The organism is Larsenimonas rhizosphaerae (assembly GCF_026240105.1).
GTDB classification, from domain to species: domain Bacteria; phylum Pseudomonadota; class Gammaproteobacteria; order Pseudomonadales; family Halomonadaceae; genus Larsenimonas; species Larsenimonas rhizosphaerae.
Genome location: NZ_JAPIVE010000005.1, coordinates 1 through 56,131, shown reverse-complemented (window position 1 = coordinate 56,131; position 56,131 = coordinate 1). Strand labels below are relative to the sequence as shown.

General features: G+C 58.7%; 57 protein-coding genes and 1 tRNA gene (1 of these 58 cut by a window edge). 30 read left to right on the top strand and 28 right to left on the bottom strand.

Going from position 1 to position 56,131, the window contains the following annotated elements:
- The 3 genes in view from OQ287_RS14775 to OQ287_RS14765 are tightly spaced (each overlapping or abutting the next) and all read right to left on the bottom strand, a layout consistent with a single transcriptional unit that may run on beyond the window.
- Positions 1-860, bottom strand: the 5' portion of a protein-coding gene (locus OQ287_RS14775) for a carbon-nitrogen hydrolase family protein (protein ID WP_265896943.1). It extends 19 nt beyond the left edge of the window; the window shows 860 of its 879 coding nt (coding positions 1-860); its start codon is at positions 858-860; its stop codon lies off the left edge, out of view.
- On the bottom strand, positions 857-1,456 hold the full coding sequence (locus OQ287_RS14770) for a GNAT family N-acetyltransferase (RefSeq protein WP_265896942.1): 600 nt from the start codon (positions 1,454-1,456) through the stop codon (positions 857-859). Before OQ287_RS14770 ends, OQ287_RS14775 begins: the two co-directional genes overlap by 4 nt.
- Positions 1,453-1,860 (bottom strand): ketosteroid isomerase-related protein, encoded by a 408-nt coding sequence (locus OQ287_RS14765; protein ID WP_265896941.1) that lies wholly within the window; start codon positions 1,858-1,860, stop codon positions 1,453-1,455. The genes OQ287_RS14770 and OQ287_RS14765 overlap by 4 nt, the downstream gene beginning before the upstream one ends.
- Before the next feature lie 219 nt (positions 1,861-2,079).
- Between OQ287_RS14765 and OQ287_RS14760 the strand changes: the two genes are divergently transcribed.
- Positions 2,080-2,295: a hypothetical protein gene (locus OQ287_RS14760; RefSeq protein WP_250939736.1), complete on the top strand. Its 216-nt coding sequence runs from the start codon at positions 2,080-2,082 to the stop codon at positions 2,293-2,295.
- Between the two features lie 46 nt (positions 2,296-2,341).
- Here the strand turns inward: OQ287_RS14760 and nagE are convergent, their stop codons facing one another.
- The 9 genes from nagE to OQ287_RS14720 all read right to left on the bottom strand — a co-directional run bounded on the left by nagE (position 2,342) and on the right by OQ287_RS14720 (position 12,096).
- Entirely contained in the window at positions 2,342-4,045 is a 1,704-nt protein-coding gene (nagE, locus tag OQ287_RS14755; RefSeq protein WP_265896940.1) for an N-acetylglucosamine-specific PTS transporter subunit IIBC, read from the bottom strand.
- Entirely contained in the window at positions 4,042-6,606 is a 2,565-nt protein-coding gene (gene ptsP, locus OQ287_RS14750) for a phosphoenolpyruvate--protein phosphotransferase (protein WP_265896939.1), read from the bottom strand. The genes nagE and ptsP overlap by 4 nt, the downstream gene beginning before the upstream one ends.
- A gap of 36 nt (positions 6,607-6,642) precedes the next feature.
- The gene (locus OQ287_RS14745) at positions 6,643-7,662 is read right to left on the bottom strand and encodes an SIS domain-containing protein (protein ID WP_265896938.1); all 1,020 of its coding nucleotides are present in this window, start codon (positions 7,660-7,662) and stop codon (positions 6,643-6,645) included.
- 35 nt (positions 7,663-7,697) lie between these two features.
- The gene (locus OQ287_RS14740) at positions 7,698-7,874 is read right to left on the bottom strand and encodes a hypothetical protein (protein ID WP_265896937.1); all 177 of its coding nucleotides are present in this window, start codon (positions 7,872-7,874) and stop codon (positions 7,698-7,700) included.
- Positions 7,813-8,097 carry a type IV toxin-antitoxin system AbiEi family antitoxin gene (locus OQ287_RS15380; RefSeq protein ID WP_407658269.1) on the bottom strand — a complete coding sequence of 95 codons (285 nt, stop codon included), beginning with the start codon at positions 8,095-8,097 and terminating at the stop codon, positions 7,813-7,815. The genes OQ287_RS14740 and OQ287_RS15380 overlap by 62 nt, the downstream gene beginning before the upstream one ends.
- Positions 8,098-8,335: 238 nt before the next feature.
- On the bottom strand, positions 8,336-10,513 hold the full coding sequence (locus tag OQ287_RS14735; RefSeq protein ID WP_265896936.1) for a sensor domain-containing phosphodiesterase: 2,178 nt from the start codon (positions 10,511-10,513) through the stop codon (positions 8,336-8,338).
- 153 nt (positions 10,514-10,666) lie between these two features.
- Complete coding sequence (locus OQ287_RS14730; protein WP_265896935.1) at positions 10,667-10,807, bottom strand: hypothetical protein; 141 nt, start codon at positions 10,805-10,807, stop codon at positions 10,667-10,669.
- Positions 10,808-10,950: 143 nt separating this feature from the next.
- On the bottom strand, positions 10,951-11,142 hold the full coding sequence (locus tag OQ287_RS15375) for a phage major tail tube protein (protein ID WP_265896934.1): 192 nt from the start codon (positions 11,140-11,142) through the stop codon (positions 10,951-10,953).
- A 3-nt stretch (positions 11,143-11,145) separates the two neighbouring features.
- The gene (locus OQ287_RS14720) at positions 11,146-12,096 is read right to left on the bottom strand and encodes a phage tail sheath subtilisin-like domain-containing protein (protein ID WP_456152074.1); all 951 of its coding nucleotides are present in this window, start codon (positions 12,094-12,096) and stop codon (positions 11,146-11,148) included.
- Positions 12,097-12,169: 73 nt separating this feature from the next.
- Here OQ287_RS14720 and OQ287_RS14715 point away from each other — a divergent pair, with 73 nt between their 5' ends.
- Positions 12,170-12,919, top strand: a complete 750-nt coding sequence (locus tag OQ287_RS14715; protein WP_265896933.1) for a hypothetical protein — start codon at positions 12,170-12,172, stop codon at positions 12,917-12,919.
- Positions 12,920-12,922: 3 nt separating this feature from the next.
- On the opposite strand, the gene OQ287_RS14710 is transcribed toward OQ287_RS14715, so the two are convergent.
- Genes OQ287_RS14710 through OQ287_RS14680 form a run of 8 tightly spaced genes read right to left on the bottom strand, consistent with a single transcriptional unit; the run spans position 12,923 to position 16,595 of the window.
- Complete coding sequence (locus OQ287_RS14710; protein ID WP_265896932.1) at positions 12,923-13,495, bottom strand: hypothetical protein; 573 nt, start codon at positions 13,493-13,495, stop codon at positions 12,923-12,925.
- A complete protein-coding gene (locus OQ287_RS14705) occupies positions 13,495-13,872 on the bottom strand; it encodes a hypothetical protein (protein ID WP_265896931.1) in 378 nt (125 codons plus the stop codon). The genes OQ287_RS14710 and OQ287_RS14705 overlap by 1 nt, the downstream gene beginning before the upstream one ends.
- A gap of 5 nt (positions 13,873-13,877) precedes the next feature.
- Positions 13,878-14,384 (bottom strand): phage tail protein, encoded by a 507-nt coding sequence (locus tag OQ287_RS14700; RefSeq protein ID WP_265896929.1) that lies wholly within the window; start codon positions 14,382-14,384, stop codon positions 13,878-13,880.
- Complete coding sequence (locus OQ287_RS14695; protein WP_265896927.1) at positions 14,381-15,007, bottom strand: phage tail protein I; 627 nt, start codon at positions 15,005-15,007, stop codon at positions 14,381-14,383. The genes OQ287_RS14700 and OQ287_RS14695 overlap by 4 nt, the downstream gene beginning before the upstream one ends.
- The gene (locus OQ287_RS14690) at positions 15,000-15,911 is read right to left on the bottom strand and encodes a baseplate J/gp47 family protein (RefSeq protein WP_265896926.1); all 912 of its coding nucleotides are present in this window, start codon (positions 15,909-15,911) and stop codon (positions 15,000-15,002) included. The genes OQ287_RS14695 and OQ287_RS14690 overlap by 8 nt, the downstream gene beginning before the upstream one ends.
- Entirely contained in the window at positions 15,908-16,258 is a 351-nt protein-coding gene (locus OQ287_RS14685; protein ID WP_265896925.1) for a GPW/gp25 family protein, read from the bottom strand. Before OQ287_RS14685 ends, OQ287_RS14690 begins: the two co-directional genes overlap by 4 nt.
- Positions 16,188-16,466, bottom strand: a complete 279-nt coding sequence (locus tag OQ287_RS15370) for a phage baseplate assembly protein V (RefSeq protein ID WP_407658270.1) — start codon at positions 16,464-16,466, stop codon at positions 16,188-16,190. The genes OQ287_RS14685 and OQ287_RS15370 overlap by 71 nt, the downstream gene beginning before the upstream one ends.
- On the bottom strand, positions 16,467-16,595 hold the full coding sequence (locus tag OQ287_RS14680) for a hypothetical protein (RefSeq protein WP_265896924.1): 129 nt from the start codon (positions 16,593-16,595) through the stop codon (positions 16,467-16,469).
- A 145-nt stretch (positions 16,596-16,740) separates the two neighbouring features.
- Between OQ287_RS14680 and OQ287_RS14675 the strand changes: the two genes are divergently transcribed.
- Positions 16,741-17,484 (top strand): hypothetical protein, encoded by a 744-nt coding sequence (locus OQ287_RS14675; protein ID WP_265896923.1) that lies wholly within the window; start codon positions 16,741-16,743, stop codon positions 17,482-17,484.
- Between the two features lie 131 nt (positions 17,485-17,615).
- On the opposite strand, the gene OQ287_RS14670 is transcribed toward OQ287_RS14675, so the two are convergent.
- The gene (locus OQ287_RS14670; protein ID WP_265896967.1) at positions 17,616-17,879 is read right to left on the bottom strand and encodes a lysozyme family protein; all 264 of its coding nucleotides are present in this window, start codon (positions 17,877-17,879) and stop codon (positions 17,616-17,618) included.
- Between OQ287_RS14670 and OQ287_RS14665 the strand changes: the two genes are divergently transcribed.
- Positions 17,814-18,395 carry a DNA adenine methylase gene (locus OQ287_RS14665; protein ID WP_265896922.1) on the top strand — a complete coding sequence of 194 codons (582 nt, stop codon included), beginning with the start codon at positions 17,814-17,816 and terminating at the stop codon, positions 18,393-18,395. The two genes, OQ287_RS14670 and OQ287_RS14665, sit on opposite strands and share 66 nt — an antisense overlap.
- 532 nt (positions 18,396-18,927) lie before the next feature.
- On the opposite strand, the gene OQ287_RS14660 is transcribed toward OQ287_RS14665, so the two are convergent.
- Positions 18,928-19,004 (bottom strand) — tRNA-Pro (locus tag OQ287_RS14660).
- A gap of 74 nt (positions 19,005-19,078) precedes the next feature.
- Positions 19,079-20,053, bottom strand: coding sequence for a polyprenyl synthetase family protein (locus tag OQ287_RS14655; RefSeq protein WP_265896921.1), 975 nt, complete (start codon positions 20,051-20,053; stop codon positions 19,079-19,081).
- Between the two features lie 257 nt (positions 20,054-20,310).
- Between OQ287_RS14655 and rplU the strand changes: the two genes are divergently transcribed.
- The 17 genes from rplU (at position 20,311) to OQ287_RS14570 (ending at position 39,270) form a co-directional block, all read left to right on the top strand.
- Positions 20,311-20,619, top strand: coding sequence for a 50S ribosomal protein L21 (rplU, locus tag OQ287_RS14650; protein ID WP_250939759.1), 309 nt, complete (start codon positions 20,311-20,313; stop codon positions 20,617-20,619).
- Positions 20,620-20,655: 36 nt separating this feature from the next.
- Positions 20,656-20,913, top strand: coding sequence for a 50S ribosomal protein L27 (gene rpmA / locus OQ287_RS14645; RefSeq protein WP_250939761.1), 258 nt, complete (start codon positions 20,656-20,658; stop codon positions 20,911-20,913).
- 84 nt (positions 20,914-20,997) lie between these two features.
- Complete coding sequence (gene cgtA, locus OQ287_RS14640; protein ID WP_265896920.1) at positions 20,998-22,203, top strand: Obg family GTPase CgtA; 1,206 nt, start codon at positions 20,998-21,000, stop codon at positions 22,201-22,203.
- Between the two features lie 15 nt (positions 22,204-22,218).
- Complete coding sequence (gene proB / locus OQ287_RS14635) at positions 22,219-23,367, top strand: glutamate 5-kinase (RefSeq protein WP_250939765.1); 1,149 nt, start codon at positions 22,219-22,221, stop codon at positions 23,365-23,367.
- 210 nt (positions 23,368-23,577) lie between these two features.
- Positions 23,578-23,844 (top strand): 30S ribosomal protein S20, encoded by a 267-nt coding sequence (gene rpsT, locus OQ287_RS14630; RefSeq protein ID WP_250939767.1) that lies wholly within the window; start codon positions 23,578-23,580, stop codon positions 23,842-23,844.
- 125 nt (positions 23,845-23,969) lie between these two features.
- Positions 23,970-25,517 (top strand): murein biosynthesis integral membrane protein MurJ, encoded by a 1,548-nt coding sequence (gene murJ / locus OQ287_RS14625; protein WP_265896919.1) that lies wholly within the window; start codon positions 23,970-23,972, stop codon positions 25,515-25,517.
- A 69-nt stretch (positions 25,518-25,586) separates the two neighbouring features.
- Positions 25,587-26,648, top strand: coding sequence for a bifunctional riboflavin kinase/FAD synthetase (gene ribF / locus OQ287_RS14620; RefSeq protein ID WP_265896917.1), 1,062 nt, complete (start codon positions 25,587-25,589; stop codon positions 26,646-26,648).
- Between the two features lie 9 nt (positions 26,649-26,657).
- A complete protein-coding gene (gene ileS / locus OQ287_RS14615) occupies positions 26,658-29,477 on the top strand; it encodes an isoleucine--tRNA ligase (protein ID WP_265896916.1) in 2,820 nt (939 codons plus the stop codon).
- Positions 29,470-30,012: a signal peptidase II gene (gene lspA, locus OQ287_RS14610; protein ID WP_265896915.1), complete on the top strand. Its 543-nt coding sequence runs from the start codon at positions 29,470-29,472 to the stop codon at positions 30,010-30,012. Before ileS ends, lspA begins: the two co-directional genes overlap by 8 nt.
- On the top strand, positions 30,005-30,457 hold the full coding sequence (locus OQ287_RS14605) for an FKBP-type peptidyl-prolyl cis-trans isomerase (protein ID WP_250939779.1): 453 nt from the start codon (positions 30,005-30,007) through the stop codon (positions 30,455-30,457). Before lspA ends, OQ287_RS14605 begins: the two co-directional genes overlap by 8 nt.
- A gap of 15 nt (positions 30,458-30,472) precedes the next feature.
- Entirely contained in the window at positions 30,473-31,438 is a 966-nt protein-coding gene (gene ispH / locus OQ287_RS14600) for a 4-hydroxy-3-methylbut-2-enyl diphosphate reductase (RefSeq protein WP_250939781.1), read from the top strand.
- Positions 31,439-31,455: 17 nt separating this feature from the next.
- Entirely contained in the window at positions 31,456-31,929 is a 474-nt protein-coding gene (locus OQ287_RS14595) for a sterol desaturase family protein (protein WP_250939783.1), read from the top strand.
- A gap of 92 nt (positions 31,930-32,021) precedes the next feature.
- Complete coding sequence (gene pilV / locus OQ287_RS14590; protein ID WP_250939785.1) at positions 32,022-32,564, top strand: type IV pilus modification protein PilV; 543 nt, start codon at positions 32,022-32,024, stop codon at positions 32,562-32,564.
- Entirely contained in the window at positions 32,561-33,574 is a 1,014-nt protein-coding gene (locus tag OQ287_RS14585) for a PilW family protein (protein WP_250939788.1), read from the top strand. Before pilV ends, OQ287_RS14585 begins: the two co-directional genes overlap by 4 nt.
- Positions 33,571-34,095: a hypothetical protein gene (locus tag OQ287_RS14580; protein WP_250939790.1), complete on the top strand. Its 525-nt coding sequence runs from the start codon at positions 33,571-33,573 to the stop codon at positions 34,093-34,095. The genes OQ287_RS14585 and OQ287_RS14580 overlap by 4 nt, the downstream gene beginning before the upstream one ends.
- On the top strand, positions 34,083-36,995 hold the full coding sequence (locus OQ287_RS14575) for a PilC/PilY family type IV pilus protein (protein ID WP_265896914.1): 2,913 nt from the start codon (positions 34,083-34,085) through the stop codon (positions 36,993-36,995). The genes OQ287_RS14580 and OQ287_RS14575 overlap by 13 nt, the downstream gene beginning before the upstream one ends.
- Before the next feature lie 88 nt (positions 36,996-37,083).
- A complete protein-coding gene (locus tag OQ287_RS14570; RefSeq protein WP_265896913.1) occupies positions 37,084-39,270 on the top strand; it encodes an EAL domain-containing protein in 2,187 nt (728 codons plus the stop codon).
- Here the strand turns inward: OQ287_RS14570 and OQ287_RS14565 are convergent.
- Positions 39,247-39,771 carry a GspH/FimT family protein gene (locus tag OQ287_RS14565; RefSeq protein WP_265896912.1) on the bottom strand — a complete coding sequence of 175 codons (525 nt, stop codon included), beginning with the start codon at positions 39,769-39,771 and terminating at the stop codon, positions 39,247-39,249. The two genes, OQ287_RS14570 and OQ287_RS14565, sit on opposite strands and share 24 nt — an antisense overlap.
- A gap of 31 nt (positions 39,772-39,802) precedes the next feature.
- Between OQ287_RS14565 and thiO the strand changes: the two genes are divergently transcribed.
- Positions 39,803-40,900, top strand: a complete 1,098-nt coding sequence (thiO, locus tag OQ287_RS14560) for a glycine oxidase ThiO (RefSeq protein WP_265896911.1) — start codon at positions 39,803-39,805, stop codon at positions 40,898-40,900.
- On the opposite strand, the gene OQ287_RS14555 is transcribed toward thiO, so the two are convergent.
- A complete protein-coding gene (locus OQ287_RS14555) occupies positions 40,894-41,151 on the bottom strand; it encodes a PP0621 family protein (protein ID WP_250939801.1) in 258 nt (85 codons plus the stop codon). The two genes, thiO and OQ287_RS14555, sit on opposite strands and share 7 nt — an antisense overlap.
- A gap of 165 nt (positions 41,152-41,316) precedes the next feature.
- Between OQ287_RS14555 and OQ287_RS14550 the strand changes: the two genes are divergently transcribed.
- Complete coding sequence (locus OQ287_RS14550; protein WP_265896910.1) at positions 41,317-42,987, top strand: NAD+ synthase; 1,671 nt, start codon at positions 41,317-41,319, stop codon at positions 42,985-42,987.
- Between the two features lie 61 nt (positions 42,988-43,048).
- On the opposite strand, the gene OQ287_RS14545 is transcribed toward OQ287_RS14550, so the two are convergent.
- Complete coding sequence (locus OQ287_RS14545) at positions 43,049-43,873, bottom strand: outer membrane protein assembly factor BamD (protein WP_250939805.1); 825 nt, start codon at positions 43,871-43,873, stop codon at positions 43,049-43,051.
- A 137-nt stretch (positions 43,874-44,010) separates the two neighbouring features.
- Here OQ287_RS14545 and rluD point away from each other — a divergent pair, with 137 nt between their 5' ends.
- The 3 genes from rluD to clpB all read left to right on the top strand — a co-directional run bounded on the left by rluD (position 44,011) and on the right by clpB (position 48,457).
- Entirely contained in the window at positions 44,011-44,967 is a 957-nt protein-coding gene (gene rluD / locus OQ287_RS14540; RefSeq protein WP_250939808.1) for a 23S rRNA pseudouridine(1911/1915/1917) synthase RluD, read from the top strand.
- Positions 44,968-44,975: 8 nt separating this feature from the next.
- On the top strand, positions 44,976-45,719 hold the full coding sequence (pgeF, locus tag OQ287_RS14535; protein WP_265896909.1) for a peptidoglycan editing factor PgeF: 744 nt from the start codon (positions 44,976-44,978) through the stop codon (positions 45,717-45,719).
- 143 nt (positions 45,720-45,862) lie between these two features.
- Complete coding sequence (gene clpB, locus OQ287_RS14530; protein ID WP_265896908.1) at positions 45,863-48,457, top strand: ATP-dependent chaperone ClpB; 2,595 nt, start codon at positions 45,863-45,865, stop codon at positions 48,455-48,457.
- Between the two features lie 86 nt (positions 48,458-48,543).
- On the opposite strand, the gene treF is transcribed toward clpB, so the two are convergent.
- Positions 48,544-50,079, bottom strand: a complete 1,536-nt coding sequence (treF, locus tag OQ287_RS14525; RefSeq protein WP_265896907.1) for an alpha,alpha-trehalase TreF — start codon at positions 50,077-50,079, stop codon at positions 48,544-48,546.
- Positions 50,080-50,614: 535 nt separating this feature from the next.
- Here treF and OQ287_RS14520 point away from each other — a divergent pair.
- Together OQ287_RS14520 and ilvN are read left to right on the top strand one after the other, a co-directional pair.
- Entirely contained in the window at positions 50,615-52,342 is a 1,728-nt protein-coding gene (locus tag OQ287_RS14520; RefSeq protein ID WP_250939816.1) for an acetolactate synthase 3 large subunit, read from the top strand.
- On the top strand, positions 52,342-52,833 hold the full coding sequence (gene ilvN / locus OQ287_RS14515; protein ID WP_250939818.1) for an acetolactate synthase small subunit: 492 nt from the start codon (positions 52,342-52,344) through the stop codon (positions 52,831-52,833). The genes OQ287_RS14520 and ilvN overlap by 1 nt, the downstream gene beginning before the upstream one ends.
- A 53-nt stretch (positions 52,834-52,886) precedes the next feature.
- On the opposite strand, the gene ilvY is transcribed toward ilvN, so the two are convergent.
- On the bottom strand, positions 52,887-53,774 hold the full coding sequence (gene ilvY, locus OQ287_RS14510) for an HTH-type transcriptional activator IlvY (protein WP_250939820.1): 888 nt from the start codon (positions 53,772-53,774) through the stop codon (positions 52,887-52,889).
- Positions 53,775-53,934: 160 nt separating this feature from the next.
- Between ilvY and ilvC the strand changes: the two genes are divergently transcribed.
- Together ilvC and pssA are read left to right on the top strand one after the other, a co-directional pair.
- On the top strand, positions 53,935-54,951 hold the full coding sequence (gene ilvC, locus OQ287_RS14505) for a ketol-acid reductoisomerase (protein WP_250939822.1): 1,017 nt from the start codon (positions 53,935-53,937) through the stop codon (positions 54,949-54,951).
- Positions 54,952-55,087: 136 nt separating this feature from the next.
- Positions 55,088-55,990 carry a CDP-diacylglycerol--serine O-phosphatidyltransferase gene (gene pssA, locus OQ287_RS14500; protein WP_265896906.1) on the top strand — a complete coding sequence of 301 codons (903 nt, stop codon included), beginning with the start codon at positions 55,088-55,090 and terminating at the stop codon, positions 55,988-55,990.
- The last annotated feature ends 141 nt before the right edge of the window (positions 55,991-56,131 follow it).

Genomic DNA, 56,131 nt, shown 5'->3' with positions numbered 1-56,131 from the left:
AGCGCAAATTGTGCCGGCCAGTCGCGGTGGTTAAACACCTGGCCTTCAGCGCGAATGCGGGCGACCTCACGCAGGTCAATGCGTGCCAGAACCCATCCGGCTTCATCGTCAGTGCCTTCGGCCAGAATGCCGTTATCGGGAAAGCCATGATCCACGGGCGTGTAAACGCTGGCACGACCGGTATTGATATCCACGGCCTCTGACCAGGGGGCATGACCGATGGTCGGTGACTGCACCACATAACACTGCTGTTCAAGTGCTCGTGCCTGGCAGCCAATGCGCACCCGATGAAAGCCCGCTCTGGTGTCGGTGCAGCTTGGCACCAGCAGCAGCTCGGCGCCGGCGGCCACCTGTCGGCTCGCAATCATGGGAAATTCCGAGTCGTAGCAGATCTGTATGCCAATACGGCCGAGATCGGTATCGATGACCTCGATGCGCCTGCCGCTGCTGATACGCCACTGCTCGCTTTCAAAGCGGGTCATCATGAGCTTGTCCTGATGGCCCAGCCGGCCTTCAGGCCCGAACAGCGTGGCGCGGTTGACGATACGACCATCCTGCTCTGCGGTCGGGAAGGAGCTGGCCAGAATCAGCACATTATGGCGGCGTGCCAGACTATGGTGCAGTGCATGCCACTTCGCCAGCAGGGTCTGCATGGCCTGAAGCTGGTGGTGCAGATCACTGTACACAGCCTTGCCGAACACCGAGGCCAGTTCCATGCTCCCATACTCCGGAAATACCAGCAGGCTGGCGCCGCGTTGTGCGGCATCGGCAACCCAGCGTTCCAGCTTGTCGGCAAACTCATCCCAGTGTGTAAAGAAACCGATATCGTACTGGGCCGTTGCCAGCGTAAACGCACTCATGGCAGGGATTTCATCCAGAAGGTCATGGGTTTGAGGGTTTCCTGTGCCTCCCCGAGGTCCCTCCAGCTGAAATGCGTGGCAAGTTCGGGGTGTTTTTCATAGCCCCGATGATGCCAGAACTGATCCAGCGGCTGGTAGGTGGCAGGGCGTGTTGGGTGTGTCGCGGGACGCTCCACGGCGCAGAAGCATGAACGGGTCATGCCACCGATCTCGCGCGCGTGCGCTTCACGCTGCTGGAAAAACGCCACGCCCGCTCCCTGGCCGCGATATTCGGCAAGCAGTACGGATTCACCACAGTAAAATATATCGTCAATGCTGTAGCCTGCCTCATGAAAGGGCCGCTGAACGTCGGCCGTTTCATGACACAGTGGCAGCCCGGTTGACGCACCGACTACCCTGTCACCCTCAAGGGCCAGCACGATCACGCTGTGCGGCGCTTCAGTATAGGTTTGCAGATAGCGGGTTTCGTAGTCCGGGTCGCCTTCGTACAGGTAGGGGAAGTCACGAAATACCTGCATGCGTAACCGGGCCAGCTCCGGGATGAACGGGTGCAGCGCCTCGCCGGACAGGCGCCTGAAGGTCAGCCTGGTCATCATGCGGAGACCTGGGCAATCCAGTCTTCCAGGTTGTAGTAGTTGGTCACCCGCGCTACCTGGTCATCCCGAATCTCGAAGAAGGCACCTGCCGGCAGCCGGTAGGTCTGGCCGTGCGCCTCGGGCAGGCCGTCATCGGTCGCCAGGTACTGCCCCTCGACCGTGAATTCGACGGCCGCGCGGTCGCCTTTCTCGTTCGTGGTGATCGAAAGGTCCACGATGGTTTCCCGGTAATTGCGGTTCATCCGCTGCATGAATGCTGCAAAGGCCGGCTTGCCGATGTCGCGGCCACCTTGATTGATGTCGTGAATGACATCATCGGTCAGCAATGACAGGAAGGCGTCCATGTCTCCGGCATTGAAGGCGTCGTAGTAACGTTGCAGCAGCTGAGTAGTGGCCTGATGCATGGGAAAACTCTCCTGAAGTGCGCGAACCAAAATGTCGATAGTAGACAGTCCGGGTGGTGGGGCGAAAGCAGGGCGGGGCCTTGTTGGCAAAATCGAGCATGAGGTTGTCGCAACTGGCACCGACGGGCCTGATGTGTCGCCTTGCTTGCTGGTAGCATACGGGATTCACACGATGTGTCCGTATCGGGCCGTCCTTGTCATCATCAGGGGAGCATCCGCGTGCAGGACCGGCTTCGCAGTATTGCCATCGCCTCTCAGGCGGTCGGCTTTGTATTGATTATTGCCTTTGATACCTGGTTGCCTGAAGGCATGGTACGTCCCGCGCAGGGGATCACGCTGGCGCTGATGCTTTCAGCGGCGCTGGGCGTGGCGCTGGCTCGGCGGTATCAGCGCAACCGTCGGCTGAAGAAACGTGCCGATTCCTCCAGGCCCTGATGCAGGCCATGCAGGAGGAGCGCCAGAGCGCTCCTTCTGGCAGGTCTCATGGTGCCAGAATGTCAGCCAGAGCCTCGGCCTGTGCACCCATCACGATATGCATGACATGAGGTGTCGTGTGATGAATCCCCCGAGCGCCCAGCGTACGCAGGGCGGCCTCATCGATGGCCTCGGGCCGACGGGTTTCGATGCGCAGGCGCGTGGTGGCAACCGACGTCAGCCTGGTTATGTTATCCACACCCCCCAGTGCAGCCATCCAGCCTTCGCGGTCCACTGTGTCTGATGTAACCGTACGGCCAGCCGTTGCCTGGCGAGGGTGGCTATCCACCGGTGCGGGTTCCGGCAACGGCATGGCGCTGCGGGCGCCCGGCAGTGCCGTTCGAATGTCGTCCGACACCTGATCCGCGACAGGGCCCAGAATGACCTGCAGGCCGTTGCCCTGCAGCTTGAGCATGCCGCGAGCCCCCAGCGCTTTAAGGGCCGTCTCGTCGATGGCGTCATGATCGACCATGACCAGCCTCAGTCGTGTCGTACATGCACCTACGCGGATGATGTTATCGGCTCCGCCGAGCGCGCTAACGAAGGCATCACCACGTGCCTGCGTGGGGGCCGGTTCCTCGGCTGTGGACGTGGTGGCTGCCTCCGGCTCCCTGCCAGGGGTGGGCAGATTGAAACGTGTGATTGCCCATTTGAAAATGGCGTAATACAGCGCGAAATACACAAGCCCCACTGGAATCAACAGCCAGCCTCGGGTCGACAGGCCATAGGACAGCGCATAGTCGAACGCCCCGGCCGAAAAGGTGAAGCCCAGCTTGACGCCAAGGGCATGCATGACGGCCATCGAGATACCTGTCATTACGGCATGCACGCCATACAGTACCGGGGCCAGAAACATGAAGGTGAATTCGATCGGCTCGGTGACGCCGGTCAGAAAGGCGGTCAGCGCCAGTGACAGCAACAGTCCGCCCACCCGGGCACGGGCCGCCCGGGGCGCAGCGTGGTACATGGCCAGCGCCGCCGCCGGCAGACCGAACATCATTACCGGGAAAAAACCGGTCATGAAGCTGCCTGCCGTTGGGTCCCCGGCAAAGAACCGGTTCAGATCACCGGTCACGCCGTCGTAGCTGCCGAAAACGAACCAGACCAGGCTGTTCAGCACGTGATGCAGTCCGGTAACGATCAGGAGGCGGTTCAGTACGCCGTAGACAAAGAGTCCTGCCTCGCCGCCGTCGATCAGCCACTGCCCCAGTTGATCAATGCCGTACTGGATGGGAGGCCAGGCATAGCCGAACCCGACGCCCAGCAAGACCCCTGCCAGCCCGGTCGCGATGGGGATAAAGCGTCGGCCACCGAAAAAGGCCAGATAATCCGGCAGCGTGATGGTGCGATAGCGGTTGTACAACAGCCCTGCCACGCTCCCCATGATGATGCCGGACAGCACGCCCATGTTGATGTCGGGATCAAGGGTATTCAGTACGGCGTTCAGTACCAGATAGCCGATGGTGCCGGCCAGTCCGGCGGCGCCGTTACTGTCCTCGGCCAGCCCCACGGCTACCCCGATGGCAAAGATCAGCGCCAGCTGGCTGAAGATGGCATTACCGGCATTGGCAATGAAGGCGATATCCAGCAGGTCCGGCTGGCCAAGGCGCAGCAGCAGACCCGCGACCGGCAGAACGGCGATGGGCAGCATCAGTGAGCGGCCCAGCAGTTGAAGTCCGCCCATGATGCGGGAACCAGGTGTGGTGCTCATTCGAGGGCCTCCCGGGAAGATGTTGTTTTTGTCGTTGCCAGATGCGCTGAAACGGTCTGTCGGATCGCCTCGGCGCTGTCCATGGTCAGCAGGTCAGGCAGCAGGGCTGCAAGACCGGAAACGTTCAGTTGCCGCAGGCCATCCTTGATGGTGCCGATACGCGCAGGTTCGACCGACAGCTCGTCGATGCCAAGCGCTACCAGCACCGCCGCGGCCAGCGGGTCACTGGCGGATGCGCCACAGACCCCCACCGGGCAGTTGCCATGGGCTCCTTCAATACACAGCTTGATCAATCGAAGTACCGCCGGGTGCAGTACATCCATACGCGCTGCCAGAGCGGGAGACTCCCTGTCCATTGCCAGGGTGTACTGAGCAAGATCGTTCGTACCGATTGACAGAAAGTCCGCGGCTCTGGCCAGACCCGGGCTCAGTGCGGCAGAGGGCACTTCGATCATGGCGCCCAGCTCCGGCAGTGCATCAATCTCCAGTGCTCCTGCCCGTTCAGCCAGCCGTGTCTTGATGGTCATGAATTCGGCCACATCGCTGATCATCGGCACCATGATACGCAGGGCCGGTGGCCCGTGTGGCGGTCGGGTGTCTCGTGCGGCCAGCAGCAGGGCGTCAAGCTGCTGATCGAGCAGTTCGGGCTCATGCGCCCATAGCCGTACCCCACGGATGCCCAGCGCCGGGTTGGGCGTCTCGGGCAGCGTCAGGTAGGGCAACTGTTTGTCTGCTCCGATATCCAGAGTACGAATGATGACCGGAGCACCTTCCATTGCCTGCACCACCGTGGTGTAGACCGTCTGCTGCTCCGGGGCGCTCGGTGCTGCATCGCGCTCCAGAAACAGCAGCTCGCTGCGAAACAGGCCAATGCCGTCGGCGCCATGGGCGGCCGCCAGCGCCGCTTCTTCGGCAGAGCCGATATTGGCTGCCACCTGAACGGTGTGACCATCTCGGGTGGTGGCGGGCTGGTGGGCATGCCGAGCGATGCGTTCCCGCGCATCCTGTTGTGCGCTCAGTTGCCGCTCCAGCGCTTCCAGGCGTTCCGGTGTCGGGGTGCTTTCAAGTATTCCTGCCTCCGCATCGAGACAGGCGCGCTCCCCCCTGGCCTGTAACAGTGCTTCTCCACAGGCCACGATGCAGGGCAGCCCCCTGGCCCGCGCCATGATGGACACATGCGATGTTGTCCCGCCGGCGGCCAGACACAGCCCGCCAAGACTCTGGGCGATGGCGGCAAAGGCTGATGGCGTCATGTCGTGACTGATTAAAATAGCCCCTGGTGGCAGCGGGGCCTGAGAAGGGGCCGAGGTGGCGAAATGCTGCATGACCTGCTGCTGCAGGTCGCGAAGATCGTTCACGCGGCCGGCCAGCAACGGGTTGAGGCTCGCGGCCAGCGTGGCGGCCTCGGCATCAAGTGCGCGGCGCCACGCCTCGCCGCCGCCAAAGCCATCGTCAATATGCCTGTGGGCAGCTGCGAGCAGTGTCGGGTCGTCAAGCCATGCACGGTGCGCCTCGAAGACATCGGCTTCTTCCTGGCGTCCGGCCTGACTGGCCGTGGTCATGGCTCGGGCCAGTGAATCCCGGGCCTGACGAATGGCCTTGTCCAGTGCCGCACGTTCCCTGTCCGGCGTGTCGCCCCGCTCGGGAACATTCGGCAGGGCAGGGCTCAGGGTGACCAGCGGGCCGATGATGAGCCCTGGGCTGGCGGGCAGGCCGGTGTACTGTCCGGCGGCTGGCGTATCGGCTGACACTGCGTGGTCTGCTTCGGCCGGTGCTTCCTGCTCGAGGGTAGTATCAGGCTGGCCCAGGAGATGGACGGCGGCGTCCAGTGCCGTACTGGCCTGATAGCCTGCTGCGGTCAATGTGACATCCGTGCCGCACAGGATTCCCATGTTCAACAGACCGCTCAGGCTGGCGCTGTCGATCGGTGGATGATCGTCGGTGGCCAGTGTCAGTGTGACCTGGTGCTGACTGGCAATGCGCCGTAGTCGCGCGGCGGGGCGAGCATGCAGGCCATGTTCCAGCGCGACGGTGACGGTGCGGGTGCTGGTCTGCCCCGGCGTGGAGGAGGGCGCGGCCCCCGGCGGCGCCTCTTCACTCAGTACCAGCCGAAACAGCGGCTCGCCCTGTCGAACGATATCGCCAGGGGCGGGTAGCAGCTCAAGGGCCCAACCCACCGGGGCGGTCAGAATCATGGGGGTGATCAATGCTCGTGCATGGCGCGCCAGATAGTCGACGTCAAACCGGCAGAGCGGGTCGCCAGTGTGAACTTCGTCATCGTGACTGATCAGTAGCTCGATGCCTTCGCCGTTCAACTCGACCGTATCCAGCCCCAGATGCAATAGCCATTCACAGTCCTGTTCATCGCGCAGGGTAATCGCGTGGCGCGTGCGGGCACATTGAATGATGCGGCCATGGCAGGGCGCATGAAGCGTATCGCCCAGCGGGTCGAGCGCCACGCCAGGGCCGAGGGTGCCTTCGGCAAAGACCGGATCAGGCACTTCCTGCAGCGGGATCACCACGCCATCAATAGGCGCGACAAGTTCAAAAAAGGCAGGCATGGACATGTCCTCGTTATTGTTGTTGGTTCTACGGTTTCAGCGAGTACGGGTCACCTTGCGAAGGTGTCTGGGCTGGTCCGGATTGCTTCCTCGGGCTTCGGCCAGTGCAGCGGCCATGCTGTAGAAGCTTTGAATGATCGACAGTGGCTGCAGATCCTCGTGGCCCGCATCCACCACCGGCAGGTGACTGGTGCTGCCATGATCGTCGGCGGCCAGCATGACCCGGGCCCCCATGCCCTCAAGGTCGTCGGCCAGTGCCAGTAGCCCTGTCTGTTCCGGCCCTTGAGGGGCAAAAATCATCACCGGGTAACCGGGCTCAATCAGCGCCATGGGGCCGTGGCGGACTTCGGCGCCACTGAAGGCTTCTGCCTGAATACCGCAGGTTTCCTTGAACTTCAGCGCTGCTTCCTGTGCAACAGCCAGGCCGCTGCCCCGGCCAATTACCAGCAGGCGGTCGGCCTGTTTCAGGGTGTCGATGGCCGGCTGCCAGTTCAGGGCTGCGGCCTCTTCCAGGCGAGCCGGAAGGGCTTCCAGTGCGTCAAGCAATGCGGCATTTTCGGCCCAGGCGCCGACCAGGTGCGATCCGGCGGCCAGCGTTGCCAGATAACTCTTGGTTGCCGCCACGCTTTCCTCCCTGCCGGCATGCAGGGGCAGGGTCTGGTCGCTGGCAGCGGCCAGCGGCGTGTTCTCGGCATTGATCAGAGCGAGTGTGCGGGCGCCACCCAGTGCCAGGGCGCGCTGGGTGGTGATCAGGTCCGGGCTTTCACCCGATTGTGAAAAGGCAATCGCCAGTTGATCCGTTACACGCCATGGGGCAGCGCGCTCGGTACTGAGGGATGGCGGCAGGGAGGCCACGGGACAGCCCAGATGTTTCATCGCCAGATAGCCGAAAAAGGCTGCCGCGTGATCAGAGCTGCCACGCGCCACCGTCAGAATGCTTCTGGGTGGGGCGGCGAGCAGCGTCTTTGCCAGGGCCGCGACACGGGCCTGGTTCTGATGCCACTGGGTACGGAGAACACTCGGTGCACTCAGGGCTTCATTCAGCATCAGGGACATGGGGCCTCCGGAATGATCAATTTATAAGCATGACCTTACAGAGGTCCGGCCTGGTAGTCACTCGAGATGGCCATGGTTGATAAATGGCGTCTGTGTGGTGCGCCCGGCTCATCGGGGGAATCAGCCAGCGTACAGGCCTTGAGCACGTCGTTAACGGTGTCGAGCTCTTCCGGCTTCATCCACGGCAACAGGTGCCAGTGGGTCGCGCTCACTCCAGGCAATCCGTTTTATTATCATCATGTCCACGAGGCTTGCTTTAGGGGCCTGACGTAATTTGCGGCGTTGCATGAGGGTTGCTCTCATGTCGTCCGGCACGTAAAGCGCTGGGATATGGGACTGCAAGTAGTGGGTGTATTCGCGTGCAGCGACCTCGCCGCCCCATACACCGTCTAGGCTTTCGACCTCTCCGGTCCCCCCACCAATCTGGTGTCTCATCCAGGAACTGGCCGAACAGCAGCTTCGGAGCCAGCTTCGCGGCGTACCCTTGCACCCGGCGTTCGGTAAGCCCCGTTCGATAGCTTGTCGGGCGCCTGTTCGTGTCAGCACGTTGGCGGGCAGTGCCAGTGCCAGTGCCAGTGCCAGTGCCAGTGCCAGGGCCAGGGCCAGGGCCAGGGCCTGTTTCTCGGCATCCGTTTCGGTGACCTTGAATGCGTTGGCCTTGCGAGCATCATGATCACAATGGGCTGGTGCACCCGGTAATGGATTCCCCCTGCCGCGTAATAAACATTGCTTCGAACTCCTCTGCCGGCAAGGGCTTGCCGAACAGGTATCCCTGAACCTCCGGGCAATGATGTTCTCGCAGAAAGTTGAACTGTGATTGCTCTTCAACACCTTCAGCAATGATATCGAGCCCGAAGCTCGTGCCGAGGTCGAGCATCGCCTTCACGACGGCGACGTCGGAGTTGCTGTGGGGAAGCCCCTCAACAAAGCTCTTGTCGATCTTGATCCGCGTTACCGGGTACTCCTTGAGGATGCTCAGGGAGGCATACCCCGTCCCATAATCATCCAGGGCCAGCTGGACGCCCAAAGCCTTCAGTTTCTTGAGTACGTCAAGCTTGGCACTGTCGTTTTTCAGGATGATGGTTTCGACCAGCTCAAGTTCCAGCGCTTCGGCAGGCAGTTTGAACGTATCCAGCGCTGAACGTATCACCGAAATAATGCGGGGCGTGGCCAGTTGCACATCAAACAGATTGATGCCGATACGAAGCTCGGGATGTATGGTTCGCCACCGAGCGGCCTGCTGGCATGCCGTATGGATGATCCAGTCGCCGACACTTTCTGCGCAGGGCTTGCGACCCAGCACCTCGATGAAGGACGCGGGCGTGAGTAGACCGCGCCTGGGGTGCCGCCACCGAATTAATGCTTCTACCCCGCACAGTCGTTTACTTTCCGTGGAGACTTGCGGTTGATAATAAAGCTCGAACTGGCTTTCTTCATATGCGCGGCGCAATTCTGCTGCAAATGCCTTTTGCTGCTGGATCGACTCATGCATGCCTGATTCGTACAGCATGACGTCGCCCTTGCCCGACCGCTTGACCTGATAAAGCGCCAGATCTGCTGCGGCAATCAGTTTGCTTGAGTCCTGACCATGATCCGGGCCGACGGCGATGCCAATGCTGACACCAATATGACATCGGTGGCGGGATACGTCATAGGGGGGCGAGAGCGCCTCATTCACATGCCGAGCCAGTTGCTGCGCTTTTTGCGCGTCCCGATCATTAATGACAACGATGAATTCGTCGCCGCCAAGGCGCGCGATACAATCTGCTTTCGGGCATGCGCTTCGAAGCCGGGTGGCAACCTGAAGCAGTAATTCATCACCGATTGCATGGCCGAACGTGTCGTTGACTTCCTTGAAGCCATCCAGATCCATGATCATGGCGATAACGCCGCTGCTGTTTTGAAGCAGATCATCCAGCTGAGCGGTGCAACTACTTCGATTGGCCAGTCCGGTCAAGGAGTCATGTGTTGCCATGTAGGTGAGCTGCTGTTCGCGCTCCTTGCGCTCCGTAATGTCCCGAATGATCACCACAATGCTTTTTCGATGGCTGTCCTTTGACGCCGATAGGGTCAGCTCTGCGGGGAAGTTGCTGCCATCTTCTCTCACGCAGGACGTCTCAAGTGAAAAGGAGCGGTAACTGCCCGGACCACTCACGGCTCGGATCAATATGGTCTGGAAATCGGTCAGTGCATCGTCATGTATCAGGTACGAGGCATGTTCACCGGCCAACCCGCCGAACATGGCCTGGGCGCCTTCGTTCAAATAGGTGATGCACCCACTGGTATCCAGAAACAGAATGGCATTGGGCAGGCTTCGAGCGATGTTATCGAGTTGCTGCTGGCTCATGCGCTTCATGTTTTCCAGTCGGCGCTTCTCCATGCGATCCATGACCATGATGGCCAGGTCGCGCATGTTCTTTCGATCATTATCGCTGAGCTGCCTCCCGGGAAGCTGATCGGCAATGCAGAGGGTACCTATCGTGACCCCCTCTGGTGAGGTCAGGGGGACACCGGCATAGAACCGAATATGAGGCGGGCCTGTCACCAGTGGGCTGTGCTTGAAACGCTCATCTTCAATAACATCAGGCGCGGTCAGGACATCGTTTTGCATGATGGTGTGCGCGCAAAAGGAGTCTTCTCGATCAACGCTGCAGATATCGAGGCCCGTTTGAGCCTTGAAGTGAAACCGATCATGATCGACCAGCGTAACCAGCGCGATAGGAACGTCGAACATGCGAGCCGCCATATTGACCAACCTATGGAAAAAGGTCTCCGGCTCGATACCGATCAGGTCATACTGCTGTAGTACGTCCAGTCGGCGATTTTCGTCATCGGGTATCGGGAAGGTCATGTCTGGTACAGGTTCCAGTGAGTCGTTATCGAATGCGCCGCAGCAAATCGTATTGCCTAAGCAAAAAGTGTAGCTGGCACTTATGATCTATCGGCACCCCTGCTTATGGTCTTGTATGGTTGATCGGGCCTTTTTTCAAAAACAGGGGCATGTTTACGTGGTACCACGTTTCTCACAGCGTATTCGCGTGCCGTATCCGTGTTCTCCAAGTGAGTCCTCGACTTCGGTCACCAGCCATTCTTCCCCATCGATCTCCGGTTTCCAGCCGCTGAGCATCATTGGCATTTCAGGCATGAGATCAGCGCGCCTTTGAGCCAGTGTCAGCTCGAACGTGGCGGTGCCCCGCCTCTGTCTTGGCGGCCTCGAGGGCGTCAGCCTCGGAGGCGTAGGTGGCGCGCAGATCCTTGAATTTTTCCCCTTTACTGGCGATGGCGGCCTTACGTGCTGCCGGCGGTATCGTTCCAGAATTCCCGTACGCCGGTAAAATTGTCACGATCGGTCTGGCTGTGACGGTGCTGGTCGCCATCGCGGCGGGTGAGGGCGGGCAGTGTGACGGACTGAACCTGCCCCTGATAGCTGTCGCCGTTGCCAAACAGGTTCAGGCCCTTGAGTTTTTTGGGGAGTGCCATGGATCAGTGTCTCCTTAGCCTGCGTTCACGCGCTCGGCGAAGTCGGCCAGATAGGTATCTGTGATGCGCTGCTGGAAGCCGAGATCTTCCAGCGGCGGTACCGGCGTGTAGTCGTAATCGATGCGGCAGCTTGCCGGCCTTGAGCGAGGTCTGGTCGTTGAGGTCCTCGTTCAGCCAGGCATTGCCGTCGACGATCAGGCCCAGGCCCTTGAGTTCGCCGAATTTGGCATTGATGCCCTCGATGATGTCGCGGGCCAGGCTGGCGTGCAGGGGCTTGTCGACCGCCCACATATGGGCCTCGGCGATGGTGTCGGCGAGGATCTGCGCGGTGCGGGTGTAGTTCTCGAACGCAAAAGGGCTGGTCGGCCCGGCGCAGGTGCGCGAGCCCCAGAACCGGAAGCCGTCGCGCTGGATCAGGGTGGTGACATCGGCGGCATTGAGGATGCCGGCGTCGGTGTTGGGGTTTTGCAGCGACCAGAACACATCGGCACTGATGCCGGTCACGCCGTTGACGGCAACGTTGGAGAGCGTCTTGTGCCAGCCGATCTGCTGATCAAGTTTGGCACGCAGGCCGAGGGCACAGGCCACGGCACTGATGGTCGTTGTTTCAGCGGCGGTGACGTCAAACGCCTCGAACTCGGGCCAGATAATCATCAGCTCGCGCGCGCCGAACTGATCGCGGTAGGCGGTCACGTCCGAGATGGTGGTGCAGTCGTGGGCGTAGCTGTAGACGAAGGCGCGCAGATCCTGGGCGATACTGACCAGTGCGGTGGTGACGGCCTGATTATCCAGCCCGGGCACACCGAGGATGCGGGGCGTGACGCCAAGCGAGGCGCTGGCCGAGAGCAGCGCCTGTGCGCCGCAGCGTGCCTTGGGTACCGGCCTTGCCGATGGCCGTGGTGGTATTGATCGAGTGCCATGGGCTGTCCTGATCGTGAAAAAGGTCAGGCTCATGGTGTGGCGCGGGGTTCAGATTGGCGAGCGGCGGGCGTTGTAAAGGTGCGTTCCACAATAATGGGTAAAAAGAATGTCTTTTCTGAAATGGCTTTTCCGGCGAGAGAAAGAATCTTCCTATGCGTCTAGGAGGCGCCATGCCAGTGAAATAGATACGACCCCGGATATACCTCAGGCGTTCGGATATAAGACGTCCTGGTTTGCCATTAAAAGCGACCAGTCAAAGAAAGTTGCCGATCTATTTGAGATACAAAATCAGAAACCTTCCAACTGGGCGTCTGGGTTGAGTTGTTCGTTCCAAAACAAGATATTTGTTTCTCCACCTATCAATGGCTGGATTTTCGTTGTAAGCCAGAGCTTGCCATTCATTGGAGATCCGTTGATCCCGACGGCTGAAGACATGATTCAGCGCTATTCCCATATAGCTGATAATTTTGAGAATGTTCAGTTCTTTGGATCCCACCGTGTCGTTGATGCAGCAGTCTATGCCTGGGCTGTCAATGGCAAATGGCAACGTATCTTTAGCATCAGTGAGGGAGAGGTGCATTCAAATTATGGTTTGTATTCCGAGCCAGAGCGGCAGCTTAATATTTTGAATTTATCAGAACTTTCATGCCGTGCCGCTACTGACCGGATTACAAAAGCATTTGAGGAATATGAAGAAAGTGAGTCGCTGATAAATGACATGCCGATAGTAGTTGAAGAGACTTATATACTTGAACTGGCAGGTTTACTCAGCATTAACCCCATAAAGCTTGATAAAACCCATGAGCCGCTTGGTGTAGGTATCATCGGTGAACAACCTGCATGGATGACTGAATAGATGTTAATGGGCCGTTTTAGTTAAAAAATTGAGCTGATCGATACATGGCCGCGCCACTTCCATGAAGTCGGCATCATCACTGACGTCGCGAATTGCGGCTTTACTGGCCAGCCGGATGCGGCGCACGGCCTGTAGTAATTCCTCGGCACGTGCGGCGGCCTCGGCGATCTGCTCGGCGGCCTTATTCGGCGTGATGCCCTGAGCGTCGGCCCAGTCCTGAATCGCGAGCGGCACAGGGGCATCGTCGCTGTCTCGCGTTCGCCATTGCTCGAGTGCGGACTGCACCAGCCGGTATTCGGCATCCAGATATTGCCCGGTCGAGCGATCGGCGGCGCGTGCCCTGTCGGCCGCGGCGTCGATGGCATCCAGTGCATTTTGGCGCTGCCGGGTTATGGAAAAGTCCAGGGCTATAGCGTTGGGGATACCCTTCTCGTCTGGTGTGATCTGTAGCCCCCTGGCCTGAGCCGCGATCAACTCATCGCGCTTTTCGGTAGCTATGCTTATGGCGTCCCTGGGGATGTTCGGATGCGTATCGCGATAAAAGCACCCGGTTGACGCGGCGTAGTAGTAGGTCATCAACTCATTCCTCCAAATGCCAGATAGGTAATCGACGTCAACGCAAAGGGATTATCACCACTACCGGCACGTCCAAAGGCACGAAACTGACCAATGTTGACGACCTCGCAGGCCACACTGTTGGCCCCGTTGCCTCGATCAATCACGAAGACATAGTCGAAACTGGTGTCGAATGCTTCCGGTAATGTGAAGACGAAGCCGTTGCTTCCTGCTGTCTCCGGTATTTGAAAACGGCCGAGCTTGATCTGAAAGGTTTTGAGCTTTCCGTTTTTCCGATAGGGAAAATCAACCGCTCTTCCAGACACGCTCATCGATGTCACCGCCTGCAGCATCGCCAGCATATCGCTGACATTTGATAACCCCACCTGTTCGGCCATCCCGGTTACGAGGGCGATCTGATCCGCCGTGTGTGCTGCCCTGGCACTGGCATGGCTGTCCAGGCCATCATCGACGCCATGCCTACGCTGGGGTCGATCTTGAGCGTCACGGCACTGGTGTCGGTGACTTCCATCACAAAGCGGATGGTCTGGGTTCGGGCGCTGCCTTCACTCAGTTGCGGCTTGTAGGTCTCGGGGTAGTTGCCGTAGGCGATCAGGTTGCCGTCGGTGTCATACAGGCCGACCTCTCGGATCGTCCAGCCACCCACGTCCGGTGGCAGTACCTGCTCGATCACGGTCCAGTTCGGATTGTTCGGGTCGGTGGTGGTCTGGTTGATCGGACCGCGCCGCACCTCATTGACCAGGCGCGTGACCGAGGCGTCGGGCGACGGCAGCGTGCCGCCCCCGTCACCGATGGCAAGCTCGGCAATGGTCAACGGCTCACCGTAGGCGATGGCGTTGGCCAGCAGCCCCTGACCGGCGGTCGTCAGCAGTGTGAAAAACTGGCTCATGGCGTCTCACTCATGGGGTAGATCGTGGTGGTGTCGAACGCCTCAAGCAGGGCCGCGTGATAGAGCGGCCCACGCGAGACGATGAACTCGGGGGAATACGGATAGACGGTGGTGGTATCGCCATCGTGCACGACCGCACCAACGTAGAGTGGCCCCCGTGTCTCGCCGAGCAGATCGAGGCCGGTGATGTGGCGGGTCAGCGGTTTGGCGTCACTGATCAGCCGGGTCAGCTCGGTGTACATGGCATCAGTGATGCCCTGGTTGAGTACGCCGATGCGCAGGGTAAATGTGCCCGGCTCGCCTTCGGGCGACTGCTGCCACCATTCCTCGATGTCCAGCAGGTAACCCAGCGGCTCGACGACCCGGCGCAAGGCCGAGATCGTGCCCTTGCGGGAGTGGACGTAAAACGCGGCTTTCACCACGCCGCGCCTGGTGGCCTCGCTCCAGGTGGTGTCCCAGCGGTCGACCGACAATGCCCAGGCCAGATAGGGCAGCAGGGGCAGCGGACAGTCTTCGGGACTCATGAGCGTGCGCAGCGGGACCGGCACGCGCTCAAGGTCGGTGAGCGCCTCAGCGGCGAGGCGCTCCAGCTCGGTGCTATTGGGCGGCAGTAGCCTACTCATTACTGCCCCCGAGGGTCAGGGTGATGCCGGTACAGTGCGAGGCCTGGCTGTCATCAAGCACCACGTCAGTCGTCGGGCTTTGCAGCTCGACGCGCTGAACGCCCTCAACGTGCAGGGCGGCGTACACGGCAGATAACCGGATATCGCGCCCAAGCCGGCGCTGTTCGGCCACATAGGCGTCAGCCCTGGCGCGTGAGGTGGCAAGGATCGGCTCCTGTTCGGGGCCGGGGTAGAGATAGAGCGTGGCGTCAATCGCATAGTCCACGATGGTGGCTGACTGGACGGTGAGCCGATCACCGACCGGGCGCACGTCCTCGGCAGACAGGGCGGTATAGACAATATCGAGCAGCTCGCCTGAGGCCTCGCCGGTACCGAGCTGTGACAGCACGGTGACGACAGCCACGCAGGGGCTGGGGCTCACGGCGGTCGCGTCGGCCACTCGCCCATCGGCGCTTAACGCATGGAACACATAGGCCCCGGTCGGACCGGCCACGCTCAGCCCTTCGAACGCGCGCTGGGCGCGCAGCCGCAGGCGAGTATTACTTTCATACGTCGGTGGTACCGGCGGCACGGCGTCGGGATCGCCGGGCGAGATCATCAGGCGCTCGACGTTAACGTTCGCGGCCTGTTGATCAAGGTCGGCATCATTGGCAAATGCCAGCATGGTGGCGCGGGCGGCCTCGTTGATGCGTTGGCGCAGCACCACTTCCCGGTAGGCGTTTTCCTGGAGCAGCTTGTTGAGCGGTTCGGATTCCAGTGCCAGCCGAGTAGCGATGTCGGCGCGCTGATCTTCCGGATAGAGCGCGACCAGGCGCGCCTTGCGCTCGGCGAGGATGGCCTCGAAATCGATTACCTCGACGACATTGGGCGCGGGCAGTTGGGAGAGATCAATCGGGCTGCTCACGTGTCACCTCGCAGGGGCACGGTCAGGTCGATGGGCTCATTGGTATCGACGCGCCGCCCGGTAATGGCCAGCAGCAGCCGGCCGGGGCGGTCAGGATCGACCACGCGCTGTATCTGGGTGATGCGCAGCCGCGGCTCCCACTTCATGAGTGCCACCACCGTGGCCGAGTACGCCCGCAATGCGGTGGCACCGTTCAGCGGCTGGTCAATGAGGTCCGGCAGCAGGCTGCCGTACTCGCGGCGCATCACCCGCGCGCCGATGGGCGTGGTGAGAATGTCACCGACGCTCTGACGAATATGCTCGTCGCCGGATAGCGGCGCGCCGGTGGTGCGATTCATGCCGCTCATGCCGGTGGCTCCGTTTTGCTGCTGCCGCGCCATCGGGCAGACGTAAGCGGGTCAGGTTCGGGTCATCGCTCAAAGCTGGATGGGCGTTGCTGTTCACGGCGCACAACACTACCGCACCGCGAAGCTCACCGCTGGGCGAGAGCAGCACGACCTGTTCTCCCAGGGTCGGTGGATTCCAGCTTCGCGTCGCGCCGGCTCGGGCCTCCAGCTAAGGCACCCAATCGGTCAGCAGTTCACCGCATTGGACCCGCACGCACACGTCGGCGTGATCGACCTCGGCCACGGTACCGAGACGGATCAGGTTCTGCAGGAGGCGGGCGAGTTCGACGGGGTGCATTCACGCTCCGGGCGGTTAAAGAGAATGCGGTTATCGTCGAGGGACTGAGCGATGAGTGCGAGCGGTGGGCGTTGTAAAGGCGCAGGTTACAGCGCCGTCTTGTCTGGTCGATATCCGGATGAATTATTTACGTTAAGGCGCCCCGATGAGTGATGAACTGATAACGCTCTATCGAAAGATCCTGCTTGAGACAGACTTCTCCCCTTTGGAAGAAGAAAAAGCCAATTACTCTGGCGTGTTTCTGCCAGTGCCTGGTCCGGCTTTTGGGCAATCCGGATTTAAGCTGATGGTGGTCGGCCAGGAAACGCGCGGATGGAATGGGTCTCTCGAAAAGCTACTAAGCGCGCAGTTGAACAATACTCTCGATGAGTATCTTGGCGGCACCGCTGAGAACTACCTGGCGCAGTTGAATGTGCCTATCAATAGTGTCTTTCTTCGATTTCTAAAAACCACCGAAAAGCGACTTAATATGGCGCCCATGGAAATCTTTTGGGCCAACCTGCTCGCGTGTTCCTACCGTAAAAAATCGCCCCGGGGGCGCCCGAAAAAAGAATACGAAGCACTGCGTAAGCTTTCGAGCGAGTTGCTGTCCGCACAAATCAAACTCATTAATCCTGATGCCATTCTTTTTCTGACGGGCCCTGGTCATGACAAAACCATTAAGGCGATGGGAATGGAGCACTTCAATGGGCATAAACGTTCCTGGGTTAAAGAAAAGCGGCGGCTCTGGTTTTTCGAACTAGGCAGCATTCCGTGTTGCCGTACGACACACCCATGCCACTTTGCTGGCAAGGCCTCTCGAATTGAGGCTGTCGATGCCATTGCCAACTTCAAACAGAACCCTGCTATCCCAATGTATACGCCGTCTGAAACACTACTTGTCGGATAAGTGATCAAGCAGCGAGTCGCGCTGCAGGGCGATCCGATCGGCGCGCTCTATTGCGGCGTTACCGCGCTCCCACAACAACCAGCCACCGCCGAGGGCGACAGCCACACCGAGGACGTAAACGCTCAGGCGGGTCATCGTTCGACCCCGATCAGGCACAGCTCACGCTCGGCCGCCCGTGTTTGCTCAGCATTCAGACGTTTGAGCAGGGTGGATTGCTGAAAGACACCCGTCACCGACGTTGAAGGTGAACGATGCCAGCGCTGCCCGGCGCGTTGGGGTAGCGTCTGGTTGATGTCCGGTGCCAGGCTTGCACTGATGGCATCAAAGGCTTGGCCCAGATCCCCCTTGAGCAACTCGGTGCATTCTTCGGTACTACGTGCCTGATGAAGGGTGATCGTCGTACTGGTATGGCCGGTGCAGATGGTGTCGAGGTGATCAATGATGCCAATGGCGAGCTGGTCAATTTGTATCGAGTGGTCAAGCACCGTCTAGAAGGTTTTCTGCGTCGTTTCAAGTGGGCACTGGTCAGCCGGCAGGACTTTCTGGACCTCAAGCAGACGCCGCCGGAAACGCTGACGGATATCCAGCGAGCAGCGCGCTTCTTTTACCTGCAGAAAAATGCATTTGGCGGCCGGTCGGATAATCCTTCCTTTGGAACATCGGCGGTATGCAGGCCACGACTCAATCTGTTGCGAATCGAAGAAGACCTGAGCGAAGCGCATTTGCGACTCAGCCGGACGTTGATCGAGCAACTGCCTTGGGAAGATTGCTTTCGGAGATACGATCGCGATGAAACGCTGATTTATCTCGATCCCCCGTACTGGGGGGGGGGGGCGGCTGGATATGGCATCGAGTTTGGATTTGATCAATATGCCTTGATGGGACGACTGGCCCACGAAGCCAAGGGATAGGTGGTGATCAGCGTCAACGATATCCCCGGAATGCACGAAGCATTCGACGGGCTAATCATCCAACGCACCCAGCTTCGCTACTCGGCTGGGCAGCACCGCACTGAAGTTCGCGGTGAGCTGATCATCACCAATCTGTAGATACTCTGATCTCATCACAAGCCACATTCGTGGTGGCTTTTTTTGCTTGGTCGGTTGGTTTATCCACACCCTGTTTCGTCGGTCAGCACCGTTCGCGCGCCGTCGACTCCCCGCCTCGCTCGCGCGTTAAATGGGTCGGTTTTATTGCATGCGCCCCTGCAGGTGGTTTGAGATAATGCCAGTACTGGGGCGGCGTAAGGGGTTTGACAGGTTGGATTCCCTTGTGATTCCTTGCGTTTTAGAATGAGCGGTGCGGGTCCTGGTTGCGTGGCCAATACGCCTGCATAAAAGAAGGGGCAAGGAAGTTCTATGGAACTATTTGGAACCTGGAAGTTGTCCATAAAAAAAACCGCCACCCGGTATGATCCGTAAGTGGCGGTTTTTCAATATTCTGTGGTCGGAATAGCAGGATTCGAACCTACGACCTCTGCCTCCCGAAGGCAGCGCTCTACCAAGCTGAGCTATATTCCGATTCGGCTGCAAGGTGATTCTGTTCGTCAGCCGCTGCGCATTTTACGCCTTGAAATAAAAAATGCAACCCCTTGTCATGAGGTGCGTTCTACCGCCTGGTGGGCCAGCAGGGCAAGGCTGTCCCGGTAGGGCGAGGGTGACAGGTGCTCGAGTTCTTCCAGGGCCAGGGCAACACATTTGTTGGCCTGCTCGCGGGTATAGTCCAGTGCGCCGCAGCGCTGAACAATCCCGACCACTTCATCCAGATGGGTCAGGCCACCTTCCCGGATGGCCTCACGTACCAGCTGGGCATCCGCTTCGGGAGCTACCCTCATGGCATGGATCAGCGGCAGGGTGGGCTTGCCTTCGGCCAGATCATCCCCGACGTTCTTGCCCATGGCGTCAGCGTTGCCTTCGTAATCCAGCAGGTCATCGATCAGCTGGAAAGCCATGCCAAGGTGACGACCGTAGAGTTTCAGGGCTTCTGCCTGTCGGGCGGTGGCCCCTGCCAGTACGGCACCGGTGTGGGAGGCCGCTTCAAACAGCATGGCGGTCTTGCCCTGAATGGTGTCGTAGTAGGCCTGCTCGTCGATATCGGCGTTACCGATATTGGTCAGCTGCAGGACTTCGCCTTCAGCAATGGTCGACGTGGCGGCAGAAAGAATTGCCATGATCTCCATTGATCCCACGTCCACCATCATCTGGAAGGAGCGGGAATAGAGAAAGTCACCCACCAGTACCGACGGTGCATTACCCCAGGTATCGTTGGCAGTGGCCTTGCCTCGGCGGAGACTTGACTCATCGACCACGTCATCATGCAGAAGAGTGGAGGTGTGCATGAATTCAATCAGGGCGGCGAGCAGAATGTGGCGGTCACCGTCGTAATTCAGGGCGCGGGCGGCCAGTAATACAAGCAGCGGCCGCAGGCGCTTTCCACCGCTTTCAACAATGTAGTGCCCGATGGTTTGAACAAGAGGAACGCGGGAGGCGAGCTGTTGCTGGATGCTGCGATCTACGGCGGCGAAGTCCTCGGCCACCGGGGCATGGGTCGGCAAAGCGTTTGGCTGCATGACTCGGCTTGTCATCAAGGGTGGGGCCGCTAACGGGCCATAGGTTGCCGGTATGCTAGGCATGGACCCCCCCGGCGTCAAGGCAAAGGCCTCTCCGGGCAGATAACTCAGCTTTTCTGTTGTGTCAAGGTGCTTGTCGAGTGTATAATCCGCGCCCGACTCATCACTGCTCCCTGTTAGATGGCTGCCGGAAGGGGCGCCACTTGACGCAGGTCGATGAAAGAAGCGATTCCCGGATGAGTGTAAAGGAGAGTGACATGTACGCGATTATCAAAAGCGGCGGCAAGCAGTACCGTGTAAAGGAAGGCCAGCGCATCAAGCTCGAGAAGCTTGAAGTGGCAACCGGTGACAGCCTTGAGTTCGATCAGGTGCTGATGATCGGCGGCGATGACGTTCAGATCGGTGCGCCGCTGCTTGAAGGCGCCAAGGTCAGCGCTGAAGTGGTTTCCCACGGCCGTGGTGACAAGGTCACCATCATCAAGTTCCGTCGCCGGAAGCACCACATGAAGCGTCAGGGCCACCGCCAGTGGTATACTGAAGTCAAGATTACCGGCATCTCTGCGTAAGCAGGGTTGTTCAACCTTTTATAGGAGGCTGTTCTCATGGCACATAAGAAGGCGGCGGGTAGTACTCGCAACGGTCGCGATTCCGAGTCCAAACGTCTGGGTGTGAAACTGTTCGGTGGCCAGGCAGCAACTGCCGGCAGCATCATCGTTCGTCAGCGTGGTACACGCTTTCATGCCGGCACTGGTGTAGGTATCGGCAAGGATCATACCCTGTTTGCTCTTTCTGACGGTCACGTCAAGTTCGAGACCAAGGGACCGAAAAACCGCAAGTTCGTCAGCATTGAATCTGCCTGATTTCGTTGATGACGCTTATTGAAGAAGCCCCGCTCAGGCGGGGCTTTTTTGTAGTATGGCGAAAAACACGCCGGGAGTAATGACATGCAGTTTGTCGATGAGGCCTCGATCACGGTAGAGGCGGGCAAGGGGGGCAATGGCTGCCTGAGTTTCCGCCGGGAAAAGTACGTGCCCAAGGGCGGGCCCGACGGTGGTGACGGAGGCCATGGCGGCAGTGTCATCCTGGTGGGTGATGAGTCGCTCAATACGCTGATCGATTTCAAGTTCCAGCGCTTTTACAAGGCCGAAAATGGTCAGCCGGGCCAGGGCCGCCAGATGAGTGGCCGTCAGGGGGGCGATCTGGAGGTCAAGGTGCCGATCGGTACCACGATCATTGATGTTGAAACGCTGGAAATCATCGGTGATATCACCGAGGAAGGTCAGCAGCTCAAGGTGGCTCAGGGTGGGCGCCGTGGGCTGGGGAACATGCACTTCAAGTCGTCAACCAACCGGGCGCCGCGACGCACCGTGCCGGGCACCGAAGGGGATCGTCGCGAGCTGCGGCTCGAGCTCAAGCTGATGGCGGATGTAGGGCTGCTGGGCATGCCGAATGCGGGCAAGTCCACCCTGATTCGCTCGGTGTCGGCGGCACGTCCCAAGGTGGCGGATTACCCGTTTACTACCCTGGTGCCGAACCTGGGTGTAGTAAAGCTGGGTGCCCATGAGCACTTTGTCATGGCCGATGTGCCTGGGTTGATCGAGGGGGCCTCCGAGGGTGCCGGCCTGGGGCTTCGGTTCCTCAAGCACCTGACGCGGACACGCCTGCTGCTTCATGTGGTCGATGTGGCGCCTTACGATGAATCCGACCCGGTCGATATCATTGATATCATCGCCGGTGAGCTGCAGTTGTTCTCGCCGGCACTGGCTGAGCGACCGCGCTGGCTGGTGCTCAACAAGTGCGAGATGCTGCCCCCGGATGAGCGTCGTGCAATCATTGATGATGTGCTGGCCCGGCTGGAATGGGATGGCCCGGTCTTTGAGGTTTCTGCCATCAGTGGCGAAGGGACCGATGCACTGGTTCAGTCCGTGCATCGCTGGCTGGTCGAACAGCGCCAGCTGGAATCCGAGAGCAAGGAAGCCTTCGAACTCGAGCAGAACATGCGTCGCCGCATGGAGGCCGAGGAAGTCGCTCGTGCAGAGGAGCGCATGACGCGCAGTAAAAACCGCCGCGCGGCGGAAAAGGCTGCTGCCGATGATGACGACGACTTTGACGACAACGATTACGATGTCGACGTGGAATACGTGCCCTGACGTGGAGAGTCGGTAATGAGTGAGGCGGGTTCGGAACGCGATGCGCTGACACGCGTTCAGCATGTGGTGGTCAAGATCGGTAGCGCGCTTCTGACCAATAATGGTCAGGGACTGGACGAGGCATCCATTGGCCAGTGGGTGGATCAGATGGCCATGCTGCGTTACCGCGGCGTCAAGGTGACGCTGGTTTCCTCTGGAGCGGTTGCAGCGGGCATTGCTCGTCTTGGCCTTCCGGGGCGCCCAAGTTCGCTTGGTGCGCTGCAGGCGGCGGCTGCCATCGGCCAGACCCGGCTGGTGGAGTGCTATGAAGTGCACTTCGAGCGCCATGACTGCCAGACTGCCCAGATTCTGCTGACCCATGCCGACCTGTCCAATCGCCGTCGCTATCTGAATGCGCGTTCGGCGATTACGGCGCTGCACGAGTTTGATGTGGTGCCCATCATCAATGAAAACGACACGGTGGTTACCGACGAGATCCGGTTTGGTGATAACGATACGCTGGCCGCACTGGTGACTAACCTGCTCGAAGCCGATGCGCTCGTTATCCTGACCGATCAGGAGGGCGTCTTTGATGCCGATCCTCGCATCGAGCCGCACGCGACCCTGATTACGGAAGGCGAGGCGGATGATCCAGCCATTGCCGCCGTGGCTGGTGGTAGTGGTGTGCTGGGGCGCGGAGGCATGGCAACCAAGATTCGGGCAGCCAGGCTGGCTGCCCGTTCCGGTGCCCAGACCGTGATCGCCAGTGGCCATCAGCCGGATGTGCTGACACGTCTGTTGAAGGGGGAGGTGCTGGGCACGCTGCTTAAACCGCATTTTGCCCCGATCGCGGCGCGCAAGCGCTGGCTGGCCGGTCAACTCAAGAGCCAGGGGACACTGGTGATTGATGATGGTGCCGTCGCTGTTCTGAGCGACAAGGGGTCAAGCCTGCTGCCGGTCGGCGTAAGTGACGTTCAGGGGCAGTTTCGGCGAGGTGATCTGGTGGTTTGTGTTGACCAGGCTGGCAGGCGCATCGCAAAGGGGCTGGTCAACTATGATGCCGATGATGCCCGCCGTATCATTGGTTTGTCTTCAGCCCGGGTCGAGTCCGTACTGGGCATTGTGGAAGCCAATGAGATGATTCACCGCAATAACCTGGTGCTGCTGGATGGTGCCGGGCAGTAAGGGGTGGTTTGAGGGCATGCAATGGCTGTCTGCGGGCTTTCATTGTGACGATGCGAGTGCTAAGCTTGTCCATCCTCTCAGACACAGCCCGTTGATCATTTATTGACCAATGGCAGGAAGTCGCCACTGCAGACGCAGTCAGGTGGCTTTTATTTCGAACACCGACTGTCGCGTCGAGCACCGACTGTCGAGATCTCCAAGGAGTAGACGGTGGCTAACACCAAGCAAGCACGTAAACGCGCACGCCAGGCTGAACAGCGCCGGCAGCACAATGCCAGCCAGCGTTCCATGGTTCGTACCCATGTGAAACGCGTCATCAAGGCGATCCAGGCCGGCGATCACGCTCAGGCGATGACCGAATTCAATCAGGCACAGCCGGTCATCGACCGCATTGCCGACAAGGATTCGTTCTCCAAGAAGAAGGCTGCTCGTATCAAGAGCCGTCTGAACAAGCGGATCAAGGCACTGGCTGCTTAAGCCGGAGCTGCGCGCGATCAGAAAAACCGGCTCAGGCCGGTTTTTTTGTGTCCGACAGGTGCGTTCAGGGAAACCTTCAAGGCCGTTCTTATCAAAGCAAGGGTGTTTGGGCAGAGGCGAGCAGGATGAGCAAATCGGCAGGGTTGCTGAGATCGGGCATGGTTGTCGGCAGTATGACCATGTTATCGCGGGTGCTGGGTCTGGTAAGGGATGTCACCATTGCGGCGCTGTTCGGGGCCGGAGGGGGTGCTGATGCCTTTTTCATTGCGTTTCGAATTCCCAATTTCCTGCGACGGCTGTTTGCCGAGGGAGCCTTCAATCAGGCGTTTGTGCCGGTGCTTTCCGAGTACGCTACCACGCGTAGCCGAGAGGAAACGCGGTCGTTGTTGAACGCTACTGCCGGTAGCCTTGGGCTTGTGCTGCTGGCCATTACCGTGGTTGCCATTGTGGCCGCGCCCTGGCTGGTCTGGGTGTTTGCACCGGGCTTCAAGGACGACGGTCATGGCAAGCTGGCGATGACTGCAGATATGCTGCGGCTGACCTTTCCCTATCTGATGTTGATTTCACTGACGGCCTTTTCCGGCAGCATACTCAACAGCTGGAATCGGTTTGCCGTGCCTGCCTTTACGCCGGTATTGCTGAACATCAGCATGATCGGGGCTGCGTTCCTGCTGTCTCCGCATCTGTCAGTGCCCATCATGGCGCTGGCCTGGGGCGTATTGATTGCAGGCATCGCGCAGTTGATGTTCCAGGTTCCTTTTCTACTGCGGCTCGGGCTGCTGCCCGTGCCCAAACCCGATTTTCGCCATCCTGGGGTGCGTCGTGTGCTGCGTCTGATGGGGCCGGCGTTGTTCGGGGTGTCGGTCTCGCAGATCAATCTGCTGCTTGATACCGTTCTGGCGTCACTGCTGGCGGCGGGTAGCGTGTCCTGGCTTTATTATTCGGACCGCCTGGTTGAGCTGCCTCTGGGGGTCTTTGGCATTGCCATTGCCACGGTAATTCTTCCGGCCCTGTCGCGTCAGCATGCCTCCCGGGACCCCGAGCATTTTTCAAAAATGCTGGACTGGGGCCTGCGCGCAGTCTTGCTGATCGGTCTGCCGGCAACGCTTGCCCTTCTGTTGCTGGCTGAGCCGTTGTTGATTGCCTTGTTTCATTATGGGGCGATGACGGACCACGATGTGGTGATGGCTGCACGCAGTCTGCGTGCCTATTCACTGGGGCTGCTGGCCTTCATGTTGATCAAGGTGCTGGCGCCAGGCTTTTATGCGCGCCAGGACACCAAGACGCCGGTGAAAATCGGGGTGGTCGCGATGATTGCCAACATGGTGTTCAATCTGGCGCTCATCATGCCGCTGGCCCATGCCGGATTGGCACTGGCCACGGCCATGTCCGCCTATCTGAACGCCTTTTTACTTGGGCGGGGCCTTACTCGACGCGGCGTGCTGAATTTTCAGCCAGGCTGGGGGCGGTTCGCTTTGCAGCTGGCCGCCGGGTGTGCGGTCATGACAGCCGTACTGCTGTGGGCCACGCCTGACTGGGCGCAGTGGCTTGACTGGTCTGCGCCGATTCGAGTGGCGGCAATTGTCGCCCTGGTGGTGCTGGGGTGCGGAGTGTATCTGGCACTTCTGGCCCTTATGGGAGTTCGAGTGCACCATTTCCGGCTCAATGGGTAGGGGCAGGGCTGATAGGCCTGCTTCCCTTCGTTATAATCAACTGCCACGCCCAATGGAATTGCAACGCGCATGGAACTGATCAGAGGTTTGCACACGCTGGCGCCACACCACCGAGGTTGTGTGGCTACAATCGGCAACTTCGATGGTGTTCATCTCGGGCATCAGGCGATCCTTGAGCAACTGCGACAGGAGGCTCGGCGTCTCGACCTGCCGGTAACGGTCGTGATCTTCGAGCCACAGCCGCGGGAGTTCTTTGCCGGTGACCAGGCGCCTCCGCGTCTGATGCGGATGAAGGAAAAGGTTCGTCTGCTGCACCATTACGGCGCTGATCGGGTATTGTGTCTGCCATTCAATCGCCGTCTTCGCGAACTGTCTGCCCATGACTTCATTCGCCGAGTACTGGTGGACGGTCTCGGTGTTCGTCACCTGGTGGTAGGGGATGATTTCCGCTTCGGATGTGACCGGGCCGGTGACTTTGCGTTGTTGCAACGTGAAGGTGAGGACTGCGGGTTTCGGGTCGAGCATACGCGAACCTTCATGATGGATAATGATCGCGTTTCCAGCACCCGAATACGAACCATGCTGGCGTCGGGTAATTTCAGGCAGGCTGCGCGCCTGCTGGGGCGGCCCTATCGGTTTCGTGGTCGGGTGATCAGGGACCGCCAGCTCGGACGGACGATCGGTATTCCAACGGCCAATCTGCCGCTGCTGCCGGGGCCCATGGTATTGCGGGGTGTCTATGCCGTATTGACGCGGCTCGATGATGGTCAGGTAGTGAATGGGGTGGCCAATGTGGGCTGGCGCCCGACCGTGGGCGCCGAGCGCCCCGTGCTTGAAGTCCATCTCTTTGATGTTTCGCCGTCGCTTTATGGACGAATCATTACGGTAGTGCCCTGCGCCCGGCTGCGTGGCGAGGAAAAATTCGACAGCATTGATGCCATGATGCGCTGCATACAGCGTGATATCAGCATGGCTCGCACCTTTTTTGCAGCACAGGCCTCCCGGCCTTCGTTGGACGATGACGCGGCATGTGTGCCCGCGTCATCGGTTTCGATTTCGGACCCCGTGGCGTGCCTGCCACTGGCGTCGGCGCCTCTGGCGTATTCGTCCACAGATCAAGATGATGGCTGACTTTCTGCTATGACCGATTATAAAGATACTCTCAATCTGCCCCATACCGACTTCCCGATGCGCGGGAACCTGCCGGCGCAGGAGCCCCAGCGCATTGCGGGCTGGCAGGAGATGGGGCTGTACCAGCAGCTGCGTGAGCGTGGCCAGAACCGGCCCCGGTTCGTCCTGCATGATGGCCCTCCCTATGCCAACGGCAGCATTCACATTGGTCATGCGGTCAACAAGATCCTCAAGGATGTGATCGTCAAGTCGAAGACCATCGATGGCTATGATGCGCCCTATGTGCCGGGCTGGGATTGCCATGGTCTGCCGATCGAGCACAAGGTGGAAACCGATATCGGTCGGGCCGGAGTCAAGGTCGGCTATCGTGAGTTTCGTCAGGCCTGCCGTGACTACGCCGCGCGTCAGGTGGAAGGGCAGAAGGAAGACTTTATTCGGCTGGGCGTGGTGGGTGACTGGGATAATCCCTACCTCACCATGAACAAGCAGACCGAAGCAAACATCGTGCGTGCGCTGGGCCGCATTTCCGACAACGGTCACCTGATCAAGGGCTATAAGCCGGTGTACTGGAGCGTAGTCGGTCAGAGCGCGCTGGCAGAAGCTGAAATCGAGTATCAGGACAAGACCTCCACGGCGCTGGATGTTCGTTTCCGCCTCGTGGATCAGGCCGCTGCGCTGGCAGCCTTTGGCGATGTCGAGGGTGAAGGCCAGGTGTCGATCGTCATCTGGACCACCACTCCCTGGACGCTGCCGTCCAACCAGGCTGTCGCTCTGGCAGCTGCTCTTGAATATGCACTGGTCAGTCTTGATCTCGGCAAGGGCATTGAGCGTGTAGTGGTTGCCGCCGATATGGTCGAGAGTGTCATGCAGCGCTGGGGTATCGAGGAGTATCAGGTGCTGGGCCACGCCAATGGGCGAGCCCTGGAAAACATGATGCTTGATCACCCGCTTTACGACCGGCATGTGCCGGTCATCATGGGCGATCATGTCACTACGGATGCAGGTACCGGGGCGGTACATACTGCGCCCGATCACGGTATGGAAGATTTCGTGGCCGGCCGTGATTACGGTATCGGTACCCTGAATCTGGTACAGGCCGATGGTACGTATGCACAGGCCGCCGGCGAGTTCGCCGGCGTTCATGTCTACAAGGCCGATGAACCGGTCTGTGAGGCATTGACTCGTAAAGGGACACTGGTCAAGCGTGAATCGTTTGAACACAGTTATCCGCATTGCTGGCGCACCAAGACGCCGCTGATTTTCCGGGCCACGCCGCAGTGGTTCATCTCGATGGAAAAGGAAGGACTGCTCGACAAGGCCTTTGCTGCGGTCAAGGGCGTGGACTGGACGCCGTCCTGGGGGCAGAGCCGTATGGAAGGCATGCTGTCTTCCAGCCCGGACTGGTGCGTATCACGTCAACGGACCTGGGGCGTGCCAATCACCCTGTTCATTCACAAGGATACTGGTGAACTTCATCCGAACATGTCCGCGCTGATCGAAACGGTAGCCCAGCGTATCGAGCAGGATGGCATGGATATCTGGTTTGAACTGGATGCGGCCGAACTGATCGGTGCTGACGCAGCTCATTACGACAAGGTGACCGACACCCTGGATGTGTGGTTCGATTCCGGTGTGACGCATTACAGCGTACTGGCTCAGCGTGATGATCTGGCCTTCCCGGCCGACCTTTACCTCGAGGGGTCGGATCAGCATCGTGGCTGGTTCCAGTCTTCACTCAAGACCTCGATCGCCATCAATGACTGCGCACCTTACAAGGCTGTTCTGACACACGGATTTACCGTTGATGCTGCCGGTCGCAAGATGTCGAAATCACTGGGTAACGTCGTGGCACCGCAGCAGGTCATGAACCGTCTGGGTGCCGATATCCTGCGGTTGTGGGTCGCTTCTACCGATTACTCCGGTGAAATGACGGTGTCCGATGAAATCCTGAAGCGGACAGCCGATACCTATCGTCGTATCCGGAATACATCACGGTTCCTGCTGGCCAACCTTACGGGCTTTGATCCATCAGTGCATCAGGTTGCCTTCGAGGACATGATTGCACTGGATCGCTGGGTAGTTGATCGTGCGGCTCAGCTTCAGGAGCGCATTCAGACGGCTTATACCGAGTACCGCTTCCTGGATGTCTGCCAGCAGGTGCATACGTTCTGCTCTCGCGAGCTGGGCGGCTTTTATCTGGATGTGATCAAGGATCGTCAGTACACCAGTCAGGCAGATTCCCTCGCGCGACGTAGCTGCCAGACAGCGCTTTATCACGTGATCGAGGCCATGGTGCGCTGGGTGGCACCCATCCTGTCGTTCACGGCCGAAGAGATCAATGAGCATATTCCGGGCGACCGGGAGACCAGTGTCTTCTTCACCACCTGGTATGACGGTCTGAGCACACTGCCGGCCGACGATGACATGGGACGTGAGTTCTGGCAGCAGGTACTGGAGGTGAAGCATGCCGTCAATCGCCAGCTGGAAGGTGCGCGCAAGGAAGGGGTCATCAAGGGCTCTCTGGACGCGCAGCTGACGCTGTATGTCGATGATCATCTTCAGGCGACGCTGAGTCGGCTGGGTGAGGAGCTTCGATTTGTCCTGATTACCTCCGAGGTCACACTTCATCCCCTGAGTGAAGGCGGTGAGGCGCAGGCATCCGAACTGGAAGGCCTTCGTGTCGTGGTGGAAGCCAGCCCATACGAGAAGTGTGCCCGCAGCTGGGAGCGTCGCCCGGACGTCGGTACTCACCCCGAGCATCCGACACTGAGCGAGCGCTCGATCCTCAATCTGCCTGATGGCCCGGGTGAGGTGCGTTACTATGCCTGATTCGACCCCGGCCGCCGACAGGGCACCGGCCATGCATCGTCCGCTGCGCTGGCTACTGCTGGCGCTGGTGGTTGTGGTGCTGGACCTGGGGACCAAGCTGCTGGTCACCCAGACCCTTGCCTATGGGCGTCCCGTTGAAGTACTGCCGGTCTTCAACCTGATGCTGCTGCATAATACCGGCGCCGCCTTCAGCTTTCTGGCTGACCATGATGGCTGGCAACGCTGGCTGTTTGCAGCCATCGCGACCGGTGCCGTAACCGGGCTTGTCATCTGGCTGAAGCGGCTGCGGCGAGGGGAGGTCATGATGGCGGCGTCCCTGGCACTGATCATGGGCGGAGCGGTAGGCAATCTCTACGACCGTGTCGTGCTGGGCTATGTGGTGGATTTTTTGTCCTTTCACTGGGACAACTGGTATTTCCCGGCCTTCAATCTGGCTGACACGGCCATTTGCCTGGGCGCTGCAGGCATGATTCTTGATGCCTTGTTCGGCGCGAAGAACACACCAAAGGTATCCAGTGAGGCTCCTCATGAGTAATTACACGATTGGCGAAGGGATGCAGATGACACTGCACTTCTCGCTGGCGCTTGAAGATGGCACCGAAGTCGATACGACGCGTGGCAAGACACCGGCAACCTGCGTGTTTGGTGACGGTAACCTGCCGCCCGGGTTCGAACGGCCGCTCAAGGGCATGAGTACCGGTGAATCAGGTCAGTTCACTGTCCTGCCGGAATACGCCTTTGGTCAGTACAACCCGCAGAATGTGCAGCGTCTCAAGCGAGAGGATTTCGATAACGAAATCGAGCTGGAGGAAGGGCTGGTGGTCTCGTTTGCCGACCCGGCAGGCGGTGGCGAACTTCCGGGCGTAATCAAGACGCTGGACGGAGACATGATCGAGGTCGATTTCAACCACCCGCTGGCCGGCCGCACCCTGACATTTGATGTCGATGTGCTGGATGTTACGCCCGCCACCACGCATTAACGAGGACGATAAATCATGCCTCAGCCGATGAAAATCAATCTGGCCAATCCACGTGGCTTCTGTGCCGGCGTGGATCGCGCCATCGATATCGTCAACAAGGCGCTCGATGTCTTCGGGGCCCCCATCTATGTGCGTCACGAGGTGGTGCATAACCGCTTTGTGGTGGATTCACTGCGTGACCGGGGCGCTGTATTTGTCGAAGAACTCGACGAAGTTCCTGATGATGTCATCGTGATCTTCTCGGCGCACGGTGTATCCCAGGCGGTACAGGATGAAGCCGATCGGCGCGGCCTGAAGATCTTTGATGCCACCTGCCCACTGGTGACCAAGGTGCATATGGAGGTGTTGCGCTATGCGCGTCGCGGCCGTGAATGCATCCTGATCGGCCATGCCGGCCACCCTGAAGTCGTGGGCACCATGGGACGCTACGATACGAAGCATGGTGGCCGGATCTATCTGGTCGAAGATGAAGAGGATGCGCGCCAGCTCAAGGTCAACGATCCCGAGCAGCTGTCGTTTGTGACCCAGACGACCCTGTCGATGGATGATACATCGAAGGTCATCGATGCGCTTCGCGAGACCTTTCCGGCGATTCAGGGACCGCGGAAGGATGATATCTGCTACGCCACCCAGAATCGCCAGGATGCGGTACGCATCCTGGCCGAGCAAAGCGATGTGGTACTGGTGGTGGGCAGCCCGAACAGCTCCAACTCCAATCGTCTTCGCGAGCTGGCAGAGCGGATGAATACCCCGGCGTACCTGATCGACAATGCCGAACAGATCCAGCCCGAGTGGTTTGCATCGGTTGAAAGCGTGGGTGTGACTGCTGGTGCCAGTGCGCCCGAGGTACTGGTCAATGGCGTCATTGCGCGTCTGCAGGAGCTCGGGGGGGCTGCCCCGGACGAAATAGTTGGTCAGGAAGAAACCATTACGTTCTCGATGCCCCGGGAACTGCGCGAGCGGGTTATCGTCAGCGGGTGATCTGATCAGGAGGTCTCATGGCCGCCATCGGTACATTTATTCTGTTTTTTGCAGTAGGTCTGGTGGGCATGGAGGGGGTGGCCTGGTTTACCCATCGCTTCATCATGCATGGGCCGCTCTGGTGCTGGCACCGCTCCCATCATCGGGAGCGGCAGGGCATTTTCGAGCTCAATGACCTGTTTGCCGTCTGTTTTGCCGTACCTTCCATTGCCCTGATTTATCTTGGGACCACTGGACCGCTCTGGATGCTGGCGCTGGGGCTTGGCATTGCCGGTTATGGCGCGGTATATGCCATTTTTCATGATGGGCTGGTGCATCGGCGATTCAGGGTGCCCCTGAACCGGCGTGCTCCCTTCTGGCGACACCGCATTGATGCCCATCGGTTGCATCATGCTACCAGTACACGAGATGGCGCTGTTTCCTTCGGTTTCATGGTGGTGCCCTCAGCGCAGCGCCTCAAGGCTGCCCTCAAGCGCAAGCGCGCTCGCTGACCTTTCTTTTTTCAAGGCTTCAGGCGCTTCGCCGTTAACCACGGATAGCACACACCTTCCGGGTGTATCTGATGGTTGGATGCGGAGCCGCCATGTCGCTGTTTCCCGCCGCTCAGCGCGGCTTTTCCCTGCTCGAAGTACTGGTTACCCTGGTCGTTGTCAGCATCGGCCTGATGGGTGCCGTTGCCTTGCAGGTGTCCTCATTGCGTGCCAGTGATGCAGCACTGCAGCGAACGCGGGCCACGTTGCTGGCCGAGGGCATGATCGAGCGTATTCAGGCCAATGCCACCTCGCAGGCGCTGGCGCTATATAACGTGGGAGAAAACGAGACGCCGCCGCTGGGCACTGGCCGCTGGCCGCATATTGCCTGCTCTGCTGCATGTGACAGTTCCGCCTGGGCCGGTCGTGACCTGTGGGATCTTGATCAGCAGCTACAACGTCGTATTGACGGGAGCGTCGCCGATGCCCTGCCGTTGGCCGGCAGCTGCATTGCCATTGACGGTTCTCAGGTGTCGGTCAGTGTGGTCTGGCAGGGAAGTGGCGGAGGAGATCTGGCTGTGACCTCCTGCGGCAGTGCAACGATTCCTTCCGGGCGGCGCGAAGTGCGACTGATGTCATCGGTACTGCCACAGTGAACGCTCGCAGTCAGCAGGGGGCCACCCTGATTGAGCTGATGATTACCCTGCTGGTCGGCAGTCTTCTGATGACGGGTCTGGTGACCTTCTATCTTCAATCGGCTCGGGATTTTCACTATCAGCAGGCGTTGTCTCAGGTCCAGGAAACCGGCCGGTTCACCACACATTTTCTGGCGGATCATTTAAAGCGGGCAGGCTTCTGGGGACATGCCTGGCAGGCCGAATTTGCAGGCAGCTTTACGGCCTCCGATGGGCTGCTGTCAGCCCCCGCCCGGGCTGGCTACACCTCTGGGGCCGGGCCACTGCCGGTGTGGAGTGGCGAATCCCCCTGCCTTGAGCCTGGGTGCTCGCTCCTGCCAGCAGCCTACCAGGCGACGGCCGCCTCACCCATGTCACAGGCGTTGGCGCTGCGTTACGCCGATGCCTCCAGTAGCGGTGGTGCAGACATTACCCTGGCCAGTACGGGTAATTGCCTGCAGCTCGACTTGCCGGATGAGACGCCCGGCTGTGGTGCCCTTGCCAACCAGGTGCCACGCACGCTATGGGCATACCGGGCACTTTTCTTTGCTGTTCGACAGCTCTGCGTCAATGTGGCTGGCCAACGCGTCGGATGCGGCAGTACCGGGGCACAGGCAGTGCCTGCCCTTTATATGGGGGTGCTGGGCAGTGGGGGATACCGGATGAACGAAATTGCGCCAGGTGTCGAGTTATTGCATCTGGAGTGGGGGCTGGATGATACCGGCGATGGGCTGCCCAATCGGCTGGTATCCGGCAGCAATACGGTAGCGTTGAGCCTTGATGAGTGGCGTCGAGCTGTCAGCGTACAGCTTTACGTCGTAGTGCAAAGCGAGCCCTTGAATATTCCCGACAATCACGCTTCACCGGTGCTGAGGCTCGGGCAGGTCAGCTATACCCCGCCCCGTGACAATCGAGTGCGTCGCGTATTTTCGACCTCGGTAAGCCTTGGCAATCTGCGGTATCGCCGGGGTTTCATTGAGGGGGCGCCATGACTTCAAGGCGCCAGAATACTGACCCGGTCATGAGGCAGCAGGGATTTACATTGCTGATGGCCATGGTGCTGTTGCTGGGGCTTGCGCTGCTGGGGGCGACGCTGAGTCGAGGCAGCCTGCTGTCGCTGTCATTATCACACCGGACCGAGACAGCCACGCGCGCTTTTGAAGTCGCCAGCGGTAATGCCGAGCGACTGGCTGACCTGTCGCCTGAGAGGACGGTAAATGCCCTTGATGTCCTCAACGCGCTGGAGGCGGGCGATACCACCACGCTCAATGGTTATCGGATCATGCTGGTTCGCCAGATGGTGACCTGTGCCTCGCTCAGGGAGAGCCGTCTTTTGAGTGGCCGTGACGCCGTACATCGTCGCTTGGTGGATATCACGATAACGGGGCAGGAGGACGGCCAGATGATGACCCTGCATCAGGGTGTCGTATTTTCCGGCCGTGCGGCCGAGAACACCAATTCGCTGGATTTATCCGTACAGGTCGCTGAAGGAAATGTCCGATGTGGAGACTGATCGCTGCCGTGCTGATGTTGTGCTGTGCGCTGCTGAGGCCGGCGCTGGCGGAAGATACCAGTATTTACTTGCCTGAATATGTGTCCGGCCAGCCACAGGTCATGATCGTTTTCGATAACTCCGGCAGTATGGAAACCAGAGATCAGGCTGGCAGCAGAACGAGGTTGGGCGTTGCCAAACAGGTCATCGGTCGGCTGATTCAGAATAACCCCAATGTCAATTTTGCACTGACGGTCTTCAATGCCAACGTGGCGAGTCTTTATTGCAGCCTGGACTGGTACGGGCGCTGCATTCCAGGGTCAACCTATGCGGTAGAGGACCGCAACAACGGTGGTCGAGTGATTCAGGCCTTTGGTAGTGGCAGCAAGCAGAGCATCGCCTCCCGGCAGCAGCTTCAGTCCACGCTGGCGGGCCTGCAGGCACAAACGTCCACGCCGTTGTGCGAAACAATGTATGAAGTGTATCGCTACCTCGCGGGTACCAGAGTACTTTATGGCAATCAAAGGGCATCTTCCGATATACCGAATGCCGACGGCAGTGCTCGGAGCGGAGACGGCAATTACATCTCGCCATTGCGGCAGTGTGAAAACATCTACGTTGTCTACGTGACGGATGGTTTGCCGCAATGGGATACCACCGCCAATAATGCTGTTAAGTTGCTGACCGGGTCCGCCTGCGGCTTTTATGATGCCGTTGATCCGATCAATTCAGACAGGATCAGGCGGGTGGAAAACTGCCTGCCGACCCTGACAGCCTTCATGAAAGAAAGGGATCTGTCTGACCGGCTGACAGGGGAGCAGCACGCCTATACCTTTACCATCGGATTTACCACCGAGCAGCAACTGCTGGAGGATGCAGCCCAGCCGCCGGATGTCGTTGATCGGGGGTATTTCACGGCTCAGAACGAGGACGAGCTGACAGAAGCCTTTACAACGATCGTGACGTCTATTCTGGGCCTTTCGCCGGAGCAGAAAAGTGTTTCGACGACGACCACGGCCGATGGCTTTCAGAATGGCGAATATATTTATCAGCCCTTTTTCCAGCCTCGGCCCAGTGAGCGCTGGGTGGGCAACCTCAAGAAGTACCGTTTTCAGCATAGTGCCTCCGGAGATTTCTGGGACAGGCAGAGCACTTCAAGTGCCGTGGAGTCCGGTGGGGCAGGCGGCCTGCTGCGCGCCCGATTTGCACGTGGCCAGGGGTATGTGTTTGATCGCAGGCTTCGCACGGTTTATACCGACCTTTCCGGGGGTGGGAAGGGGTTGCCATTGCTGGCTGACATCAATGGCAATCGGGTGTCGCTGAGTGACGAGGCGCGCCGAGACCTGGATGGTACAACCTACGATATGGATAACGTGATCGACTGGTTGCTGGGAGCCGATATCACCGGTGAGAGGGCCACGGTAGCCAATGATAATGTCAGGCCATGGCTGATGGGGGATATCCTTCATTCGGCACCGATGGCTATAAATTATGCCTGTGCCGGTTGCTCGAATGGAATCCGCACACTGGTGTTTGCCGCGACCAACGAAGGCATGCTGCACGCCTTTGACGGTGACAGCGGTCAAGAGCTCTGGGCATTCTGGCCGTCGGCCATGGCCGATATTGCGGTATATCGCATGCTGAATCTGCCGCCCTTATACCATGACCCATCGGGCGTCGCCTTTTCCCAGGGGCAGCGCTACGGGCTGGATGGAAGCCTTGCACGTTATACCCTGCCGGATGGCCGTGGCGGCTTTAAAACCATTCTGGCCTTTGGCATGCGACGTGGCGGGTTTGGCTACTATGCGCTGGATATCACTGACCCGGAATCCCCGTCACTTGTCTGGCAGATTTCGCCTGATCGCAAGGCCGGCAAGGGGTTCGTACCGGGGCAGAGCTGGTCAACGCCTGCCCCGGCCCTGGTCCCGGGGGATCGCGGTTCGCGCAAGGTCTTTGTCATGGGCGCCGGTTATGACACTGGCAAGGATGGGGCGGGACTCGGCAGCAACGATACTCGCGGCAAGGGCGTTTACATTGTGGAGGCCGACACCGGTACGCTGATTCGTGTGCTGACAGCGGGCAAGCTGCAGGACAGTGTGCCTTCCGATGTGCTCATGGTGGACAGTGATGGTGATGGTGCCAGCGACCGGCTGTTTTTTGGCGATACCGGTGGCAATGTCTGGATGGGCGTGCTGCAGGACAGCGATGTATCTCGCTGGGAACTGCAACAGGTGGCATCACTCGGGCGCCATGAGAATGGCAGCCCGGCCTCGGATCGTCGCTTTTTCAATCGCCCCTATCTGTGGCGTACCACCCTTGATAATCAGGCCATCGACGTGTTGGTCATCGGAAGTGGCAATCGCGCCTCGCCGCAATCGGTGATCACGGATGACCGACTTTACCTGCTGAATGTTACTCGGCTGTTGTCCGGAGAACATACCGTAAGCGATGTCATTACGCCTTCCGAGCTGGCACTGGTATCAGTCTCGGGCGCATCGACTACGCCGCGTTCCCGTAGCGATCGGGGCTGGCAGGTCCTGTTCGAGAATCCCGGGCAAAAGATTCTTTCCCCGTCAAACGTGTTGTCTGACGTGTTGTTTTATACGAGCTATGTGCCCAGAAAAACCCTGTCCATCTGTGAACCCTCCGCAGGTGAAACCTATCTCCATGGTTTGACGCTGAGGGGGGGGCAGACCACCACGGTTGTCCGTACTTCGTCCACGCTGCTGGGCCAGTATATTCAGGAAACGCCACGGGTTATTGTGCGCGATGAGGCAAGCTATCTTGCCGGTGTCGACGCAGACAGTATGGTCTCTATCGTCAAGGACGTAACCCCTGACGGGGAAGCGGCGCCACTTGACGAGAAGGGAGGTGTTCGTACGTCCTGGGCAGTGTTCCCCGCATACTGGTATCGGGAGTAGGGCATTGAGCCTTCTTGTGTTTCGCTGACGATTGGCGCAGGTTCGCGTATTGTTGCCCGGTTCTGGTTCTTTTTTCGGTGTCCTATCAGTGAACCTAATAGTCTTTTGTGGTCTTTTGCTGGTACTGACGTGTTGTGGCTGTCTGATCCTGATGCGGCATGTGCGCGGCCGAGTGCTGGATGCCAGGGAGCGTGTCGAGACGCCCTGGCGAGCTGCGCTGGCTATCAGTGGACAAAGTATCTGGTGGCTTGACCCGGGTGACTGGTCAGTGCGTGTCAACAGGGAAGCACCCCATTTCTCCTCCGACTGGGCTGAGCGAAGTATTGCCTGGGAGGAATGGCTTTCCCATGCAGAGCCGGCAGACCAGCCTCGATTGAGGCATGCCCTGCGTCAGTGTCTGGAAGGCGTTCATGATGATTTTCGCTGCGAATACCGTATAAGACAGGCCGGTGGCCGTCTTCGTTGGTGCCTCTCCAGAGGTCAGCTTGTCATGCTTCACGGGCAGCAGATGCTGTGCGGGAGCCTGGTGGACATTACGGCGGAAAAGCAGTTCGCCGATGAGCGGGACCGGCTCAACAGTGTTCTGATGGAGGAAAAGGAACGGCTGCGCGCCATTCTCACCTCCATCGAGGATGCTGTCATGGCCGTGGATAGTGAAGGGCGGGTCACGTTTTTCAATCCGGCGGCGGAGCATCTGGCCGGCCGGCTTGAAGGTGATGCTCTGGGATGTCATGCGACGTCCCTGTTCAGCCTGTCAAATGGCACCACATCTGCTGATGAGCCTGCATTGACGCGGTGCCTCAGGACCGGACAAAGCCTGACACTGGCCTCACCTGTCGAACTGGTCAATTATCGCGGCCGACGGTTTCAGGTGCGAGGCACGCTGCTGATCACGCGTTCCCCGGAGGGAGATACAACCGGTGCTGTACTGACGCTTCATGATGTGACCTATTCCATTTCTCTGCTTCAGCAACTCGATCACAGCGCTCGCTTTGATACGCTCACCTCACTGTTCAACCGGCGAAGCCTTGAGGCGCGGCTGCAGTGCATCCTGTCTCATGCAGAAGCATCATCCGTCCTGTGTGCACTGATCGTGCTGGATATTGACCGCTTCAAGCTCATCAATGACCTGGCTGGTCATCACGCCGGTGATCGCCTGCTTAGTGATGTCGGCCAGCTCCTGCGTGACCAGGTCAGTGAAGGCAGCATGGTCGCCAGGCTGGGAAGTGATGAATTCGGCATCATTGCCCCGTTTGACAGCCTTGAGCAGGCCCGGCTGTTTACTGATGCCCTGCTTCAGAAAATACGGGCGCGTCCCTTTGAATGGGGAGGGCGAATGCATGATATCACCGCTAGTGTGGGGCTGGTGTTGTTCGGCCGGATGCCATTTGAGACCGGTGAATTGTTGGGCAAGGCTGATATTGCCTGTTTGAGTGCCCGTCATGCCGGGGGGGACCGGGTATGCGTGTTCGATCTGAACCAGCCGGAAGTGCAGCAATATGCCAGCCGGATGAACGTGGCCGTAGATATGCGTGAGGCGCTGCGACAGGAGCGTTTCATGCTGTATGGACAACAGATTGTTTCACTGGAGGGAAGGGGGGGTCGTAACGTCGAAATTCTGCTGCGCATGCGTGACCAGGATGATAACCCGGTCTCTCCGGCCGTATTTATCCCGGTGGCAGAGCAGTATGGGCTGATGCCGGCAGTAGACCGCTGGGTCATTCATCAGACATTGATAAGGTATGGCCCCAGGCTTGCGGAAACCCATGGCCGAATCAGTATCAACGTATCCGGCGCGTCGCTGGGGGATGAAAACTTCACGGCCTTTTTATGCCATACCCTCGGCGCTTCATGTCTTCCGCCTTCCAGGCTGGTATTTGAAATTACCGAGACCGCGCTGATTGGGCATCTTGACAGTGCGCGCCAGCTGGTCGCGGCCTTGAGAAACAAGGGGTGTCTGGTAGCGCTGGATGACTTTGGCAGTGGACTCAGTTCCTTCAGCTATCTGCAGCAATTCGATGTCGATATCATCAAGATCGACGGTGCCTTCATCAAGCGGCTGGACAGCCAGCCGCTTGATCGTGCCATTGTCGAATCGATTCTGGGCGTGGCTGCCCACATCAAGGCCATTACAGTGGCCGAGTATGTTGAAAATCAGACAGTATATGACCTGCTTCAGGGGATGGGAGTGCATTATGCACAGGGGTATCATATGCATGTACCCGAGTCGCTTGATACGCTGCTGTCGGTATCAGGAAGTCGTGCACTCACGTGATGACTGCTGCGTTCTAACACGTCCCATGGCATTGATGATCAGCTGGTAGGCTTGGGCCTCTGGTGCATCGGGATGACATATCGTCAGTCGGCCGTTCAGTGCCTGTCGCCAGGGCGTGGGGTTGAAGTCGAGCCGGGAGCGAAACCCTTTCCAGCTTACAGCCAGCGAATCAGCTACTGCGTGCCGGGTAATGATGGTTCTTGTATGCGTATCAATGACCAGTGCCCATTGCCAAATGCCCTGTTTCAGACAGACTGTGCCATCACGCGATCCGCAGAGCGTCACGGGGTGCTGCTCCGAATAGCTGTATTGTTTGGCTGTCGTGATCAGTTGCTTGAGTGACTGGCTCTCGGTGAGTAGCAGGCGCTGATGATGGCCCGAGGATATCGATGAGAGCCCTGCCGATAGCAGCAGGCCGAGACAGACCAGTGAAATGATGCTGGATATCAGTGACATGCCTTTTTGGGTGTGAGCATTTATCGGGCGACAGTGCAGTGACATGAAAGACGTCCTTGCCATCAGGAGAAGTTAATTGAGTGATGTATTGATTATCGGCGGTGGGGTCTCAGGCCTTATGACGGCGTGGCATCTTGTACAGACCGGTGCCAGTGTCTCGCTGATTGATCGTCGTCAATGTGCTCAAGAGTCGTCCTGGGCGGGGGGCGGGATTATTTCACCTCTCTATCCCTGGACCTACAGTGACCCGGTTACCGTGCTGTCGGATCAGGCCATCGCAGACTACCGCCCGCTGGTGGATACGTTGAGGGCTGACACCGGCATTGATCCCGAGTACCACACCCCTGGCATCTTTCACGTCAATGTTGATGACCCCGGCCATGCTCATGCCTGGGCCCGGCGCCACGGAAAGGAGCTTGAACAGCTTGACCAGACTGACTTCCGTGCTCTGGTGCCTCTTGTCCGTGAGGCCCGCACGCCGCTTTACATGCCGGGCCTTGGGAGCCTTCGCACACCACGGCTGGGCAAGGCACTGAGGCAATGGGCCATGTCGTCACCGTATGTGCGGCTGCTGGAGGAGGTGACGGTCCGTCGTATACGCATCGACAACGACAGGGCTACGGGTGTCGAGACTGATAATGCCGTGCTGGACGCGCGTCAGGTGGTGGTGTGCAGTGGGGCCTGGAGTGGTGAGCTACTGGCCGATATTGGCGTGCAGTTGTCGGTTTATCCCGTAAAGGGCGAAATGCTGTTGTTCAAGGCCGCGCCCGGACGCTTGCAGCACGTGGTGCTGTCCGAAGGGTTCTATGCGATCCCGCGGCAGGATGGCCATATTCTGTTTGGCAGTACCTTCGAACATGCGGGATATGACAAGACCCCGACGGCATCAACAAGAAGCATGCTGTACAGACAGGCCCTGCACTTGATGCCGGGGCTGGCGGACTGCCCGGTCGTTCATCACTGGGCAGGGCTGAGACCGGGGTCGCCGAACAGTATCCCCTTTATTGGTGCGGTGCCCGAGGTCCGGCATCTGTGGGTCAATAGTGGCCACTTTGGCAATGGGGTAGTGCTGGCGCCGGGGGCCAGCCGGCTGCTGGTCGAGCAGATGACCGGCCAGACATGCTGTGTTGACCCTGCGCCATATCAGGTGAGGTCGGTGGCAGCAGCTCACTGATCGCGCTTTCCCTGATTTTCCTGAAAGCGCTGGCGATGATCCTGGCAGCAAAAGGCATGCCGGCCATGATGCAGTGCTTCCTCGGTGGGTACATGCAGACGGCAGTAGGCGCAGGGCACGACAAGCCGGGTGGCTGACGGGGTGGCGCGAGAAGGGTTTTTGGCTGCGGAAGACATGCGCTTGCGCTGCCAGCCGCGCCAGGCAACCCATGCCAGCCAGACAATAGCGAGCAGTACCAGAAAACGAGCCATGGATATTCCTTGGTAGGCAGGCGGTTTTGGCGAGTACAATAACCGCAGGTAATCAATCAGACAGATGCTGCATCTAGCACCGCGTTGTACCTTAGCGAGGCGCGGGGGAATTGTCATTGTTCCTTGTGCTGATGTGCCATCTTCAGGAAAAAAGACGGGTTGTTCATGGAGAAGGAAAGCGGCACCAAGGCGTCCGACGCCTCATTGGTTGTGGTCATGGCCCAGCTTGATCCGCTGGTCGGTGATATTTCGGGTAATACGGCCAGGGCCGTTGAAGCGGTTCGTGAGGCGCGTATCGAGCACCGGGCTGACATAGTGGTTTTGCCCGAGCTGTTTCTGACCGGCTACCCCCCGGAGGATCTGTTGCTGCGCGACGCGCTGCAGGGACGTATCGAAACGGCGCTGGATGAACTGGCCAGCCGGGTAGTGCGTGATGTGATGGTGGTTATCGGGTATCCGATTGTACGTCACGGCAAGCGCTACAATGCGGCCGGGGTATTGTACAACGGCCAATGGCAGCAGGAATATTTCAAGCAGGCCCTGCCCAATTATCAGGTGTTTGACGAGCAGCGCTATTTCAGCAAGGGCACGGCGCCCTGTATCTTCACCTTCCGGGGTGTTCGTCTGGCATTGCTTATCTGCGAAGACCTGTGGGACGACGCACCGATCGAGTCGCTGATAGGCCAGGACATCGACATTATTCTCTCCCCGAACGGATCCCCCTTTCATCTGGACAAATTCGACGAGCGTACCTCGATCATGGCCCGCAGGGCACGTCAGGCGAATGCCTCGATTGTCTATGTCAATCAGATTGGTGGTCAGGACGAACTGGTGTTTGATGGTGCCTCGTTTGTCATGAACCGCGAAGGGGAGTGCACCACGCGCTCTCCGGCCTGGGAAGTCGGGTTGATGCCTGCGTTGTTCGAGCGCGATGCCGCCCATCGTCTCCAGCCGCAGGCGGGTGAGCACTATCCCTGGCCGGACGACAATGAATCCCTGTACTGCGCGCTCGTCTCGGGCGTACGTGACTATGTCAACAAAAGCGGTTTCAAGGGCGTGGTGCTGGGGCTTTCAGGTGGCATTGATTCGGCCCTGTCACTGGCCATCGCCGTGGATGCGCTTGGCCCCGACCGGGTTCATGCCGTCATGATGCCCTACCACTATACGGCGGAGATATCCCGGGAAGATGCCGCCCTGCAGGCCCGAACGCTCGGTGTCGGTTATGACGTCATGCCGATCGCTCCCATGGTTGAGGCCTTTACGTCAACGCTGGCCGAAAGCTTTGATGGTCTGGCTCAGGACACGACGGAAGAAAATCTTCAATCCCGCTGTCGCGGGGTATTGCTGATGGCCATTTCCAACAAGAAGGGGCTGATGGTTCTGACCACCGGCAACAAGAGTGAAATGGCGGTGGGTTATGCCACGCTTTATGGCGATATGGTGGGTGGGTACAACGGTCTGAAGGATGTCTACAAAAGCCGGGTCTATCAGCTTTCCAGGTGGCGTAATGCCCAGGGCGATGGTGAGGTAATTCCTGATCGGGTCATTACGCGTCCGCCATCTGCGGAGCTGGCGCCGGATCAAAAGGACTCGGACTCCCTGCCTGACTACGACGTGCTTGACGCCATCCTTCACTGTTACATCGAGCAGGATGAAAGCCTGTCGACCATTGTGGCACGGGGGTATGACGCCGACGATGTGGCGCGGGTGATTCAGTTGGTGGATCGTACCGAGTACAAGCGGCGCCAGGCGCCACCAGGTGTTCGCGTGACACGACGTGGTTTCGGGCGCGACCGGCGTTATCCGATCGTCAATGGCTGGAAACCGGGCGAGTAATCAGGAAATACCCGAAAAAAAACCTGCCGATTCGGCAGGTTTTTTTATATCACGTCAGGACTCAGGACGATGGCTTCCACACCAACGGTTTGGCATCAACGTATTCGGGGTGGAAGGTCGTGCCGCTCAGACGAGCGTTATCGGGATCATTCTTGATCAGTTCACCAAGCACTTCATTGGCGCGATCATCCATGTTCAGCCCCATGTAACCCTCCACCATGACCGCCAGGGCGTCACGGGTAGCCGGAGTCTGCGGGTAGTGGTCAATTACCCACTGGCCACGCTTGACTGCTGCCAGGTATGCCTGCTTGCGCAGGTAGAAATCGGCAGCCTGCAGCTCGTTGCGGGCCAGTACATTTCGCAGGAAGATGACGCGCTGGCGCGCATCCGGTGCGTAAATGCTGTTCGGGAAGCGGCGTGCCAGTTCACTGAAATCAACGTAGGCATCACGCGTGGCGCCAAGGTCTCGCTTGGAAATATCGATCAGGTCCAGCCCTTCAAGGCTGAATCGTCCTGCCTGCCATGCAGCCAGGCCGCGCAGGTAATAGGCATAATCCACCTGGGGATGATCCGGGTGCAGTCGAATGAATCGGCTGGCCGCCGCACGCGTCTGGTCCCAGTTCTCCACCTGATAATAGCCGTATATCAGCTCGAGCTGGGCCTGCTCGGCGTAGTCACCGAACGGGTAGCGACTGTCGAGGGCTTCCAGATAATTGACCGCGGCGGAATAACGGCCCTGGTCCAGCGCCTGCTGTGCCTGCTGGTACAGCTGCTGTTCCGGAACGTCCTGATCCTTCGGCGTTGACCCATTGCTGGCACAACCTGCCAGAAGGGCAAGCGTCAGTGTAATAACACTCAGGGAAATGGCGCGCATCATCTTCCTCATGTCGGGCATTTCTTGATGGGCGTGGTAGAATCCGCCGCAATGAACAGTCAAGCCCTCAAGGCTTTGACCGGCTACTATAAAGCATCGTTTGGCGATAAGACACCATACGGGGCATTTGCCATCGTGCAGGAGAATTCATGGCGGAAACAATAGAACAGTCCCGGACAGTCCCCGATCACATGATGGGCTGGCGGCTGGATCAGGCGGCTGCAGACCTGTTCGACGACTTTTCGCGCGAGCGGCTCAAGCAGTGGATCAAGGATGGATCCCTGACCTGTGACGGAGCCCCGTCCAAACCCAAGAACAAGCTGCTGGGCGGCGAAACACTGACCATCGATGCGCGTCTGGAAGACAGTGCGCGCTGGACGCCTCAGGCAATAGAGCTTGATATTCGCTATGAGGATGACCATGTGCTGGTCATCAACAAGCCTGCCGGCCTGGTCGTGCACCCCGCTGCCGGTAACCCGGATGGCACCCTGCTTAATGCGCTGCTGCATCACTGTCCGCCGCTGGCAGCCTTGCCGCGTGCCGGTATTGTTCATCGGCTGGACAAGCAGACGACCGGTCTGATGGTTGTTGCCAAGACACTGGTTGCGCAGACGTCGCTGGTAGAGCAGTTGCAGGAAAAAACCGTCACGCGCGAGTACGACGCCATTGCCATGGGCACCATGATCGCAGGCGGTCGTGTTGACGCGCCCATTGGTCGCCACCCCCGGGATCGCAAGCGTCAGGCCGTGGTCAGTACCGGCAAGCCGGCCGTGACTCATTATCGAGTGCAGGAACGGTTCCGAGGCCATACCCATATACGCTGTCGGCTCGAGACCGGCAGAACGCATCAGATCCGGGTTCACATGGCACATGTACACCATGCGCTGGTGGGAGACCCTGCCTACGGCGGCCGTCTCAAGATGGTGGCCGGGGCCAGCGAGGCATTGAAAGAGGCTCTGCGCCATTTTCATCGCCAGGCCCTGCATGCCCGTCGGCTGGCATTTGTGCATCCGGCCTCCGGCGAGGCCGTGACGGTCGAGGCAGAATTACCTGACGACATGACCGTGCTGTTGCATCATCTTCGCCTGGACAATGACAACGCCTGAGGTGTGCCGTGAGCGATCGTGAATGTCCGACCCTGCTGTTGCCTGAATGGGAAGCTCCCAGCACGGTAGGCGCCTTTGTTACCACACGTGAGAGTGGCCCGAGCACTGGTCCGTTTGCGGCCTTCAATCCCGCTGCTCATGTGGGGGATGATCCCGCGGTGGTAGCGAAGTGTCGGCAGTTGATCAGTGATGAAATTGGGGATGGTCGACCGGTACTGTGGCTTGATCAGGTTCACGGTACGGAGGTGCAGTCCGGCTGGGCCGAGCTTCCGCGTGCGGATGCCGCGATGGTAGATGACGCCCGATATGCCTGCGCGGTGCTGACTGCCGATTGTCTGCCGATATTCTTCTGTGATGGTGCCGGTACCCGGGTAGCAGTGGCGCATGCCGGCTGGCGGGGGCTGTTGAACGGCATCATTGAAAACACGATCAGTGCCATGGCAATTCCCGCTGATGACATGCTGGTCTGGCTGGGGCCTGCCATTTCAAATGCCCAGTTTGAAGTCGGAGAAGAAGTGCGGGATGCCTTTCTCAAGGCTCAGCCTGATGCCGGTAATGCCTTCGACCCCAGTCCATATCGGCTGCGCCACTACATGGGCGATCTTTACAAGCTGGCTCGAGGGCGGCTTGCTGCGCTGGGCATTGAAAAGGTGTATGGCGGCCACTTCTGTACAGCTTCGGACGGGCGGTTTTATTCCTATCGCCGTGATGGTGAAACCGGACGCATGGCCAGCGTGATCTGGTTGCAGTAGGCGCATGATTTTCGTCATTTTCGAGTAGTCCTTACCTTGAAATTCCCCGCTTTGACCTCATATATAAGTCATCGTTGAAATAAATGCGCGTCGCTGACCGTCAGGCTTTAGAGCCTGCCGGCCCAGACGCTGGAGGATGACATATGAGAATGGATCGACTGACCAGTAAACTTCAAAATGCTCTGGCAGATGCCCAGTCCCTGGCCGTGGGTCATGGTCATAACGAACTGGCCCCGGTACATCTGTTGCTGTCGCTGTTTGATGCCGGCGATAGCGGGTTCAAATCACTGATTCAAAAGGCCGGAGGCAATCCCGGTCAGTTGCGCGCTGCATTGAGTGAGCAACTGGAGAGCCTGCCAACGGTCAGCAATTTTGATGGCAATGTCGGCATGGGGCAGGCGCTGGGCCAGCTGCTTAACCTGGCAGACCGCGAGGCCCAGCAGCGTGGTGACCAGTATGTAGCCAGTGAGCTGGTGCTGGTAGCTGCGCTGGAAATGAACCATGCGGTCAGCAAGCTGCTCAAGCAGGCAGGGCTGAGCGCCAAGAGCGTGCGAACAGCCATCGATCAGCTTCGTGGTGGCGAGAAGGTCAGCGATGCCGGTGCCGAGGAAAACCGTGAAGCGCTTGAAAAGTACACCACGGATCTAACGGCAATGGCCGCCAGCGGCAAGCTGGACCCGGTCATCGGCCGTGATGAGGAAATTCGCCGCACGATTCAGGTGCTGCAGCGCAGAACCAAGAATAACCCGGTCTTGATCGGTGAGCCGGGGGTGGGCAAGACTGCCATCGTCGAAGGGCTGGCGCAGCGTATTATCAACGGTGAAGTGCCGGAAGGGCTCAAGGACAAGCGGGTTCTGTCGCTGGACCTTGGCTCATTGCTGGCCGGTGCCAAGTTTCGCGGTGATTTTGAAGAGCGCCTCAAGGGCGTACTGAAGGAGCTGTCGCGGGAAGAAGGTCAGGTGATCCTCTTCATCGATGAGCTGCATACCATGGTCGGTGCCGGCAAGGCAGAGGGCTCGATGGACGCCGGTAACATGCTGAAACCGGCACTGGCGCGGGGTGAGCTCCACTGTGTGGGAGCCACCACGCTGGATGAATACCGCCAGGATATCGAGAAGGATGCAGCGCTTGAGCGTCGTTTCCAGAAGGTGCTGGTGGATGAGCCGAGCGAAGAAGATACCATCGCCATCCTGCGTGGCCTCAAGGAACGTTATGAGGTTCATCACGGTGTCGATATCACCGATTCGGCCATTATTGCCGCTGCTCGTCTGTCTGCACGCTACATCACTGACCGTCAGCTGCCGGACAAGGCCATTGACCTGATCGATGAGGCCGCTTCACGCATCCGGATGGAAATCGATTCCAAGCCGGAGGTAATGGACCGTCTTGAGCGTCGACTCATTCAACTCAAGATCGAGCGCGAGGCTCTCAAGAAGGAAACCGATGAGGCGTCACGCAAGCGGCTGGATACGCTTGATGCCACGGTTAATGAACTGGAGCGCGAATACGCGGACCTGGACGACATCTGGACCGGTGAGAAGGCCAGCCTTCAGGGGGCAGCGCAGTACAAGGCCGAGTTGGAGAAGGCGCGTACTGATCTGGAAGCGGCACGGCGGCAGGGCGATCTGGGCCGCATGTCCGAGATCCAGTATGGGCTGATTCCCCAGCTTGAGCAGCATATCAGTGAGGCGACCGAGGCCGAACAGACGCCGCTGCAATTGCTGCGCTCCAATGTCACCGAGGAAGAAATCGCCGAGGTGGTTGCCCGCTGGACCGGCATTCCGGTATCCAAGATGCTTGAAGGCGAGCGCGAGAAACTGCTGCGAATGGAAGAGGCACTGCATGAGCGTGTGATCGGTCAGGATGAAGCCGTGACGGCGGTAGCCAATGCCGTACGCCGCTCTCGTGCCGGGATCAGTGATCCGAACCGTCCCAATGGCTCGTTCCTGTTCCTTGGGCCAACAGGCGTCGGCAAGACCGAGCTGTGCAAGTCGCTGGCCAATTACCTGTTTGATACTGAAGAATCGATGGTGCGCATCGACATGTCCGAGTTCATGGAAAAGCATTCCATTGCTCGTCTGATCGGTGCGCCGCCGGGCTATGTCGGCTATGAGGAAGGGGGCTATCTGACCGAGGCGGTTCGCCGCAAGCCCTACTCGGTGCTGTTGCTTGATGAGGTGGAAAAGGCCCATCCCGATGTCTTCAATATCCTGCTGCAGGTGCTGGAGGATGGTCGTCTGACTGATGGTCAGGGCCGAACGGTTGATTTCCGCAACACCGTGATCGTCATGACGTCCAACATGGGGAGCGATGTCATTCAGATGTTTGCCGGTCAGGGCGACTCCTATGACTATGAGGCCATGAAATCGTCGGTCATGGAGGTGGTCGGGCAGCACTTCCGCCCCGAGCTGATCAACCGGATCGATGAGGTGGTCGTATTTCATCCGCTGGCTCAGGCACAGATTCAGAAGATCGCTACCATCCAGCTGGCGCGGCTCCGTACACGACTGGCCGAGCGGGACATGGGAATCGAGTTGACCGATGAGGTACTGGCTCGTCTGGCAGAAGCCGGCTTTGATCCTGTATACGGCGCGCGTCCCCTTAAACGGGCCATTCAGGCACAGCTTGAAAATCCGCTGGCACAGGCCCTGTTATCCGGCCGATTCAGTGGAGGCGATACCATTCAGGTCGTCATGAAGGACGACCATCTGGCCTTCGAGCACAAGACGTCAGCCTGAGGCAAAAAAAGCCCCGCGAATGCGGGGCTTTTTTCATGTACAGGTATTCATTGATCGGGAGCAGGTCCTGAGCTCGACGGAAGAGGCTATCGTCCGGTCGGGGATACATCCGGGTAGAGCGCCATGAGGGCGCGCAGTACGCCATTGGTCCAGCCGAACCCATCCTGGGCGGGGTATTCACCCCCCTCCGCACGCTTGTCATCAATCACATTGTACTTCTCGATCAACTTGCCTTCTTCGCGATAGCGATCAAGGTTGGTGGTGATCCAGCGGCTGGCAATGGTGTGAGCCAGATCCCGTTCGCCATAATGGCGAAGACCCATGACGGCTACCCACTGGAGCGGAGCCCAGCCGTTGGGCTTGTCCCACTGCTCGATCGTGTCCGTATCGGTCGCGCTGAGTCCGCCTGGCTTGAGCAGGTAGTGCGCTATGGCGTGCGCTGTACGCTCTGCCTGCGTGTCGGTGGCTACCTGAACATACAGCGGAAAGGCAGTGGCGCCACTGACAGTCATGGTCTGCGTGCGTTCCCGCCACAGGTAGTCCCTGAACAGGCCGGTGCTATCGTCCCAGAACAGGGTGCGAATGGCGTGACGTCGCTGGTCTGCGCAGTGCTGGTAGTGGCGCGCCATCGGCTCGTCACCCTTGATTTCGAAGGCCTTTGCAATCATGGCCTCCAGTCGGTGCAGCAGACAATTGAGATCGACCGGTGCCACATCGATGGTGCGAATGGTGGACAGATGTTGTCCATCGGCCAGCCAGCGTGAGCTGAAGTCCCAGCCGCTTTCGCCCGCGGCTCGAATGTTGCGCCAGACTTCCTCGTGAGGTCTGGAAATATGCCGCGCCGTGATGATGTCCTCACGGAAGGATTCAGGACGCGGGGTGTCCTCATCATCCCAGTAGCGATTGAGCAGGGTACCATCGCTGAGCTTCACCACCCGGCGATGAGCATGTTCGGGGGGCAGTGTGTCGCTGCCTTCCATCCAGTATTCATACTCCCGCACCAGGGAGGGCAGGTAGCGGGTATATATCTCGTCACCTTCATGAAGTGCCCGCATGGCGACCATGGCGGAAAAGAATGGTGGCTGGGAGCGGGACAGGTAATAGGTGCGGTTACCGTTGGGCACATGCCCGTAGGTATCGATCAAAAAGGAAAAGTTGTCGGTCATTTCCTTCACCATGTCGGTCAGGCCGCTGATCTGCAGCCCCAGCATGGTGAAGTAGGTATCCCAGTAGTACATCTCGTTGAAGCGCCCACCTGGTACGATGTAGTCGTAAGGCAGCGGCAGGCGAGATGAAAACGGATTCATGTCAGTGCCAAGATGACGCGTCAGCACTGACCACAAGCCGTCAATGTGCTCGGTAATGGACTGATTCGGGGCGGGGGTATAGTCGTGCCCGGCATCCTGCTCGATGAAGTGAGCCTCTATAAACAGCTTCAGGGCATGATCAGTCAGTGGCCCCTGCTCGAGCTTGAGTCCGTGATACAGCGACAGAATGGTGTCTGGCGCGCTGGTCGGGATCATGTCGACAAAGGTCTTGCTGTCATCGAACAAGTGTCGGTTCTGGACGTCGTAAAACAGGTCCTCCCACAGTATCGGCGGGGGCGGCGTCGTCTTGTGCATGGGACTGCTGTCCTGGGCGGTGTCGTTGATCCTGTCCATGGTATCCGTCGATAAGGCTCTGTTTGGGGGCTCCTGTCGAGTCGGGGCCCGGGTTCAACCAACGTCTATGTATGATAATGGCAGTACGTGGTTCTGTTGAATACCACCGTTCGGTACCTTTCTGCTCTTTTACGTTATGCCGACGCTTCTCGTTGCCTTCAAGGTTGACAGCCGGGAAAGGCTGTTGGAATCTTGGGGCCTCCTGATTGCAGGCGTAGGCCACCGGGTTACCCCCGATGCCTGCGTGAAGATGAAGCCTGGCTTCATTTCCTGTCGAAAGACTGTCCGGGTCGGGTATTACTCGCCCGCCCTTGATGCCCGTACGCACGTCTATCGAGTTGCGTACAGCCGGCAGACCTAGATCCCTGGTCTGCGCGTCAGGTCTGACATCAGGTGCTGCTTGCCATGGGCAAGGGGCAGGTGGCATCGCCACCCTCGAACTCCAGTGCGCATCGCCCTGTGATTGCCATCGAGACCTAACCTAGAGGAAATACCTGTGGAACTGCTTTCCGGCGCAGACATGATTGCCCGCTTTCTGAAAGATGAAGGCGTTGAATATATATACGGCTACCCCGGCGGTGCCGCGCTTCATATTTATGATGCGCTGTTTCGTCAGGATGATGTAAAGCACATTCTGGTACGTCACGAACAGGCGGCGACGCACATGGCAGATGGTTATGCCAGGGCGTCCGGCAAGCCGGGGGTGGTCCTTGTGACCTCGGGCCCTGGCGCGACCAATGCGGTGACCGGCATTGCGACAGCCTACATGGACTCCATTCCCATGGTAGTGCTGTGTGGTCAGGTAGCAAGCCATCTGATCGGCGAAGATGCCTTTCAGGAGACCGATATTGTCGGCGTGACGCGACCGATCGTGAAGCACAGCTTTTCGATTCGCCATCCCTCCGATATCCCGGTGGTGCTCAAGAAGGCCTTTTATCTGGCCAGTTCGGGGCGTCCGGGACCGGTTGTTGTCGATATTCCCAAGGATATGACGGCACCCACCGAGCGTTATGAATACGTGTACCCCAAAAAAGTTCGAATGCGCTCCTACAGCCCGGTGACCCGCGGGCATGCTGGACAGACCAGGAAGGCCGTCGACCTGCTTCTCAAGGCGAAGCGGCCGGTTATCTTTGCCGGAGGCGGTATCGTGACCGGCAAGGCCAGCGAGGCGCTTACGGACCTGGCGCGACGACTCAATATGCCGGTGACCACTTCCCTTATGGGGCTCGGGGGGTATCCGCAGGGGGACGCCCAGTCGCTGGGCTGGCTGGGCATGCATGGCTCCTACGAAGCCAACATGGCCATGCACCATGCTGATGTCATTCTCGGGGTAGGCGTGCGTTTTGACGACCGTGTTACCAATAACGTGTCCCGGTTCTGCCCGACTGCCAAGATCATCCATATTGATATCGACCCCAGCTCCATCTCCAAGACGGTGCGAGCAGATGTGCCGATCGTGGGGGCAGCCAATCATGTACTCAATGACATGCTTGGGCTGTTGTCCGAACGTGAGCCCGAACAGCATGTGTCGCTGGATGACTGGTGGTCGCGCATCAATGAATGGCGCAGCGAGCGTGAAGGCAAGCTGTACGAGCCGGCGGGCGAGGGCGAGACGCTCAAGCCGCAACAGGTGGTCGAGGCAGTTCACCGGGCGACCCATGGCGATGCCTATGTCGTGACTGATGTCGGCCAGCATCAGATGTTTGCCGGTCAGTACTACAAGTTCAACAAGCCCAATCGATGGGTGTCCTCCAGTGGCCTCGGCACAATGGGGTTCGGGCTGCCGGCGGCCATGGGTATCAAGCTGAGCTATCAGGACGATGACGTGGTGCTGTTTACCGGCGAAGGCAGCTTCCAGATGATGATGCAGGAGCTGTCTACCTGTAAGCAGTTTGGTATCGGTGTAAAGATCGTGAACCTCAACAACCAGTCCCTTGGGATGGTCAGGCAGTGGCAGGACCTTAACTACAAGTCGCGCCACGCCCAGTCCTACATGGAGTCGTTGCCGGACTTTGAAGTGCTGTTGTCAGCCTACGGGTTTCGCGCCATAACCGTTCGTACGCCGGAAGAGCTTGAGGCGGCGCTGGAAGAAACCTTCGCAGACAAGCATGAGCTTGTATTTCTTGATGTGCAGGTGGACCCGCGTGAGCACGTTTATCCGATGCATGTTCCTTTGGGCTCCATGCGTGACATGCTGCTTTCCAAGACGGAGCGGACTTCCTGATGCGTCATATCATCTCTATTTTGCTGGAAAACGAACCGGGCGCCCTGTCACGTGCAGTAGGCCTGTTCTCGCAGCGTAATTTCAATATTGAAACGCTCAATGTGGCGCCGACCGATGATGCCACGCTTTCTCGTCTGACCGTGACGACCACGGGGGATGAGCGGGTAATCGAGCAGATCACCAAGCAGCTCAACAAGCTGATTGATGTGGTCAAGCTGGTGGATCTGACGGAAGGGGCGCATATCGAGCGTGAACTGATGCTGGTCAAGGTCAAGGCGCACGGCGCTCAGCGCGATGAGATCAAACGGACGGTGGATATCTTCCGGGCGCAGATCGTCGACGTGACACCGAGTATTTATACGGTGCAGATCACCGGTGATGCCTCGAAGCTGGACGCCTTTGTGCAGGCCATGGCGCCGGTAGGGATTCTTGAAGTGGCGCGTACCGGCGTCTCTGGCGTCTCACGTGGTGACAAGGTGCTGAACCTGTAAGGTTTTTTCAGCGCATATTGATCTATCAGGGCCGCTCCATGGAGCGGCCCTTTTCATGCCGGTGGCGGCGAATCAATCTGAGACCACAGGGCCATGATCAGAGGGTTTTTCAGTTTGCGCTGATTGACACACAGGCCGACATCGTAAGCCATCAGTTCCGGATGAACATCCAGCCGCTGAACACGGTCTGCCAGAGGACTGTTCTGGTAGACCATTTCCGGTACAACGCCCACTCCGAACCCCAGGCCCACCATGCTGACAATGGCTTCGTTGCCGGATACCTGTGCGTAGATGCGCGGCTTGATGCCCTGATCCCGAAACCAGTGGTTGATCCGTTCCCGGGCCAGCCCGGATTCCGACAGGATCATTGGAATGCTATGCCACGACGTCGTCGTCAGCGTTTCCGGCATCCAGTCGGGAGCATCCCTTGGGGCAATGAACAGCAGGGGAGTACGGGCAATGGGCTTGAATGCCATGCTGTGGGGAAGATGGTCGGGCCGTGCGCTGATGGCCATGTCTTCTACGCCGGACATGACCCTGGCAATGGCATCTGCCGGATCACCAGTATGCAGTTTCAGCTCGATGCGAGGATGTCTCAGACGAAATTCGCTGAGCAGGTCATACAGGAAGCTGTAGCTGGCGGTAACCGAACAGTAGATGCTGATCTCTCCGAACAGCGTGGCCTGTTCTTCCATGAGGGAGTGACGCAGCAGTTCCCACTGTTCCAGGGTGTCACGCGCAAACTGCTGAAAGCGCCGTCCGGCGGTAGTCAGGCGAACAGTACGGTTGTCCCGTTCAAACAGCGCTGCGCCAACACTGTCTTCAAGCTGGCGGATCGAACGGCTCAGGGTAGAGGCGCTGATATGACATTGTTCACTGGCACGTCCAAAGTGCAGGTGCTCTGCAAGACTTAAAAAGTGAGTCAGCGGTCTAAGATCCATGGCGTTTCATTTCCTGCAATGTTTCGTTGCAAATATAGCGTTTTACGCAATGAGTTTCAGGCGCTATCGTAGGTATCAAAGCACTGCAGCAGACGGTGCAACGCCCGAAAGGGGCTCAACGCTGACACGTTTATACTTCACATGATTTCAGGAGCACGACATGCAGGTTTATTACGATAAGGATTGCGATCTTTCGCTGATTCAGGACAAGAAAGTCGTCATCATCGGGTACGGCTCCCAGGGCCATGCTCATGCGTTGAACCTGAAAGAGTCGGGTGTTGATGTCACCGTGGCACTGCGCAAGGGCTCCTCTTCCGTTGCCAAGGCTGAAGGTGCCGGTCTGAAAGTAGCGGACGTTGCTGAAGCCGCTGCCGCTGCTGACGTTGTCATGCTGCTGGCTCCGGATGAAAACCAGAAGGACATTTACGAGCAGCATGTTGCGCCGCACCTCAAGCAGGGCGCTACTCTGGCATTTGCCCACGGCTTCAACGTTCATTACAACCAGATTATTCCGCGTGGCGATCTGGATGTGATCATGATTGCACCGAAGGCGCCGGGACATACGGTTCGCTCCGAATTTACACGCGGTGGCGGCATCCCGGATCTGATCGCGATTCAGCAGGATGCTTCCGGCCAGGCCAAGAACATTGCCCTGTCCTACGCAGCAGCCATCGGTGGTGGCCGTACCGGTATCATCGAAACCACGTTCAAGGATGAGACCGAGACCGATCTGTTTGGTGAGCAGGCCGTACTGTGTGGCGGTACGGTTGAGCTGGTCAAGGCTGGCTTTGAAACACTGGTTGATGCCGGTTATGCGCCCGAAATGGCTTATTTCGAATGCCTGCATGAGCTCAAGCTGATTGTCGATCTGATGTATGAAGGCGGCATTGCCAACATGAACTACTCCATCTCCAACAATGCAGAGTATGGCGAGTACGTGACCGGCCCGGAAGTCATCAACGAGCAATCCCGTGAAGCCATGCGCAACGCACTCAAGCGTATTCAGTCTGGTGAGTATGCCAAGATGTTCATCCAGGAAGGTGGTACCAACTATCCTTCCATGCACGCGCGTCGCCGCCTCAATGCGGAACACCAGATCGAGCAGGTCGGTGGCAAGCTTCGCGGCATGATGCCATGGATTACGGCCAACCAGCTGGTCGACAAGGAAAAGAACTGAGACGTTGATGCGTTTTGGTGACTAAAAAGCGGGCATGCCATGGCATGCCCGCTTTTTTATGCGCATTGTGCCGGGAGTCGTCTAGCCTGTCAGTTAGTGGCATCATGATGGCGAGTCAATAACAGGATTTTTTGATATGACAGATGGCAATCGTCCGGACGACGAAAAGCAACCCCTTCCGCGGGACCCTTTCTCTGAATTCAGGGAAGACACCGAAGTTGTTGAGGAGGTACTGGAGGGAGGCAAGCGTGTTCGGCGCAAGGGGATTTATCTGCTTCCGAACCTCTTTACGACGTCTGCACTGTTTTCCGGGTTCTTTGCCGTGGTTGCAGCGTTGAACAATGACTATGGCGCTGCCGCCATTGCCATTTTCATTGCCATGGTACTCGATGGTTTCGATGGTCGAATTGCACGGATGACCAATACCGAAAGTGCCTTCGGTGCAGAATACGATAGCCTGGCGGACATGACTTCCTTCGGGGTGGCCCCCGCAATCGTGGCATTCAGCTGGACGCTGCAGGATGTCGGCAAGCTGGGCTGGATCGCTGCCTTTGTGTTCGTGGCTGGCGCCGCACTGCGACTTGCGCGTTTCAATGTGCAGATCGGCAGTATCGACAAGAAGTGGTTTATTGGTCTGCCAAGCCCTTCGGCGGCCGGTATCGTGGCAGGCTGTGTGTGGACCTTTCATAACTTCAATGCAGAAGGCTTCGGGTTCAAGCTGCTGATGGCTTTCATTGTGGCTGCGGCCGGTATCCTCATGGTCAGTAACGTGCGCTATTACAGCTTCAAGGATCTCGATTTCAAGGGGCCGGTTCCCTTTGTAGTGCTGCTGGCAATTGTTCTGGGATTTGTGGTCATTTCCGTCGAGCCATCAGTCATGCTGCTGCTCCTGTTCGGCTGCTATGGCCTGTCCGGGCCGATACTGGCGCTCTTGCGCCGAGCTCGTAAGGGCAGAAAGGGGAGCGCATCAGAAAATGCATCCGATACTTCTGCGGCGGAGGGAGCTGCATCCTCCCACAACGATTCCACGCCTGATTGATATATAAGTGGTTGCTGACGACCCCCGCTGTGAGTGCCTCTCAGCGGGGGTCCTGCTTTTCGGGTAATTAATTTTCATCGAAGGGGTTGTGTTCGGGGCGGTGCGAGCGTAAAGTACGCATCCGCTGCCGGGGACGTCGCA

Excerpts from the sequence above, each read along its gene's own strand:
- clpB (WP_265896908.1), top strand. The coding sequence starts at position 45,863 with ATGAGAATGGATCGACTGACCAGTAAACTTCAAAATGCTCTGGCAGAT.
- murJ (WP_265896919.1), top strand. The coding sequence starts at position 23,970 with ATGAGCAAATCGGCAGGGTTGCTGAGATCGGGCATGGTTGTCGGCAGT.
- OQ287_RS14580 (WP_250939790.1), top strand. The coding sequence starts at position 33,571 with ATGACTTCAAGGCGCCAGAATACTGACCCGGTCATGAGGCAGCAGGGA.
- OQ287_RS14680 (WP_265896924.1), bottom strand. The coding sequence starts at position 16,595 with ATGCACCCCGTCGAACTCGCCCGCCTCCTGCAGAACCTGATCCGTCTC.
- OQ287_RS14655 (WP_265896921.1), bottom strand. The coding sequence starts at position 20,053 with ATGCAGCCAAACGCTTTGCCGACCCATGCCCCGGTGGCCGAGGACTTC.
- ilvC (WP_250939822.1), top strand. The coding sequence starts at position 53,935 with ATGCAGGTTTATTACGATAAGGATTGCGATCTTTCGCTGATTCAGGAC.
- OQ287_RS14685 (WP_265896925.1), bottom strand. The coding sequence starts at position 16,258 with ATGAGCGGCATGAATCGCACCACCGGCGCGCCGCTATCCGGCGACGAG.
- ilvY (WP_250939820.1), bottom strand. The coding sequence starts at position 53,774 with ATGGATCTTAGACCGCTGACTCACTTTTTAAGTCTTGCAGAGCACCTG.
- ispH (WP_250939781.1), top strand. The coding sequence starts at position 30,473 with ATGCCTCAGCCGATGAAAATCAATCTGGCCAATCCACGTGGCTTCTGT.
- OQ287_RS14715 (WP_265896933.1), top strand. The coding sequence starts at position 12,170 with ATGTCTTTTCTGAAATGGCTTTTCCGGCGAGAGAAAGAATCTTCCTAT.
- ilvN (WP_250939818.1), top strand. The coding sequence starts at position 52,342 with ATGCGTCATATCATCTCTATTTTGCTGGAAAACGAACCGGGCGCCCTG.
- lspA (WP_265896915.1), top strand. The coding sequence starts at position 29,470 with ATGCCTGATTCGACCCCGGCCGCCGACAGGGCACCGGCCATGCATCGT.
- OQ287_RS14675 (WP_265896923.1), top strand. The coding sequence starts at position 16,741 with ATGAGTGATGAACTGATAACGCTCTATCGAAAGATCCTGCTTGAGACA.
- OQ287_RS14745 (WP_265896938.1), bottom strand. The coding sequence starts at position 7,662 with ATGTCCCTGATGCTGAATGAAGCCCTGAGTGCACCGAGTGTTCTCCGT.
- OQ287_RS14735 (WP_265896936.1), bottom strand. The coding sequence starts at position 10,513 with ATGACCTTCCCGATACCCGATGACGAAAATCGCCGACTGGACGTACTA.
- proB (WP_250939765.1), top strand. The coding sequence starts at position 22,219 with ATGAGTGAGGCGGGTTCGGAACGCGATGCGCTGACACGCGTTCAGCAT.
- OQ287_RS14695 (WP_265896927.1), bottom strand. The coding sequence starts at position 15,007 with ATGAGTAGGCTACTGCCGCCCAATAGCACCGAGCTGGAGCGCCTCGCC.
- ptsP (WP_265896939.1), bottom strand. The coding sequence starts at position 6,606 with ATGCCTGCCTTTTTTGAACTTGTCGCGCCTATTGATGGCGTGGTGATC.
- treF (WP_265896907.1), bottom strand. The coding sequence starts at position 50,079 with ATGCACAAGACGACGCCGCCCCCGCCGATACTGTGGGAGGACCTGTTT.
- OQ287_RS15380 (WP_407658269.1), bottom strand. The coding sequence starts at position 8,097 with ATGAGACACCAGATTGGTGGGGGGACCGGAGAGGTCGAAAGCCTAGAC.
- rpmA (WP_250939761.1), top strand. The coding sequence starts at position 20,656 with ATGGCACATAAGAAGGCGGCGGGTAGTACTCGCAACGGTCGCGATTCC.
- pssA (WP_265896906.1), top strand. The coding sequence starts at position 55,088 with ATGACAGATGGCAATCGTCCGGACGACGAAAAGCAACCCCTTCCGCGG.
- OQ287_RS14710 (WP_265896932.1), bottom strand. The coding sequence starts at position 13,495 with ATGACCTACTACTACGCCGCGTCAACCGGGTGCTTTTATCGCGATACG.
- OQ287_RS14595 (WP_250939783.1), top strand. The coding sequence starts at position 31,456 with ATGGCCGCCATCGGTACATTTATTCTGTTTTTTGCAGTAGGTCTGGTG.
- OQ287_RS14700 (WP_265896929.1), bottom strand. The coding sequence starts at position 14,384 with ATGAGCCAGTTTTTCACACTGCTGACGACCGCCGGTCAGGGGCTGCTG.
- OQ287_RS14770 (WP_265896942.1), bottom strand. The coding sequence starts at position 1,456 with ATGATGACCAGGCTGACCTTCAGGCGCCTGTCCGGCGAGGCGCTGCAC.
- OQ287_RS14545 (WP_250939805.1), bottom strand. The coding sequence starts at position 43,873 with ATGAGGAAGATGATGCGCGCCATTTCCCTGAGTGTTATTACACTGACG.
- OQ287_RS14555 (WP_250939801.1), bottom strand. The coding sequence starts at position 41,151 with ATGGCTCGTTTTCTGGTACTGCTCGCTATTGTCTGGCTGGCATGGGTT.
- ileS (WP_265896916.1), top strand. The coding sequence starts at position 26,658 with ATGACCGATTATAAAGATACTCTCAATCTGCCCCATACCGACTTCCCG.
- pilV (WP_250939785.1), top strand. The coding sequence starts at position 32,022 with ATGTCGCTGTTTCCCGCCGCTCAGCGCGGCTTTTCCCTGCTCGAAGTA.
- cgtA (WP_265896920.1), top strand. The coding sequence starts at position 20,998 with ATGCAGTTTGTCGATGAGGCCTCGATCACGGTAGAGGCGGGCAAGGGG.
- OQ287_RS14565 (WP_265896912.1), bottom strand. The coding sequence starts at position 39,771 with ATGTCACTGCACTGTCGCCCGATAAATGCTCACACCCAAAAAGGCATG.
- OQ287_RS14765 (WP_265896941.1), bottom strand. The coding sequence starts at position 1,860 with ATGCATCAGGCCACTACTCAGCTGCTGCAACGTTACTACGACGCCTTC.
- OQ287_RS14575 (WP_265896914.1), top strand. The coding sequence starts at position 34,083 with ATGTGGAGACTGATCGCTGCCGTGCTGATGTTGTGCTGTGCGCTGCTG.
- ribF (WP_265896917.1), top strand. The coding sequence starts at position 25,587 with ATGGAACTGATCAGAGGTTTGCACACGCTGGCGCCACACCACCGAGGT.
- OQ287_RS14550 (WP_265896910.1), top strand. The coding sequence starts at position 41,317 with ATGGAGAAGGAAAGCGGCACCAAGGCGTCCGACGCCTCATTGGTTGTG.
- OQ287_RS14730 (WP_265896935.1), bottom strand. The coding sequence starts at position 10,807 with ATGCCTGAAATGCCAATGATGCTCAGCGGCTGGAAACCGGAGATCGAT.
- rplU (WP_250939759.1), top strand. The coding sequence starts at position 20,311 with ATGTACGCGATTATCAAAAGCGGCGGCAAGCAGTACCGTGTAAAGGAA.
- nagE (WP_265896940.1), bottom strand. The coding sequence starts at position 4,045 with ATGAGCACCACACCTGGTTCCCGCATCATGGGCGGACTTCAACTGCTG.
- OQ287_RS14705 (WP_265896931.1), bottom strand. The coding sequence starts at position 13,872 with ATGGCCGAACAGGTGGGGTTATCAAATGTCAGCGATATGCTGGCGATG.
- rluD (WP_250939808.1), top strand. The coding sequence starts at position 44,011 with ATGGCGGAAACAATAGAACAGTCCCGGACAGTCCCCGATCACATGATG.
- OQ287_RS14720 (WP_456152074.1), bottom strand. The coding sequence starts at position 12,096 with ATGAGCCTGACCTTTTTCACGATCAGGACAGCCCATGGCACTCGATCA.
- OQ287_RS15375 (WP_265896934.1), bottom strand. The coding sequence starts at position 11,142 with ATGGCACTCCCCAAAAAACTCAAGGGCCTGAACCTGTTTGGCAACGGC.
- OQ287_RS14605 (WP_250939779.1), top strand. The coding sequence starts at position 30,005 with ATGAGTAATTACACGATTGGCGAAGGGATGCAGATGACACTGCACTTC.